This is a genomic window from Chryseobacterium sp. BIGb0232 (assembly GCF_024810195.1).
Lineage (GTDB): Bacteria > Bacteroidota > Bacteroidia > Flavobacteriales > Weeksellaceae > Chryseobacterium > Chryseobacterium pennae.
Genome location: NZ_JANUEH010000005.1, coordinates 1 through 57,671 on the forward strand (window position 1 = coordinate 1; position 57,671 = coordinate 57,671).

The window sequence follows — 57,671 nt, forward strand, 5'->3', positions numbered from 1 at the left end:
ATAAAACTCTTTTAAATATAACACAAAAAAATATATTTTTTTTTTTTTTTTTTTTTTTTTGTATTCCCCCCCCCCCCCCCCCCCCCCCCGAAACTATATAGGGGATAAAGATTATGCTTTTTTGTTGTGTAATTATTAAATAAAACAAATATAAATTAACTGACTAATGTGTTTTTATTTGGTTTTTTTATCAATTTCGTATTGTTATTTTTATACCTTTAAAAGTGAATTATTTTGAATAGTATGAAAACATTGATTAGTGTAATAATATTGTTTCTGATGAGCTGTCAACCTGCTGCCAAACCAAGTTATCCGGATAAAGACATGGAGGGTAAATATTCTAGGAAATTAAGTCCTGATCATCAATTTACTCTATTTTATAAATACGAAGAAAATTCTTTCAGTCCGGTCAAGTGGCTCAGCTATTATGTCACAGAAACGAAGACCAGTATTCTCAAAAAAGAAAAAACAAAGATTCTTGCAGATACTATTTACTGGAGGCCAGACAATGTTCTTGTAATAATCCCTTACCGGGAAGTGATAAAAGCACAGACCGGAGAGGATGAAAAAAACGATGATGATCATATTTTAATACCCATAAAAAAAACCACAGAATGAAACAAAACTATGTCAGAAATGGAGTAATGGTAATAAGCGCTGTTTTTTTATTGAATGCCTGCCAGCATTTCAATACACAGACAGACACCAGCCGCCAGCGGTCATCAAATGTTGACAGAATGGTAAAAAAACAAGAAAAAAAATCAGAGGAACAGGATCAAATTAAAATTCCGGCTGATAAAAAAGTCTTGGCTCAGGGACAAAAAGAACAAAGCCTGAACAAGACACTTGCCTATAATGATCCAAAGTTTAATAAGGTATTTGAAAGCTTTGGTGACGGATCAGCGGAAATTCAGCTTAGAAAAGAATTACTGATGAGTATGGTAAAACCCGGAGAAATGGTGATGGGACATCGTGCTGATAAGAAATTAAGAGAAGAAAAATCCGGAATCAAAGAAAGGAAAGGAATTGAAGAGATGGCAGAGTACAGACGCCATATTACCATGCCTGTCGGGATTAATACCATGCTTTATGAAGATGGAAACCTACTGAAAGAGTATAATAAAGCTCTTAACAGTCCTACACTTAAGAAAGCGCAGCAAAAGTCTTCTGTTGCTTCAAAAAATGGTGTTTATTCTGTTAATAATGTTGTATTTACTGAAAGAGCACCTAATAATATTCCGGGAAGAGACAGGAGTTTGGTGATTGCTCCTCAGAACCCTAATAAATGGTATGTAGGATCTGTAGGTGGCGGAGTCTGGATCACTGAAAATGCAGGGACAACCTGGAGAAACACCACTGATTTTGCTGTTCCTAACCTGGCCACTTCTACGCTTGCTATCTCTCCTCAAAATCCAGACATTGTTTACGCCGGAACAGGAGAACCATTTGGTAATCTGGATAGAATAACCGGTGCTGGGCTGATCAAATCTACAGATGCAGGAGAACATTGGACACGCTTACTCAATACTGCTGCTTTTGGAGATGTTGGAAGGTTACTGATAAACCCTGTGGATCCTAACCATCTATTGGTAGGTACTTCAAAAGGAATCTATATGACTCAGGATGGAGGAACTACCTGGACTCAGACATTTACAGGATCAACTGTAGGAACAACAACCTATAGCAACGCTCAGCATATTGTCGCAAATAGTGATTTTAGTGCCATATATGCTTGTGTTAATACTTTGGGTGTTCTTAAATCTACTGATGGAGGGGCCACCTGGACAAAAGTATTTGATCCCCTTGCTCTCAGTAAATCCGTTAAAAGAATGGAGATCACAGTATCCCCGGTTAATCAGAACAAAATTTACCTGAGCTGTGAGAATGGATCGATATATATGTCATCTGATGCAGGAGGTAGTTTTCAGGAGCTAACTTATAAGTCAGGAAACAGTAAAGATATTCTGGGAACACAGGGCTGGTATGATAATGCTGTTGCAGCACACCCGTTTAATGAAAATATTATTTACATAGGCGGAGTTTCAGTTGCAAAAGTTACTGTAGATACCACCGATAATTCATATAATGTACTTTCCATTGCCAGTGGTTATAATAGCAGCTACCTTAATACTTCAGTACATCCGGATCAACATGGTATTGTCTGCCAGATCAACCCCAATGATTCAACTAAGTTTAGATTGTTGTTAACCAATGATGGAGGAGTGTACTCTACCCAATATAAAATAAATCCAGGGGAAACTCAAGGGGATTGGTCTGCCCCTGTTATAGGGTTAAATACAACGCAGTTCTATGGCGCGGACAAAAAGAACGGAGCCGATGCTTACGTTGCAGGTGCCCAGGATAATGGATCATCAGCTACCCTTACAGCTCCTGCTTCCAGTACCTCAAATTATTTGTCATTATATGGTGGAGACGGTTTTGAGGTCTTATGGAACTATAAAAAAACTAATGAGTTGTTATTCGGATCGCAGTATAATAACTTTAGGAGGTCAGAACAGGGAGTCAGCATGAATAGTATTTTCTCAGCAACTAATCCGGATAATGGAAGCGCTAAATCCCCATTTTATTCGAAGTTAGCTAATGCAAATAATAATCCTGATGTTGTATTTACTGTTTCGTCAAGCGGAGTCTGGAGGTCTTTGGATTTTGGAAGGACATGGGGACTCACCAGCTTTACATCTGCAAACAATGGAAGTTGGGCTGGAAGTAACTCAGCTGCAACCGTTAAAGTATCAGTTGCAAACCCCGATGTAGTATGGGCCGGAGCTCAGGTTTCCGGAGGTACAGGGACCACGTCCAAGATCAATGTATCAAAAGATAACGGACTGAGTTTCACAAAAACAACAGGGAGTATGCCGACAACAGGCACTTATAACATAAGCGGGATTTCTGCTTCCAGTACCAATGAAGCAAGAGCATATGTGCTGTTTTCTGTATCCAATCAGCCTAAAGTAGTAAAGACAAATGACTTTGGAGCAACATGGACGGATATTTCAGGATACAGTACAGGATCTACGTCTACAGGTTTTCCAAATGTTCCGGTACATAGCTTAATTGAAATGCCATTTGATGACAGGATTCTTTGGGCAGGAACAGATATAGGAATATTTGAAACGGTAGATAGCGGGGCAACCTGGTCTTTGGTAACCACTATGCCACCCGTCTCTATCTGGCAGATGAAAATTGTGAATGATCAGGTGGTGCTTGCAACCCATGGCAGAGGAGTCTGGACTGCAACTATTCCTGAGCTGGCTACTTATACACTTCCTGAATATGTAGAACGCCCCCTTATCAAGAGTGCCAGCCAGGTAGCAATTCACGATACAAAAGCAAAAGCAGTATTTAATTATGATAATCCACAGATTACAAGTCTTAAGGTTTTCGTAGATAATGCCTATGTGTCAACAATTTCCAGTACCCAGGCGAATACAGATTACACATTCACCACCACATCAAGTCTGGCAGAAGGAATGCATACTATTTCAGTCTTAGGAGTATATGCTAATGGAACTAAGGAAACCATTAAAGACATAAAACCTGTAGAGATCATCAGCTTTAACAGTGGATCATCAGCTATTAATACTCCTGCATTTACCACCAGCGATGTATATATCGGGGCAGGTAAATTTGTGGTAGATAATGTGTCTAATAAATTTACTTATAATGTATTGAATAATGTAGGTCATCCCTATGCAAATAATACCAATTATCAGACCTACATGAGAACTCCTGTGATTGTAGGACCTACTTCTGCAATGACAATGAGACACATGGCACTTACGGAAGCAGGATATGACTTTGCCTATGTGGAAGGATCTAAAGATCTTGTGAATTGGACAACAATGGGGGTGTATGATGAAGCATCCTTTAGTAACTGGACAAATGGAGGAACTCCTCTTTCAGCAGCTAATGTGAATGAAACATTATTTCAAAATAGCTCTTTAAGTTTATCAGGATTTACTCCCGGTGATGAAATTGCCGTGAGACTTCGTATGACCAGTGACCCAGGCACAACATCTTATGGCTGGCTGATCAAATCTATAATTCCTACTTCTACTCTTGGAGTAAAAGATAACACGGTGAAATCAGAAGAAGGGATCAGGCTTGCCCCTAATCCTGCAGATGATATTACAGCAATTATGCTTCCTGTAAATAATAAAGGTGATGTAGATATTTATGTATATGATGCTGCAGGCAGACAGGTAATGTCTCTGAAAAAACAGAAAGGGCCAAAAATTGATATGAATGTAAAAGCGCTTCTAAAAGGACTTTATCTGATACTTGTAAAAACAGGTACAGAGAATAAAGCCCTGAAATTAATTAAAAACTAATTATTACCCTTATTTTTTATACAGGCAGACTTTTGAAGTTTGCCTCTTATTAACAAAGTAAAAATACTCTCCAATCTGGAGAGTATTTTGTTTTCTGACAATTTTATCAATAATAAAACTCTGGTTTTTCTTTTCCTGTCTAAAACTGAGAAGCAAACTCTTTAGCAAACTCCTCCAATTTAATACTTCCGGTAACAGGAGAATTGTGTTCAATAAAATCCTTTTGTACGGTTCCTGTTTTCATTCCCAATCCCATTTCAACGTATAGTTCGGCCATGTCTTGCGGTAAACCAGCCTGAAGCATTCCGCCTAAAGAATCCTCATCTGAAAATTCCACCCAAGGAAGTTCTGGTTTTTCAACTGCTGCTCCTAATATTTTAGCAAAATCAGAAGCTTTTCGGGAATCACTTACAATATATCTGATATTTTTGCCAGTCTCATTTTTCACCAATTCCTCTGCCGCTGCTTTGGCAATATCTGCTGGATGTACCACGGGTATTTCTGTATTTTCAGGATAATTTCCTCCAATAATTCCTGCATTTTTAATCAAGGGAATATCATTAAAGAAATTAGTGTAAAAATAACCTGCTCTTAAAAATGTAAATGAAGTGTTCTCAACTTCATTATAAAGTTTCTCAATATGATGAAGCCCTTTGATAGGCCCGTTTTCTACAGGAGATCCCGCTCCGACACTGCTTAGCATTACGGCTCTTTTTACTCCGGCATTTTTTATAGCTTCTGCATACTTCTTTCCGGCATTGATGGTATTCTGAACAATATTGCCAGCACTTATGGCGGGTGGAGTCATCACAAATACTGAATCTGCCCCGCTAAATGTCTGTGTTAAGAACTCAACATCTGTAATAGATCCGATAGCAGGTTTTGCGCCTAAAGATTCAATATCATGTTTTCTTGCTTCATTGCTGCTGATAACAGTAATGTCATGTCCTTGTTCTATCAGTTGCTTTGTCAAAGGTTTAGCAACATTTCCTAATGATCCTGTGATGATAATTTTCATATGTAAATTTTTATTGTTTTTATTGTGATAGTTAGATGTAAACACTTAGTATTGATTGTTTTGTGTGAATTTAGCAAACTGTTGCGATTTCATCATAAATATTTTTTTATTTCCTGAGACAAAGTTATATTTGTACTTACTTTTATACAAGTACTTACCCTAAAGTGTGTAACTATGACAGCAATCAAAGAAAGTTCAACCATTCAGGAAAACAGGAAAATAACACAGGATTGTCCTGTAATGTATGTTATGGAGAGGATTGGAGGTTTTTGGAAACCTATTATCCTGTTCAACCTTTCCACAGGAGAAAAAAGGTATAGCGAGCTGAAGAAAGCTATTCCTGCTGTTACAGAAAAAATGTTGATTCAGCATCTGAAGCAACTTGAAGCGGATGGCTTGATCATAAGAACGGCAAAACCTGTTGTTCCACCACATGTTACTTATAAATTGAGTGAGGCTGGAAATGAACTGGCCCCAGTTATTGATGCCATGGCAGAATGGGCGTTTCAGGATATGGAAAGACATGATCATAAATGTGTTGAAGAAAACAGATATAAAGTTGATAAAAATCAAAATGTCTTTAGTAACAATTTAAAACAATAAAAAAAGGTATTCCATTCGAATACCTTTTTTTACTATATCTGACAGAAAGAATTACAAAGACTGCATATCGATCACAAAACGGTATCTCACATCACTTTTCAGCATTCTTTCATAGGCTGCATTGATCTCCTGCATTTTGATCATTTCAATTTCTGAAACAATATTATGTTCCCCGCAGAAATCCAGTAATTCCTGAGTTTCAGCAATACCTCCGATCACAGATCCTGCGACAGATTTTCTTCCCAAAATTAAAGGAACTGTATTCAGAATAGGTTCAAGGCCTCCTAAATATCCTACAAGAACATGAGTTCCGCTAATATTTAAAGTCGTTACATAAGGGTTTACATCGTGTACATAAGGAACAGTGTCAATAATCACATCAAACTTTCCTTTCACTGAGTTCATTTGTTCTTCATCCGTAGAAATAATAACATGGTCAGCTCCTAGTTGCTTTGCATCCTCAGTTTTTCCCGGAGTTCTTGAAAATAAAGTCACTTCAGCACCTAAACCTTTTGCAAGTTTAATTGCCATATGTCCCAGTCCACCCAATCCTACAACAGCTACTTTAGAATCCGGACCTACATTCCAGTGTCTCAAAGGCGACCAGGTTGTAATTCCAGCGCAAAGAAGAGGAGCTACAGCAGCAGGATCAAGATTTTCAGGCACCTTTAAAACATGCTCAGAATCTACCACTACTTTTTGAGAATAACCACCTAAAGTATGACCTCCCAAATGCTTGTCTTTTCCATTATAAGTTCCGGTGAATCCATTTTCACAATACTGTTCAAGATCATGCTGGCAGCTGTTGCAATGCCCACAAGAATCTACGATGCATCCTACTCCTGCAAGATCACCTACTTTAAATTTCGATACCTCACTTCCTACCTTCGTAATTCTTCCTACAATTTCATGTCCGGGAACAGCAGGGTAGAGGGTTCCGCCCCAATCGTTTCTTGCTGTATGAAGATCCGAATGGCATACACCACAATATAGAATTTCAATTTCTACATCTTGGGAAGTAACCTCTCTTCTTTCAATATTCATTTCTTTCAGGTCTGCTGTAGTGGACTCTGCCCCATAAGCCTTTACTGTAAATGTGCTCATTTTTATTATTATTTTAATTAAATTAATAAGTTGTGTTATAAATTATTATACTCCTCATCCGTTACAGGATCCAGCCATTCTACAATCCCGTTCTGCGTGTTGGGATTGATGGCGATGTGCGTGAATTCACTGTCGGGAGCTGCCCCATGCCAATGGATTACATTCGGTAATATATTTATGATATCTCCGGGATGTAAGATCCGTGCTGGTTTTCCTTTTTCCTGATAATAACCCGTTCCTGAAGTTACAATTAAAATTTGTCCGCCTCCATGAGAATGCCAGTTATTTCTGCATTTGGGTTCAAAGATTACATTTCCGATCTGACAGTTCAGTTGATCTTCATTAGGCTTCAGGATCTGAACCCAGGCTGTACCTCCTGAAAAATAATCTGATGGAGCTTTTTCCCCTCTCGGAAAAATGTTTGTATTAAAAGTTTCCATAACGGTACAAAATTCGAAACTTTCCGGGAAATCCAACTTATACAGATTACCGGATTACTTACCAATTTTACAGACAAGGCATCTGTTATGTCGAAAATTGGTAATTTTGAATTGTAAAAAAAATACTTCATGGAAAATCAGGAGGTTGAAATCTATAACAGTGTTTCAGAATATAATAAAATGGCCCATCATGAAACATTGCATCCGTTGGTAAGTGTGATAGATTTTTCTAAATCAGATCCCATTTGTCAATACAGAAGAAAATTTGGTTTTTATACCGTTTTCCTGAAAGATGTGATGTGTGGAGATATGCAGTATGGAAAACATAGTTATGATTATCAGGAGGGAACACTGGTTTTCATTGCGCCAGGACAAACCTATGGAATTTATAATAAAGGAAGATCTGTGCAGCCGGCAGGTTTTGCATTGATTTTTCATCCGGATCTTTTAAAAGGAACCCATCTTGGGAAAAATATAAAAGACTATAATTTCTTTTCCTATGATGTACATGAAGCATTACACCTTTCGGAAAAAGAAAGAGAGATTATTCTGGACTGTTTTAAAAATATAAAACATGAACTTGGGCAGTCAATTGATAAACACAGCAAGTCATTAATTGTAAATAATATTGAGCTGTTCCTAAATTACTGTATGCGTTTCTACGACCGGCAGTTTATGACCAGAGATCACATCAATCAGGGAGTGATCGGAAAATTTGAAAACCTTGTTGATGATTATTTAAAATCAGATAATCCTAAAAATATAGGTTTTCCTATGGTGAATTACTTTGCAGAAAAACTGAATCTTTCAGCAAATTACTTCGGAGACCTTATCAAAAAAGAATTGGGAATTTCCCCACAGGAATTGATTCACAATAAACTCATAGAGATTGCCAAAGAACAGATCATGGATCAGGGAAAATCAATCAGCGAAATTTCCTATGATCTCGGTTTTAAATATCCACAGCATTTCACAAGGCTTTTTAAAACTAAAGTCGGAATTTCCCCAAGCGAATACAAAATCCTGAATTGATATAAATATAGATCAGAAATAGTATTCAGTCTGATAAAATAATTCGTGTATTAGCGGCAAAAATAGATAGCCCCTAATGCACGAATATCATAATAAAAATTTGTTTTTTTATTATTGTTATCTGGGGTTAAAAAGCAACTTAAATTTTCTATTCTCAAGAAACAGCATTATCTTTAATGGTAAAAGTTTTCACCATTTCAAAATGAAACCACAGAATAAAGAAACTCATGTGTTCAATACTCGGTTTGGAATTATTACAGGATTTAAGGAAGAAGGAATAATAAGAGCTAAGAGCATTCGCTATGCCCGTTCAGAAAGATTTCAAAAGCCAGTTCCGGTTGAACATTTTATCTATGATAGCAGACTCGAGGATAAAACTCCGGTTTGTCCACAAAAATTAAGTCCGCTTGTGGAAAAAATGATTGGAGCAACGCCTGTTGAAGAATTTGAACCGGAAGAATCTACCCAATATCTTTCCATAGCCCGACCAAAAAACTTTTTTGAAAATGAAAAACTTCCCATTGTTGTCTGGATCCACGGTGGTTCCCACGAAATCGGATGTGGAGATCTTCCAACTGCTGATCCGGCAGAATGGGTAAAAGAGCAGAATATTATTGTGGTTACAGTTTCTTATCGTTTGGGACTCTTTGGGTTTTTAGGTGGCGATGAAAAAAGACCACCTAATTTAGGATTACTGGACATAATTGAAGCGTTGAAATGGATCAAGACCTATATTGTAGATTTTGGCGGAGATCCCGAAAATATAACCTTACTTGGTCAGTCTTCCGGAGGAGATGCAATAGCTCACTTAATGATTTCAGAAGGAGTTGATGATTTATTTCATCGGGTCATTATTCAGAGTGCTCCATTGGGATTGCGCCATAAAAGACAGAAAATGTCTGCAGAATTTTTAAAGAAAACAGAAGAAGTTAAAGATGAGGTGGATGTTTATAAAATGATGGAAGAGTATGGAAAATTTGTCCCTTCTGTTATAAAATATGGTTTGAAAGCGGCAATGCCTTTTGGTATTCAGTATGGATTTTCACCTTTATGTAAAGAAGAAGAATCCGTTGAAAAATGGCGTGAAAATGCAACGAAATATGATATGTTGATTGGCTTGAATAATGATGAAACCGCATTTTATCTCAAAACCTCAGAAGCTTTAAATAAATATTTTGGAAAAGGATTTGGGTTAAAGCTTATGGATAAAACAGTTGAAAAGACAACAGATATTATTTACGGAGCTCCAGCCCGGCAATTTGCGGATAACTATGCTAAAGGCGGTGGAAATGTCTATCTCTTCAGAATACATTCCAAATTAAAAGACAATCATATCGGAGCGCCACATTGTATTGATCTTCCTTTGATCTTTGGTAACGAATCTGCATGGAAGTCTTCAGAAATGCTGAAAGATATTCCCTGGGAACGTATTCATGAAAATGGTAAGAAACTAAGAGCTCTTTGGGCAGAATTTGCCAGAACTGGAAAAATTTCTGATCAATCTGAGCGACCGGAAATTCTAACAATGGGAAAAATAAAATCTTAGATACTGACTGGAGTTGTTAATTTTTTTTTTATTTTAATATTCTTTTGTTGTTGTATTTTAATCTTATTTCATTGTTTTGTAGTTGGTTGTGGTGGGGTTTTATTATATTTATGAAACAAATTTTTAAAATATAACCTTATGAAAACAAAACTTTTTCAGAACATGAGAAAACTGGATCGAAGACAATTGAAAAATGTAGATGGCGGAGTCATAATTGACAAAGTATGCTGTACAATGACGGAAGAGGGAGATTGCTGTGAATGGGCAAGAGACTTCAAAAGCTGTAAATTTATTTATTGCTAAACAAAATTATAGAGTTTAAAAAAAGTCTTTAGGCATACATGAGCAGAAACATCTTTATTATGTGTGCCTTTGTTTTTTATTCCAAAATCCAGACACTCACATTTCCGGCAGGTACAGGAAAATCTCCCCAGCCATTTTCATCAATGATTACTTTATTTTTGAATCTTTTCAACAGATCTTTAAACTTTTTCCCTGCATAATGTTTTCCAACTTCCATAGGTTTGTTGTAAGCATCCTTATTACTGAGGACTACGGCACATCCTGTATGTTCGTTATCGCCTTTGCGTATCCATCCGAGGCAGTTGGCGTCCTCAAAATAATCCCGCTGTTCACCGTAAGCATGATCTTTTCTGGCTTTCAATAGCTCTTCAATACCATCTACTTTCGGCATAAATATTTCCTGGTCATTTCCTGCTCCGTCTTTGTCAATATAATGAGCACCGTACAAATCCGGATAAAAAATACATGGATAGCCATCTTTTCGCAATAGAATTAAAGCATAGGCAATAGGCTTAAACCACGATTCAACGGGAGCTTCCAGATCCTGTAAAGGTTGAGTGTCATGATTGGCAACAATACTCACTGAATGTAAAGGATCTGCCTGGGTAAGGGTTTCTTCAAAAATTCTTCTGAGATCATAGGAGCCACCTTCTTTGGATGCATTATGAAAATTGTTCTGCAGTGAACTGTCAAAAAGACTCATGCAGCCTTCAGTAACTTCAATATACTTTTGAAGCAGATGAAGATATCCGGGAGCCCAGTATTCGCCTACAGCAAAAATATTTTTACCGGAATTGGAACGGAGCACAGTAAGCCATTCCTTGTAAAAGTCAAAAGAAATGTGCTTCAAGGCATCAAGCCGAACCCCGTCAAAATCCGTTTCATCAAAATACCATTTGGCCCATGTATTGAGCTCTTCCCGTACAAAAGGATTTCTGTGTTCAATGTCATTACACATCAGATAATCATAGTTTCCTTTCTCATCGTGGATCATTTCTTCCCAGTCGTCTCCATATTCAGACTGTATTTTATAAATATGAGACTCCATGTTTTCCGCATAATCTACGCCGCTGAAACAAGTGAAGTTCCATTCAAAATCAGAATACTTTTTTCCTCTTCCGGGAAAAGTAAACTTAGTATAGGATTCTATTTCCAGGACATCTGAAATCACCTTTTCCCTGTTATTTTCATCCACTTTTACCACCTTGAACTTTTCCAGTTCATCACCCCCAGCTTTATGGCCCAGAACAATATCTACAATAACCTCTATATTTTGGTTTTTTAAAGCTTTGATTGTTTTTAAATATTCCTTTTTAGTGCCATATTTGGTGGATATAGTGCCTTTCTGATCAAATTCACCAAGGTCGTAAAGATCGTAGGTATCATATCCTACCGAATACCCGCCATTTGTTCCCTTATAGGCGGGAGGAAACCATGCGGAAGTGATTCCCAATTTAGCAAGGTATTTGGCTTCTTTCTCGGCTTCTTTCCATAGTTTTCCGTCACCTTCAGAGTACCAGTGGAAAAACTGAATCATTGTTGAGTTCATATAATTTGCTGATTTGGTGAATACAAGTTAGCAAAAAAATATTATCTTTTAATTTTCGAATTCTTTAAACGGGATTTTTAGTTGAACGGAAACCAGTTTTTTTTCTTCCGTATTCAGATGAGAAAGAGACAATCCAAGCAAACGAACTGCTTTATCAAAGGGGCGAAGTTCCCAAAGCTTTTTTCCTGTATTGAAATATTCTTCCGGAGTTGTAAAATATTCTTCCCGGGTGATACTTCTTGTAAAAAGCGAGAAATCTTTATACTTAATTTTTAAGGTTAAAGTTCTTCCGAGAATATTGTTTTTCTGTAAACGCTGATGAAGTTCCTGGCTAAGGCTGTCCAGCTTTTCATTGATCTGCTGTTCATCAAAAAGATCTTCAAAAAAAGTTCTTTCTACCGCAACACTTTTTTGGATCCGATGAGGCTTCACCTCCGAAGTATGAATACCACGAACTACATTGTAGTAATGCTGCCCTGATTTTCCAAAGATTCTTACCAGATCTTCAAGCGATCTTTTCTTTAAATCTTTTCCTTTATAAATACCTAAACTGAACATTTTGTTAGCCGTAACTTTTCCAACTCCATAGAATTTTTCCACGGGCAATTCTTCCAGAAATTTTTCCATTTTATCAGGATGGATGGTTTTCTGACCGTTAGGTTTATTGATATCAGAAGCTACTTTGGCTAAAAATTTATTGACAGAAATTCCTGCAGAAGCTGTTAAACCTGTTTTTTCAAATATTTTCTGACGGATTTCCCTTGCGATAAGGTTGGCAGATTCTATTCCTTTTTTATTTTCGGTGACATCCAGATAGGCTTCATCCAATGACAAAGGCTCTACAAGATCAGTATATTCATAGAAGATCTCACGGATCATTTTAGAAATTTCTTTATACCGGGTAAAACGTGGCGGAACAAATATCAGATCCGGACATTTCTCCTTTGCTGTTTTACTGGGCATAGCAGAACGGACACCATATTTTCTGGCTTCATAGCTTGCCGCTGCCACTACACCACGGTGCTGACCGCCTACTGCAATAGGTTTTCCTCTCAGGGCAGGATTATCATGCTGCTCCACGGAAGCATAAAATGCATCCATATCCACGTGAATAATTTTACGAAGCGGCAAAGAAAAATCCATATCACAAAGATATGGATTCCTGTATATTCATAGATTGTTTACTTATACCTGTAATCTCATTATGACTTCCAATGTTTCGAAACCTGATTTTTTATAGGCGCTTATTGCTTTTTGATTTGAACTGTATGCTTCTAATCTTATTTCAGAAATATTTTTTTCTTTTGCCCATTGAGTAAGTTCTAGGATTATCATTTGATTGATTCCTTTTCCTCTGTATTCTGGTTTCACGTACATGAAACCGAGATAAGCATATTTTTTAAAGCTATAAAAATTCCTTTCTATTTCCTTTATCATTGCATAGCCTGATGCAACTATTTCATTATTTATTTCAGCAATTATAAGATTTGCATCTTCTGATGTAATTAAAAAATTTAAATCATAATAATTAACTTTATTTCCAATTAGAGTTTTGTTAAAAGGCCTTTCTGCTGAAATGACAGCCTGTTCAAATTCTAAAAGAATTTTTAAATCTTGTTCTTGTGCTTTCCTTAATACCATGTTTTTTTGTGTTATTTTTCAAAGAGTTTTATATCTGGATGATTTTCCTGTATAGTTTCTTGATATTGTATTGAAATATTATTTCAGCAGATTATTTTTGAATAAAAACAGGTGGTTTGTATTTTATTCTTAAATATGAGATGGTAAATCATGAAAGAGTACTTATAAACGTTTATAAGTGTAATATATTAAGCAAATGTAGACATTACAAACGGGAAATATATCCAAGTGAAGGGACTTATTTTTAAATGTTACAAAAATATAATATTTAAGTAAGATTATGTACTCAGACAGTTTATGTTTATTGATAAATCAAAGGAATAGGTAAGGCTTTTACTGTAGATAATTAGTGAATAGTTCTTATCTAATAGCTGTCAACTGATTTGATATCCATAATGTTAGGTATTTGATAGCAATGAGTTTTCGTTTAAGGAATTATTATACTCTCTAGAGGAATATAAAATGCGTCCATATCCACATGAATAATTTTTCGAAGTGGCAAAGAAAAATCCATATTGCGAAGATATGGATTCCATTATTTATAGAAGGGAAGCTAGAAGCTGGAAGAGGGAAGTTAATAATGTCGATATAAAAGTATGACCAATTGATTGAAAAGTAATTAAAATGATATTTGGTTGTTGGTAACACTTAGATTACTTCCAGCCTCCATCTTCCCGCCTTATTACGGTTTCAGTCTCATCGTAAGAAGATGAGGTTCGAAACCTGCTTTTTCATAAGCTTTTACAGCAGATTCATTTTCAGCGTAAACATCCAGTCTCACTTCTGAAACATCTCTGGATTTTGCCCAGCTGATAAGTTCATCAGTAATTATTCTATTGATTCCTTTCCCTCTGTATTCCGGCTTTACATACATAAAGCCTAAGTAAGCATAGTTTTTAAATTTATTATAATCCTTTTCTGAATTTTTAATAAGCGCATACCCGGATGCAATAATTTCATCATGGTCTTCTACAACAATTAAAGTGGCATCTGATGATTGTATGAATTCATTCAGATCATAATAATGAATTTCACCATCAATTAAAGTACTGTTAAAAGGTCTTTCTGCAGTAACAATGCCCTGCTCAAAAGTTAAAAGGATTTCTAAGTCCTGCTCTGTGGCTTCTCTTGTGATCATGGTATAAAAAATAAATGAAGTTTAAACATTCCGTTTTTTATGGGATGTTTAAACTTCAGGGTTTTGATGTTTTAAAAATTATTTTAAAAGATTATCTATGGTTTGCTGAATCTCAGGATCTTCAGGAGAAATAGCATAATATTTTGCAATAGCAGATTTCTGATCAATAATCATATATCTTGGGATCCAGTTCAGGTCCACATAATTGTTGAAATCATTTTTCCAGCCGGAAGCAAACCAATAATTATCTTTTTCCTTCATATTGAATCTTACAAGGCTCTTATCAAAGCCTTCTTTAGATCTTTCCAGTGATAGGAACACAAAGTCAACGTTTGGATTGTTTTTTTCTAATATTTCAGCTTTTGGAAGTGCCTGAAGACAGTCTCTGCACCATCCGGCCCAAAAGTCAATTACTAAAACTTTTCCTTTATGCTGATCCAGAATTTCCTGGATGGTAATCGCTTTTCCATCCTCATCTTCCAGCTTTTGTTTTAAAGCTTCTTTGGAAAATCCGGTTTTAAGAGCAGTAGGAATTTTTTGTGCATAGCCCAGTCCGAAGAGACCTACCATAAAAATTAATAACAACTTTCTCATTCTACAATTTCATTTACACAAAACTAAGCAATGCATTGCAATCTGAGATTGATTTTTGATGAATTGGGAAAAATTTATATTATTGATAATTTCTATGAATATTGTATAGATGAAGGATAAACTCTCTCAGAGAGTAAACGTTAATTTTTAGAAAGAATATTTTTTGCCACGTATGCCCGAATTTTTTCATTTTATTCGTGCATTCGTGGCTATAAATAAAGATTTTAAAATATTTTTTGAGATTGAAACAGAGGTTCCTATTGGTAATTTTTAATCAAGCCTTTCACTACGGTAATTACATTCGGCATTGCTTTATTTGCGGCATTTAAAACTTCTTCATGAGAAACAGCAAAAGCAATGTCTGGCCCACCAAGATCAGTAATTACAGACATACAGAATGCATCCATTCCCATGTGTCTGGCAACAATTACTTCAGGAACGGTACTCATTCCTACCATATCACCACCGATGGCTTTAATCATTCCGTATTCGGCAGGAGTTTCAAAAGTAGGGCCTTGCAGGGCGACGTAAATTCCCTGATGGATTTTAATATTGTTTTCTGCAGCAGCCTGTTCGGCTACCGCAATCATTTTTTTGTTGTAAGGTTCGCTCATATCCACAAATCGTGGTCCAAGCTCGTCGATATTTTTGCCACGAAGCGGGTGTTCAGGCATCATATTGATGTGATCTTTTAAAATAACGATATCTGCAATACTGTAGTCAGGATTTACGCCGCCACAGGCATTGGAAAGAATCAGATTTTTAATTCCCAATAGATGAAAAACTCTGATCGGAAAAGTTACAGTTTCCATAGAATGCCCTTCATAATAATGAAAACGGCCACTCATCATCAATACTTTTTTCCCTTCCAGTATTCCATAGATAAGCTTTCCGGTATGTCCTACCACAGTAGTCTGTGGAAAATTGGGGATATCTTTGTATTCTAAAATATGGATGGGTTCTACTTCATTCTGCAGTTTCCCAAGTCCGGACCCTAAAACAACAGCAAAATCAGGAGTTTCCTGAATGATCTTTCTAATGAAATCAGCTGTCTCATGAATTTTTTCTAACATAATCTAAGATGATTTGATTGAATTCTTCCTTCTTATCAATAATGACATTGATAGGCCAGTAGTAAACAATTTCTCTAAGATAATCAAAAGTTTTCAGACGAACATAATCTTTCTCTGTGGTTAATATCAGCTTATATTCTCCTAATTTTTTATACTCCGCAAGGATTTTTTTAATATCATCATCCGTGAAATTATGATGATCTCTGAATTTCAGATGGGTAACTCTTTTTGAAAATTTTGCCAGATGTTCCAGTAATGGTTTAGGATTCGCAATTCCGGTGATCAGTAAAATATCGTAATAGTTCAGGTTATTATCCGGAAGCATTTTATCTTTTCCGTAAACATTTTCATCATAACCGATAGATGAAAAGAATACTTTTTGGTTATAAGAAGGTCTGATTCTTGAAATATAATACCTTTTGGTTTCCTCCGTCAGTTCATCAGGGCATTTACTGACCATAATAATATCTGCTCTCCTTGAGCCCGCTCTGGATTCTCTAAGGTCTCCGGCAGGAAGAAGATAGTCTTTAAAAAACGGATCATTAAAATCAGTCATCAGAATATTGAACCCTGCTTTGATCGCACGGTGCTGCATTGCATCATCAAGGATCAAGGCTCCAAGATCCATATCTTCGATTACTTTTTTGGCTCCGGGAACACGTTCTTCTGAAACAGCAATGACAAAACGGTTTTTAAAACGTTCAAAAAGCTGCATCGCTTCATCCCCTACAATCTTGTAGTTACTTTCATAATTCGTTACTTCATAGCCTTTGGTAAGCCTTCCGTAACCTCGTGAAAGAACTCCGGTTCTGTAATGTTTGGATAAATACTGGGCAAGATACATCACCATTGGTGATTTTCCGCTTCCGCCCACGGAGAGATTTCCGACATTGATTATCGGTGTTTTGAATTTCGTTGATTTAAAAATCCCCAGATCATACATTGTGTTTCGGATACCCGTTACCATATGATAAGCAAGGGAAAAAGGATAAAGGTACCATCTTTTCATACGAATGCAAAAATAGGAATTTTCATAAGCATTGGAGTAATATTCTCAAAGAGTTTTCAACAAATATTTGTTAAATTAAAGTATTTTTGTGGAGTTATAATAATACTTTGAGATACTTTATAGAATTTTCTTACAACGGAAAGAATTATTTCGGCTATCAGATACAGCCGGACGCTATTTCCGTGCAGGAAGAACTGGAAAAAGCCCTTTCCACCATTTTAAGAGAAGAGATTAAAACTACCGGTGCCGGAAGAACGGACACAGGTGTTCATGCCAAAAAAATATTTGCTCATTTTGATACGGAGCAGGAATTGAGTGATGAACTTCCACGAAGACTGAACAGTTTTCTTCCACCGGATATTTCCATTGAAAGAATTTTTAGGGTGAAAAATGATTTTCACGCCCGTTTTGACGCTACCTACAGAACCTACGAATATTATATTTCGTTGGAAAAAAATCCATTCACCCAGGAATCTGCCTGGCAGCACTGGAAAAGGTCTTTAGATATAGATAGAATGAATGAAGCATGTAAGATTCTTTTTGAATATGAGGATTTTACCAGTTTTGCCAAATTAAAAACCGATAATAAAACGAACATCTGCAAAATGTATATTGCAAAATGGGAACAAAATGGAGCTGAACTGAAGTTTACTGTTTCTGCCAACCGTTTTCTTAGAAATATGGTTCGTGCTATTGTGGGAACGATGGTAGAGGTCGGTACAGGAAAATTAAAACCGGAAGACCTCCGAAGAGTCATTGAAGATAAAAACCGTAATGCTGCTGGAACGTCTGCTCCTGCCCATGGATTGTATCTTGTGGATGTAGGGTACGAATTTTAAATAAAAACTAAAAAACTATAGTCATGTTATCAATTCTTATTCTTATTGGAGCTTACCGGTATTATGCACGGTTAGCAGAAAAATTCGGAAAAGTGAAATGGCATCTGGGGCTTCTGGCTATAGGAGTTTACCTGGGAACTCAGATTATTTTAGGAATGTCTTATGGCGTTTATTTAGCTTCCACTGATCCAGAGGCTGTAAATAATGTAAGTTATACAGGTTTTTCTGCGGCTAATCTGGTAGGTTGGCTACTTTCTCTTCTTGCAGTATGGGGTGTTTATCTGCTTCTTGAAAGAAAATATAAGCAAGAGAATCTGCAAAAGCCCTCTATAGAAATTCAACAGATCAGTAAGGGTTCGGAAGAATCGCAGAATTAAAAACAACCCTTTCAACATACTCAATAAAAATGAGGGTAACTGCGAAAGATATTCATTCTGTAAATGATAGGTATCTTACATTTTCTATAACGATTTGCAAAAGTTGTACGGGCTGACAATTTATAAAGTCTTATTTTTGCATAGAATTTTAATTCTTTTCTTCGATTCGTATAATGAAAAAACAAGATACCTGGGGAATTGTAAAAAGGCTGTTCTTTATCGGAATGAAGTTTCGTTCTTGGTTCATCCTTACTTTAGTAATTTCCGTAATACTCTCAATAGTTTCTACTTATAGACCATACCTTACCATGAATGTGGTGGATAATGACATCACAAAGCTACAGGACAAAGCTTTGATGATGAAACATATCTATATCCTTGTGGGATTGGTGTTTGCCGAAACGGTTTTAAACTTTTTCCTGGTTTATTTTTCAAACTTTATCTCACAGAATGTAATCCGGGACATTAGAGAGCGATTATACTCTAAACTGATTTACTTTAAAACATCTTTTTTTGATAAAACTCCTATCGGTCAGTTGGTAACCCGTGCTGTAGGAGACGTAGAAACCATTGCAACAGTATACACGGATGGATTTCTAATGGTTTTTGGAGATATTCTGAGAATTGTATTTGTATTGATTATGATGTTCAGTACAAACGTTCATCTGAGTTATATTACCTTGGCCATTCTGCCTTTAATGGTGGTGATTACAAGATTTTTCCAGAAAAGGCTTAAAAAAGCTTTTGGTGATGAAAGAAACTGGACATCAACACAAAATTCTTTTGTACAGGAAAGACTGGCAGGAATGCCGATTATCCAGGTATTCAACAGACAGGAATCTGAGTTTAAAAAATTTGATGATATCAATATTACTCTGAAAGGAGCATTGCTGAGAACTGTTTTCATTTTCTCATTATTCTTCCCGGTAGTAGAACTTATTTCATCATTATTTATAGGATTTATCCTGTTTTATGGAGGATATATTACCATCAGTGCCGGAGTAGTCATTGCTTTTATACAGTATATATCCATGCTGATCCGTCCTTTGAGACAGATTGCAGACCGTTTCAATAATATCCAGAGAGGAATTGTAGGCGCCGAAAGAGTATTGGGATTAATGGATGAAGAAAATTCTATGACCAATACAGGAACAGTGAAAAAAGATCACTTTGCCGGTAAAATTGAATTCCAGAAAGTGCATTTTGCTTATGATGAAAAGCAGGAAGTATTGAAAGGTATTGATTTTAAAGTAAATCCCGGAGAAACAGTGGCCATTGTAGGAGCTACAGGAGCCGGAAAATCTACAATTATCAGCTTGATCACAAGATTGTATGATATCAATTCAGGAAATATTCTTATTGATGATGTGGATTTAAAAGATTATGAACTTTATAATCTGAGAAGCCATATTGGGGTGGTATTGCAGGATGTTTTTCTGTTCCACGGAAGTATTTTTGAAAATCTGGCGTTTGGTGATGATAGTATTACACTGGAAAAAATAAAAGCAGGTGCTAAGGAAATTGAAGTAGATCAGTTTATTGAGAAACTTCCGGGTGGTTATGACTATGTGGTAAGTGAAAGAGGCTCTTCAATCTCTTTAGGGCAAAGACAATTGCTGTCGTTCCTGAGAGCTTATCTGTCTGATCCTAAAATTTTAATTCTGGATGAAGCTACTTCTTCTATTGACCATGAGAGTGAAAAATTGATTCAGCGAGCTACGGAAAAAATTACCAAAAACAGAACCTCTATCATTATTGCCCACAGGCTTTCCACGATTGAAAAGGCGGATAAGATCATTGTGATGGAGCACGGTAAAATTGTTGAAGAAGGAAAGCATCTGGAACTTCTGGATAGAAATGGATATTATGCCACTCTTTACAAAGCACAGCTTCGACATGAAGTGGAACTTGAAGAAGAAAAGAAGTAATAAATAAAGAAATATAGGATTTATTAAGAAATCTCTAGTTCAATATTTGGAATACATAATGGCTTAGAAAATAGTTGAAAAACTATACTCTAAGCCATTATAATTTATTAATTAATGTCAGATAAAATCGTATAATTTGAAATGTTATTAACATTTTGAACCGCAGCCATGCTGAATTTATAAGCATTGAAAATCTCCATGCTGACAATCCATCTCAAGGTATTACCTTCTCTAAAATAAATTTTTCCGGTTGTAACATCATGAATTAAACCATTATCTGCAAGTAATGGACTGTCAAATCCTTTTGCGGTAAGGACTGTAGCTTCCATACGTGAATTAAAAGTATATCTGAAAGTCTTAGGTGAAGTAAACAGACCATTCCATGTCATTTCTGAAGCAACATGCCTCCAGCTTCCTCTGAAAAGTATGCAAAAGTATACATTTCCATTTTCAGTTACTTTAATAAAATCTCCGTTTTTACTAGATATGGGTTCTCTAACTCCTTTTGCCTGACTTTGAGTCGTAGATATTGTTGGTGATGTCAATACAGTGTTTTCATTGTCATCATTAGAACAAGAAAGGGTGAGTAGTGCCAGAAATGAAGCACAAATAATTTTTTTCATAGAAATTAGTCTATTATTTATTTTAAGCCTCAAAGATATATGTTTTAAATTATTTTATCACTATTTGGTGTAATATAATGTCTTTATTTCTTTTTATAGCGGCATAAAATATCAGTGTAATATTCAATAATAATATCAAAGTTTTTCAATTTTTTATTTTTTCAAAAAAAGATTCAATATTACTATTAAAAAAGAGAGCTAATTGCTCTCTTTTTTGTTTACTTCATTTAATTAAAATTGTAATTTTTTAGTCAGTACCTTTCCATCTTTTAGCACTACATTTACTGTGATGACTGTGCTCTTTTGATTGATAGGAAGTCTAAATTCAGAAGCATTGATGTCTGTTCTGTTTACCAATAGCTTTCCTGATGCATCATAGATATGTAATGAAGCAATTTTTGATTCCCCTTTTACATATACTGAATTTTCATCCTTGATGATGAATGAGTTATTCTTTGAAGTTACATCGTTTACAGACAATGTGGCCTGTGGTACTATGGTGACGGAATAATCTTCTACTTGCCCATATTTTGGTGTATAACATGATGTGATGATAGTGCCTGCTATATCACCAATAACTCTCATTCTTAAAGGCGTATTCAATACAGCACTTGATGGAGGAGTTACGGAGGCGGTAGCAAATGAGCCATTAGCTACTCCTGTCTGATTCAAAATAAGCTCTGTAGTTTCATCAAATTGGCCATCATTGTTGTAATCAATATAGGCTTTTATAAGGTGGTTGTTGCTTGTTCCCGGAGCAACAGTGATTGTGGTCGCTGTGTTGCTAGGAATTGTGGTTTTACTGGTCCCCAGGCAATAGCTTCCGGTAAAATTTTCATAGAAATTATTGATTGGCTGTTTGTAATTGTTGGAAGAATTGTTGATACTTCCAAACTTTACAGCAGTAATTCCGATGTTATAATTTCCAGGAGTGCTTATTGTTGTTGGAGTACATGCATTGGTAAGGGATACATTATTATTATTGGGGGTTATACTTGAAGTAACCGGAGAGTTGATTAAGGATTGTCTGAACTTAAGAAGTTGTGCTGTGGCACGATCGGTTTGTCCTTGGGTAAACAAGTCTCTGAAGCAAAATGTATAAGACATTACATTTCTTTCTCCACCAGCATATACAAGGCTTGTACATGGGTTGATTTGTCCGGCCTGGCAGTTTCTTGGAACAGAAGCATGATAAAGACTTTTCATAGGTTCAGTATCACATACCAAATCTCCATTCAGGGTACAGTCGGTATTTACCGGGCAATCTCCTGTAGTAGCGTTATAGCCTTCGTGGGTATGTCTTAACCCTAAAGCATGACCAAATTCGTGGGCTAAAGTCTGTGCATTGACTGCCGAGGCACTCGTGGCCATGAAAGAATAATCGTTACTCCCTCCTGGATAATAAGCATAACCATTTAATCCACCAGCGTTGGAAGTCAGTTTTTTCACAACATAGATATTATAATACTTGCTGGTATCCCATTGCCCCATAGCAGTAATCTCTGTTGCGGGTACTGCATTCGTCGTATTGTCATCATTTACCCCGCCGCTTACGTATTTTGGAAGTCCGGAAGCATCAATTCTATTGATTCCATTGGTTGCATTGCAATTAGGATCTATCTTCGCAAAAACGAATTTTACAGGTAAAGCTGAACTTGTAGCAGCCATTCCACTGGATGAGCTACCTGCAAAAACACCATTGGTATAGTTTACCCAGGCAATAATGTCTGCATCAGACTTATTATTAACATTTCCTATTGGGCTTCCGTCACCTACAACGTGTACAACGATGGGAATTTCATATATCTGGTTTTGGCCATTCTTAGCAGCCAGTTTTCCAGTTTTTATCATTTTGGATAATTCCAGATTGAAGGTTTCATCCTGGATCTTTTCGTTCGGGAACTTGGCATAATGTTTTCTCATTAATTCGTCAGTTCCACATTCTAAAAATTCCACATTCTGTGAATAAAAATTTGAAGATAAAGTTGCTGTAATAAGCAGAAATAATAGTTTTTTCAAAGTTATTTATTTAAGTGTTGTTTTTTTGTCCGCCAAAAATAAATAAAAAAACTATAAAAATCAGTGCTTTTTAAAGCTGCAGAAAATAAAGTTTTGGGTAGTATCGAAAGGAGTAGTGTGATCTTCCCCAATACATTGAATCTTATCGAAATCTCCTTTAAATTTTGTAGAAAGAGATTCCTCATCATATTGCTGAATATCAAGTCCACTGCATTTAGCAGGCCCATTTTTGGAAAAAGTTCCTAAAACAAGGAAGCTATTAATACTTTTCTTTGCAATGTCAATATATTTTGCAACCTGTTCTGAAGTAGTCAGGAAATGGAAGGCAGCTCTGTCATGCCAGATATCATAGGTTTCTGTAGGTTCAAAAGTGGTAATATCTGTAGCAATCCATTTAATTTTGCTTGCACTGTCACCCAGTCTTTGTTTTGCTTTTTCCAAAGCTTTGGCAGAAATATCCAATACGGTAATGTTTTCATAACCTTCTTCAAGCAGAAAATCAACAAGATTACTGTCTCCGCCGCCAATGTCTATGATTTTCGCTTCTTTTCCCAATCCGAAAGAATTAATAAAATCAAGAGAAGTCTGAGGCTTTTTCTGAGTCCAGCTTACCTGATCGGGATTTTTAGTTTCGTAAACATTTTCCCAATGGTTTTTATTGTCGGAAGAATTCATATTTCCTTTAACTGATTATTTATTTCCTCAAATTTATTAATTAATCCGTCAATTTTCCCCTGTTGTTTCTTAATTGTTTTAGGTCTGATATAAAACCAGTTGAAAGCGATCCACAATAGAGTAACGGCATAAGTCAGAATTGCATAAACAGATGACATTTTTGAAGCGTATTCATACATATACAGGCATATTCCGAGAAACAGCATCATGAAGTATATATTAAGCATGGTGGTCTGCATAAATTTCTGTTTGTTCTTTACCCGATAGAGATTCTGAAGATAGTCGCTGTTGGATTGGGTGTTATCAATTTTATAAAAGATCATAAACATCCTGTTGTAAGCCAATAGAAAGATAACCATAGCCAGAATAACAAGTACGATTCCAATCTTTGTACTGATCAGTTGAGGCTGGTAACGATACCAGATAAAAGCAATACACAAGCTGGTTGCAATCAGTAAAAGGTTAGCAAGGATAAGTTTACGAAGGTTTTCATTTTTAAATTTTTTCAGAGTATTGAGAAGCTCTTCTATATTAGGTTTCTTGGAAGTCTGCTGTTTCCAGATATTTTTAAAATCAATATTAGTATCCATTGTGCTTAAATTTTTGTGTTAATTTTTCTTTGATCCTGTGGATTTTTACCCGGATGTTAGATTCCGAGAGTCCTGTAATCTGAGCTATTTCTGCCTGCTTTAGTTCTTCCAGTTCCAGAGAGATGATAATTCTGTCTGTTTCCGGAAGTTCTGAAATAAACTGATAGAGCAGCAGTATCTGAGGTTCCATAGATTCCTGTTTTTTCTCTTCCAGATTAATGGGTAAATCTGTTTTAGAAAATCTTTTTTCTTTTTCTATCTGTCGGAGGCAGTTGTTGGAAGCAATTCTGAAGATCCATGTTCCGATTCCTGATTCATTTCTGAACTTCGGAAGTTGCTGCCAAACGATGATGAATGTTTCCTGAGCAAGATCCTGAGCGAGGTCGGGATCATTTACATATCCCATGCACAAGCGGAAAATTTTTTGCCAATAGGTTTCGTAAATATCCTCAAATACCATTATTTTGCGGATAAAAAGTTATTAAGCTGGTTAAAATACCATTCTTTGTCATCATACATAATGAAGTGTAATCCTTTTGTGGAATATTGAAGATTAGCATTTTTAAGATTGGAGTACTGTGCTTCAATGGATGGTTTCATAAATACAAAATAAGACTCTAAAAGAATAAGAGAGGGGCACTGTATGTTTTTGATAGTTTCCCTAAGATCTGTATTAGAGAAATCACAATACATTTTTGCAAATGTTTTTCTGTCAGATTTCATACTCCAGTTAATCACAGTTTCCTGCATAGAAGTGTCAGCCAAAAGGCGTGGGATAGTCTGAGTCTGCATTTTTCGAAAGTTTTCATCGGGCATTGCTGTAAACTTACTGATGGTGGTTGAGCAGTCATTGTTTTCCTTGGATTTAAAATTAGGGTCGGAGATTGCTGCCAGGCAAGGTAACGTATCTACAATTACAATTTTACCTGCCAGCTCAGGATAATCCGAAGCAATTGCCAGAGCGAGTCCACCACCCATACTGTGTCCAATGATAATGGGCTTTTCAATTTTATTGTTCTTTATATAAGCTGCAATTCCCTTTTCCCAATCTTTGAAGCTGGCCTCAGCATTGGGTTTTGCTCCTGCAAATCCTGCCATAGTTAAAGTATAACAGGTGAAATCTTTTTCAAACTTTGCAGTTGTTTCGTTCCATACATCTCCTGAAGATGCAAATCCGGGAATCAGAATTAAAGACTGTTTTCCCTTTCCGGTTTTCTTCACCTCAAACGGGTATGTTTTTTCCTGACCAAATATATTACATACTGCTGCAAAAAATAACATGATGATAAGAAGGAATGTGAATTTTTTCATGATTTCTAAAGTTTTAAGGTTTATTTGTCTTTTAGAGACGAGAGTTTTTAAAATGTTACACTATTTTTTAGTTTTTTTTGAAAAAATATTTTTTTCGTTGAAAAGGCTTACTGTAAAGGAAAGTATATGTTGAATTTTTTTTTTACCATCTTCTTAAGGGGGTTGCATTTTCTTAAATAAATATGATAAATATCATGATGAGTACGATGTATACGTTTGTTTCTCCGTATTCCCTCTCTGGTGGGTGATTAATTATGGTTGTGAAATGAATTGTATTTTGGTTGTTTTGATAAATAAAACGAATAAATAATGGTATAAAGGTGTTTATATTGATAAAATTTGCTAAATTTATTAAAAATTTAAGTCGCTGCCCCGGGAAGTGATGGGGTAGATCGGCAAAAATGAAATTTTAACTAAAAAACTTAAAAATATAAATGAGCAGTAGTATCCAGGATGAATTTAAAGTCTTTAAAGACGAGCTAAAAAAACTTAATATTGAAGTACAGAAAGTCGTAAAAGTAGGAAACGGAAGTATGGATTTTCATGAAGTTTTCTACAAATCACCACGATATGAAGAGGTGAAAACTGTGTATGTTCAGCGTCATAATCTGGACAGTATGATAGAAAAATTTAAACAAGCTTACCATTAAAATAAACCCGGCGCCGCAGAGAATCTGCGGCGCCGGGTTTATTTGTCTGATATTTTATAAATCAAATTTTTGTATTAAAATCTGTATCCCAAAGAAAGTCCACTTCTGAAGCCTGCCCACGGCCCGTCCACTTTTATTTTTGCTCCATTAGCATTGGTTTCCACAGTGTATTTTACAAACGGAATATCCAGATTTTCTATTTCTTTTTTTAATTGTGACTGCATATCTGATGTAAGAACATAATCAGAAGTCATCGTAAAGTCACCTTTTCCACTTCCGTAATGAGCTCCGGCAATCCAGAAATCAAGGACCAGATTCTGGTTTCGGGTAAGGAAAAACTGAACTCCTACCATAAGTCCGCCGCTATTGCCCTTTGTATTTCCCTGTCCTTTAAGGGGGATCTGATAGGTATTCCCATCCGGTCCGTTATAATCATAGTAGAAATCAAAAGTATTGGAAGAAACATCCGAATAGCGGTAATAAGGAGCGAAATAAAATCCTTTTCCATATCCTTTCCCGATATAGAACCTTGGTTCAATGGTGAAATTGGTAGCTTTTACTCTTAGGTTTTCAAATCTTTTTTCATCCTTATCCTTCAGAAAGGCATTGATAAAAGGGACTTTGCCTTCCGGCATTGTTCCGAAACCAATATTCAGGGAAAGCCATTGATTAAAAGCCCGCTCATAAGACAGGTTGATATTCCTGAATGCATAAGCGGTAACATTCGTCTTGACGATATTCATCTTTTCAGCTGAAATATTTTGATCCTCCTGTGCCTGTAATACTGAAAAAAGGAGACAGGGGATGAAGAGCATTACTTTTTTCATAATCTTATATTTTGTGATGTAAAAAAATAGCAGCAAAAAGTGGGCTGAATTTAACATAATAATTAAAATTCACAGAAAGAACACTTAATTTGTCAATGGTATTGGTGTTTTTTTATTTTAAAATTAAAGGTAATGTAATACATTTCAGGAATAGATTGTCATAAAAGTATAATCCATTTCAGACATGAGAAAAACTATATATACCATTTGCATTTTTTGTGGAACCTTCGTTTTTTCACAGGAAGCAAAAAATGATACGGTGAGTACTTCAGAGACAAAAGAGCTTCAGGAAATTATTGTAAAGGCACAACGTAAGAAGCAGTTTGCTGATAAAGCAGTATATACTTTTGATAAAGCAGCGCTGGAAAAAGCCCGGTATGCAAAGGATTTGCTAAGTATACTTCCTGAGCTGCAGCTGGACCCGGTTTCAAATACGATTACAAGTACAAAAGGAGGTACTGCTTTATTTCTCATAAACGGAGTGGAAGCAACAGACATGCAGATCAGAAGTGTAGCGCCCAGTGAAGTGGTAAAAGTAGAATATTATGATATTCCACCGGCAAGATGGGCAACAAGAGCGGATATTGTAGTCAATATTCTGACCAGATCTACTGAAACGGGATATGTTTTTGGGGCAGAAGGATTTTCAGCAGTGAATACAGGCTTTGTAAATGCATCTGCGTATGCTAATTATACAAAAGGCAAGAATGATATAGGATTGGAATACTCTCTTAATGTAAGGGATTACAATGACAGAAGGGTAAACAGTATTTATGATTATCAGTTGGATGGTAAACATTATCGGTCTAATGAGGACAGGAAAGATCATTTTGGCTATACTTATCAGTCTGTAGCATTGCGTTATACCCGTTTGGTTCCTGATAATTATGTGTTTCAGGCAAAAATGAATATGAATATTTTCAGCAGGTTTTCAAAAGGAACCGGACAAAGTATTTTTACAACAGATAATGCCATTGAAGAGCATGCAATGTTTAAAAATAATGGTTCAGATTATGTAATTCCTAAGCTGGATCTTTATTATTCTAAAAAAATAGGTCTAAAAGATGAGTTGAGTATTAATGTCGTAGGTTCCGATTATACCACCAATTCTTCAGAAACAGCTAAAGAATGGGTTACAGGAACCGGTCTTTCCGTATATGACAACGATATGATTTTAAAGGCTAAGCAGACAAGTTTTGTGGGAGAGTTGGCACATACTCATGATTTTAAAGCAGGAAAACTTTCGTCAGGATATCGTATTTCAAACTCTTCAATTTCTAATGACCTGAACAATCTTTCCGGATACACTCAATATAAGGTTACTTATCTGGAGCAATATCTTTACAGTGAATTTGCCGGGAAAATAGAGAAGTTCAGCTACCGTATCGGGGTAGGGCTTACCAATATTCATAATAAAAGTGCAGAAAATACCTTTGATGAGTGGTCTTTTACTCCAAAAGTAGTGTTGGCTTATCAGCTTAAAAATAATCAGAGCATCCGGTTTACCAGCAGTTATAAACCTATAAGTCCGCTGAGTAATGCACTCAGCAGTAATGTCGTTCAGCTTGCTCCCAATATTGTACAGAAAGGAAACCCTTTCCTTACATCTCAGCAGAAATGGACCAATAGCCTTACATATTCGTTGAACAACAAGTATTTTGATTTTAATGTGAATGTGTCCTATTCTTACACAGACCGGGTGATCAATCAGTATTATATTTTGGATAATACTTTTGGAGGTTATGCACTGACTTATGAAAACGGAAAGTATGCTCAGCAGGTTGGAGCCTTTATTTCAGGGTCTTTTAAGCCTTTCGGGAACAATCTTTTAGTGGTAAAAGCTAATTTGGCTCCCACTTTTGAAATGGTAAAAACCGGTACCGGGGCAGTAATTAAAAATGATTATCTCGCCAACTATTTTGTACTGTCTTCAGAATATAAAAATTTCTCTGCTCAATATCAGTTCAATATCCCAACGTACAGTCTTAGTGGTGCTTTTTTGAATACTAATGAGAATCAGAATAATGTTTTTATCAGCTATAAACATAAAAACTTTACTTTTTCTACAGGGATGTACTGGATAGGAATGCCTTCCGAATATAAAACGAAAAGCTTATCTGAAAGTTTGGTGGATTATAAAGTTCATACACAGATCATGAACAACAAGTCTATGTTTGTAATAGGCCTGAGCTATGATTTTTCTAAAGGAAAAAAAACTGAGGTTCAGAAAAAACTGAATAATGATACAGCACCGGCGGCTACTTTCTAAAAATGCTGGAAGCGAGATGCTGGAAAATACTAAAGGCATAAAGAGAATTATAATTATTCTTTAGGGCTTAAACCAAACAGATCAAAAAAATCTCGTTCATTAGCTTTGAACGAGATTTTTTTATTATCATTTCTTGATGAATTTTATATTCTTTTTCGTTTCAGAATTTTTACCACTTACCTCAATGAAATAAGAGGCGGGTGGAAGATCAGAGATCTGTATGTTTCCTGAATTCAGATCTGCAGTTTTGATAAGTTTTCCATCCAGACTGTAGATATTCGCTTTTGAATAGTTTTCTGTATTTCCTTTAAATCCAATAAAATCCTGTGCAGGATTAGGATAGATACTAAAGCTTTCTTTTTTATTTACTTCATGGGCTGCCAGTGTTGCGATAGTCAATGCCAGAGAACTGGTGGTGGTTTGGTTGATGCTCAGGGCAGGTACCGATAAGTTGACTGTAGTAGAACTCAGCAGTGGATATCTGTGAGAAGCATCATAGTAAGAATAAGCGGTATTGGTAACAGAACCCAGAGGGTTTAAAAAGGTGATGTCCAAAACAGAATATAAATTAAAATTCTGTATAAATTTTACCCGGAGAATATTATTATAAGTGTGACCACCCAGGATCAATGTTCCATAAGCATCGGCCTCAGTAGAAGTAGTACCCACACATATTCCGTTAATTAAAGTTGACGAAAAAGTTCCTTTGGCGGTATCATTCTGAGCAGGTCCGTAGGTAATAGGATAAGTCATATAAGTCCCATTATCCATACTCAGATTCAGAGTAACCTGAGGGTTTACAATTCCTGTGATCTCTAATTTTGTGGGGGAGGCTTTATAAAGTATGGAGGTTGTTCCTTCAAACATTTTAATATTGGTGCCTGGGAAAGTAGTGATTTCACTTGCTGCAGGGGGTAGATAACTTACTAGCGCCGGTGCACCCAAAGTAAGACCGTTGTTTGAAAATGTAGCATTGGCTCCGGTTGCAGAATTATCCACAGTTCCGGTGATGATTTTGTTGTCCACAACATCGTTGAGGATAGGATCATGAGAAGCTTTGGTAAGCGTAATCTGCGCTGAAAGCATAGCAGAAGCTCCCAACAGAAAAAGGATAGATTTTTTCATGGCCAAATTTTTTATTAAAGTTAGCTAAAAAGATGAATCAAATTTCATTGTAATGTGTTTTTAATGAAATATTTAAATAATTATATCTTTTTATTTAAAAAAATATTTTAACAAGAAGTAGGCTTCATGTGAAATAAAAAACCGCCCATAGTATCGGGCGGCTGTTCTGTGTATTAAATATCTATAAGTTTAGTTGCTCATAACCATTTTGCGATAAGCGTAAATATCTTCAATGGTTACTACACTCATATCTTTTTTGATGGCAAAATCTACGATTTCCGGAAGTCTTGCCATAGAACCATCTTCATTGGTAAGTTCACAAAGTACTGCATCATCACCAAGATTAGCCATTTTTACAAGATCTACACTGCCTTCTGTGTGACCACGTCTTTCAAAGACTCCATTTTTTTTGGCGATTAGTGGAAATACATGTCCCGGGCTTGCAATATGCTCCGCCTGCGCCTCTGCAGCAACTGCTGTTCTGATGGTCGTTACGCGGTCTTTAGCTGAAACTCCGGATTCCACGCCTTCTTTGGCTTCAATAGAAATGGTAAATGCAGTCTGATTTTTTGAATTATTGTTTTCCACCATCGGACGAAGGTTCAGATGTTTACTTTTCTCTTCAGAAATGCATAAGCAGACGATACCGCTGCATTCGCGGATCAGAAGTGCCATGTCCTGTTCTGTAATAGTGGAAGCGGGAAAGATGATATCACCTTCATTTTCGCGGTTTTCATCGTCTACTAAAAGAATACCTTTTCCCTGTTGTAATGTTGAAAGTGCTTTTTCTACACGTTCTTTGGAGGTTGCTCCGAATTTTTCTAATAATTTTTCCATGTTATTTTACTTTTAAAAGTTAAAATAGTCTTCGGTACATGGAAATGAAATACGATACCGCAAGAGCCCAGAAAGGATCTTACCGTACGTTTCATTTTCTTCTCCCATCCAGACTTTAACTGTCGGTTTTGGAATTTCACCAAATCAGTCCCTTCAGATGAAAGGAGTCGCGGACTGTAACCGCCGGTAGGGAATTTCACCCTGCCCCGAAGAAAACTTATACTAAGTTTTGCTGTATGTTTTAATTTAAATTTTTATTTCATTAATTATATTTAATACACAGGCTGCTAATTTCGGAAAGATTTTTGAGATAGAAAAGGCTTTGGCAATAGGATTTATCAATAACTGATGGGTTGTAAATAAAAATCCATCCCTGGATTGGGATGGATTCTGTTGATTATATTTCAGGAATTCCGGAAGAGTATTGTTTATAAAACCTCTTTTCCGGATTTATAAAATTTGATGATTTTATTTCTTCTATTCTCTATATTATTTAATCAGTTTTAAGTTTTCGTCGTATAATCCTATCAACAGACTGTTTCCGTCTTTGTCTGTTTTTATTCCACCATATTCGGCGGCATCGTATTTTTCTGACTGTCCTTCCTGGAAAAAGAAAGACTCGGCGCCGATATTAATTCTCCATTGATTGGGTGAGGTATATTTGATGAGGTGTTCTCCGGTTCTTAATGGAGTAGGGCCTTTTTGAAAGCGAACCTGTTCGGCAATTCCTTTTGTATCAAGTTTTACCACACAATAGCCACGTTTGGGAATCTTTTCCGCATTAATGTTATTCGCGATATCATACCGTAAGTTCATATAGTCACCCTGCATCAGTGAGCGCGGATCCACGGGTGCCAGCTTTAATAAGATGGGTTGTCCGTTTTTTAGCAAAGTTTCTTTTTCCACTACGGAATAATTAAAGTATACCAACAACAGAACAAGGTTGAGAATGATGATAAGCCATTTATATTTATTCATTTGCTGTCAGTTTTTTGTGAGTGAAGAAGTAAATTGCCAGAAAGCTAATTCCTGATCCGAAAAGGAGTATGGATTTGATCAGTAAGGTAAAACCAAGGTCGTAATAAAAACGTCCGATAAAATAGATCAGAGCAATGATGGCTAAAACCAATCCTGTTCTGTAATTGACAAAAAAGCTTAACAGAATAATCAGGACTGCTCCCGATATGGTAGGTGTTAGTAAAGTGGGCAGTAAAAATAAAACAGTAAGAGTGTAAATAATAATTTTATAAGTTGTACTGGTTACCTTTAATGTTCTGAATAGAAGAAATACAACATAAAGGATAGCCAGCATAATCACAACAGACGGGATCCAGTCATAATAATGCTCTGTCAGGTGGAGAAAAGATGCCAGTCCTGAAAATACAAGAGTAAATATAAATGAAAAGACCATTCCTGCCCGAACCGGATCATACAGCTTAGACAATATCTTGTTTTTGGTAATTATTTTTGCTTCCTGAAGAAATAGGAATGTTATTATTACTGTTTGAAATATAATAATTGCTGAGATCAGACTGTAAGTATCATGAGTCTGAGAAAATGCAACTATACTTCCATTGATGATCAATACTGAAATAAAGGAAAGGATATAGCTTTGAACCAGAAACAAGGTGCATAATGCAAAGACAATGAATACCATGTAGACGCTGTCTCCTTCGGTAGAAAGAGCAAAGCCAAGGAGAGCAAAACCAGTAATGAAAAAAGAAACACTTAAGGTATCTATAATTGTTTTTCCGGATATTCTGCTGATCAGCGAAGAACCTGCAATACAGATTACACCCAATATACCTGCTCCTGTGGGAGAATCAAAAACCTGAAACAAAAAAATAAAGCCCAGGAAGGTAAGACATGCCATCATTCCACCAATTATGGATAATATTTTGATAGATAATGATTGGTGATTATTGTCTTTTTCCTCATAAGCTGCCATAATAGAATCTTCATCAAAATGAATTTCCCTGTTACTCTCAGTCTGAAGATGATCCATCAGTTTTTTTATATGTTCTCTATTTGTCATTTTTCCATTTTTTTTGAAGGTTCATCAGATTTTTAATAATGAGGGTGATGCTCACAACTATGAAAAAGAAAACCAATAAGAATATGGCCTCACCATCTACTGTCTTGAACAGTAAAGAGCAGATAATAATGACAATACTCAACGGAATAATGGCAAAATAAAAGCTGTTTTTCGTTTTGAAACCATACCAGATTCCTGAAGCATATACAACAGTGCTGAGTGGAGCTAGAATGTATAACGATGTTTTATGAATCTCAGTAATATCCAGACAAAGTCCAAATGTCGATATACTGATAACGGCCAATGCTAAAATGTTGGTAAACCAATGGGGAACATGAATCTTTTTATAATGAGATATAAGAATTGAGCTGATTAAAATAACTGTGTTAAGGATAAATATCAGAATAAGAATACTCATGTTTTCCCAGTCTTTTGCTACCTGCTGAGAGTATAAAACAAGGGTGGTGTTTATTAAAACTATATAGAGAAGCCATAAAGGGGCAAAATCTGATATGATCACCCAAAGTGTTATAAAAAGAGTCCAGGCCAGAAAAAAGTCATAAGCATCGGCACCGGTTTGATAGATCTGTCCGAATACTGCAAACAGAACTCCTACTAAGGCTGATGCTCCTGTAAGGATGATATTTCGGATGTTGCTGTTGATTTTAGGAAGTACCGCTAAACCTGTAGTGGTAATAACCAGTATTTCTGTTAATCCGATTTTTGCAAATTTAGGAAGCTCTGCCCAATTGTAAGCAAAGAAGAAAATAATTCCGGATACGGTAAGCCCTATTCCCAGACTGATCAGGAATAATTTAAGAAATTTTTGCCAGGCTTCTGTGCTGCTGTAAATGGTATCTTTAAGAACTGTTTTGATTTCTTCTTCACTCAGATTGCTGTGCCGGCTGAGGATTTGGAGATCTTCTCGTTGTATGTTTTTCATTTAAGATATGTTAAGTGCTGACAGTTTGTACTGTCCTAATATAAGTTGTTGTTCAGTTTCTGTATATTCTTATTGCTGAAGTTTATTAGGTATCGCAGGAAATATGGTCCCATTTCTGATCTATATAATTAATCAGCCAGTTGAGGAGAGCATAATGTTTTTTTTATAAACAATGCTGGTTCTATGATATTGAGTTAAAAATAATACCTGATGATCAATTAAGGTTGACTAAAATCATTCCCTTAGTATCTTTTCCATTTTTTTTCCTTTGGCCAATTCATCAATCAGCTTATCAAGATATCGGATTTTCCTCATCAGTTCATCTTCTATTTCTTCTACACGATATCCGCAAATAACTCCTTTGATTAATGCAGCGTTAGGGTTCATCCTGGGAGCTTGTTCAAAAAAGGTCTTAAAATCATTTCTCTGATCCAGTTGCTCCTGAAGTCCTTGCTCATCATAACCGGTAAGCCAGTGAATGATTTCATGAACCTCAGATTTTGCCCGTCCCTTTTTCTCCGCCTTTTGAATGTAATGCGGATAAACACTGGCAAAAGCTGTGGTGAAAATTTTTGTATTCTGCATGGCTCGGGGATTCAGTATTAAACTAGTTTTTTTAAAATTCCATCAAGTATAGTATTGAATTCTTCCGGCTTTTCAAGCATAGGATAATGTCCCACTTCTGTCATGGTTACATAGTTGTAATCCTTTAAATATTTGCGATTAGCATCTATATTTGTAGGAGAAGTATCCGAATTAATAGCGATTACCGGAATTTGAACCTGCTCTGCAATGGTTGTAAAATCGGTTTTGTATAAAGGTTTGAGAAGATTGATGACCATTTCCGGCTCGTTTTGAAGGAATTCTTTTTGTAACCTTTCCTTTACAGCAGCAGGTGTTTTTCCTGCAAAAAGATACTGAGGCAGGAAGTTTTCCACTGCATATTTAAAATCTGTTCTGTAATGGGAAAACATTATTTCCTCTGCCTGTTCCTCAGTAAAAGATTCATCAAGGTTCTTTAAAGTGTCTACCAGAACAAGAGCTTTTACCTGTGGAATTTTCAACGAAGCTTCAAGAACATAAGCTCCGCTCATTGAATGACCTACGAGTATAATGTTCTGTGAGTCTATGGCGTCAGCTACCGCTTTTATATCATCAGCATACCGGGAACTCGTCCAGTCATTTCTGGAAGAATCAGATTTACCGTGGCCTGCCAGATCTATTTGTATAACACGATATTTGGGTGCAAAATATTTCTGCTGATCTGCCCACCATTCAGTATTGCCGAGCCAGCCGTGGATCATGATGATTGCTGTACTTCCGTCTCCGGATTCTCTATAATGAATTTTTTGACCATCAGAAGATATTGTATATTTTTCCATGATTTTTTTTGGTGTATAAATAATGTTTAGAAACGAAGGTACAAAAAGGCTGTGGAATTCAAGGTAAAGCTTTCTGTAGCTTACCTTTGCTGCACTTTAAATAAAGTAATTGTATAATCAAGTAATTTTAGATCTCCATATTCACCATGCCCCGGAATAACGATTTTTACATTAGGATATTCTTTTTTTACTTTTTCAACTGTAGCGGACCAGTCTGAAACATTGGCATCACCTAAATATCCTTTACCAGCTTCCAGTTCTTTTAGCAGGCAGCCTCCAAACAATACATTTTCACTGGGAAAATATCCAACTGTATTATCTTTTGTATGACCTTCTCCTAAAAATTTTGTAATCGTTTTTTTATCACCTACTTTTAATACCAAAGAGTCGCTAAAGCTGTTTTCAGGAACAGTAAAGTTATTTTCCCGCGCCAGATCAATAGTTTTGGAATAGGCATAGGAAGAGATGTGGTGGTTATGAAATGCCTGTAATCCACCTAGACTGTCATCATGAAAATGAGTAGGAATAATGGCATTAATTTTTGAATGAAGGGTTTTATTGATCCATTGAATCAGTTCTTCTGAACCTTTGTCATTTGTTGGAGTATCAAATACAATAGTTTCATCAGCAACTTTTACAATAAGGCCATTACAGGGTACGTTTCCGAAATCATTGGTCTGCTTAAAAGAAGTATGGATAAAAGAATTCTCAGAAATCTGAGTAATGATAAGCTGATCAGACTTATAAATTTCTTTTGCTTTAAAATTACTTTGCTGCTGAGTGTTACATCCTGTAAAAAGAAAGGAGTATAATAAGATGATGAATGTATTTTTAGTAATGTTTCTCATTGATTTGGTGTTTGATGTAAAAATATAATTTTATATTAACGTAAACACGAAAATACCCCCGGAAATATGATTTTTCAGAGGGTATTGAAGTAATTGAAGTTGTTTATTATGAGGTTGGTTCCGACTTGATGTTAATAATCATTACAGCATAAGAATTTCCTGTAATGTCTTTTATTTCGCATTTGAAGTAGATGAGGTTCTTTAAAAATTTCTGTTGAAAAACTTCAATCATAAATTCTGTTCCAATAGGCATTGCTTTGGAGGCATAGCCTTCCAGACTGTCGATTTCATAAGAGCCTTTGTTTCCTAGAAAATTGAAAACCTCTCTAAGGACACAGTTGGCGATGAAGACAAAAGGAACAATTGGGTGGTTTTCAAAATGTCCTTTACACTGATTTAGGGTAAAAGGCATGATGGATATGGTGAACTGATGCGGGTCCGCAGTATAGTTGATTTTGCCTTCCGGAAGTTTTTCATCGTAAGTTTCAATAAGAGTATCATCGAAAAAATCTTTATAAAAAACTCCAAATGCATCCTGGGAAATGATATGATAATCAAGTTCAAAAGAATACAGGATCTCTCCAGATTGCTTATCTTTTGCATTAAGACATGATTTGCCTTTTCTTTTGGATTCCAGATAGCTTCCACCGGTAATCAAAAGAGTGTCAGGAATAGCTTTATAGGATAATTTTCTGATTCTTAATTTTTCTCCAAGGAAATAAATCTTTTCTTCAGAAGAATTGTTTAGCAGTTTGTATAGGCTGCAGCTTCCTAATGAAGCAAGAGCTTTCAAGAGATAGGTGAGATTTTCATTGCTGAAATCCCAACCGGATATTTCTGTTTCTATGCTGTGATCATTAAAAATAATATGTTCCGGAATATTAATGTACGGAGCAGTTTCTCCAATATAGGGAATGATTTTTTTCTGGATGTCTGGTGTTGTCATGGAATGAGGGGATTAAATTGTTTTCATTGTTTTGTGGGTGATTTTCTTCAGTGGTGAGGTGATAATGATGCTCTTATTTTTTTCTTCATGTAGAGGGGGTTGATCTTTTATGTATATCTTTTTATAGTGATTTATTTGTTTTTTAAAATTACAAAAAAAATAATTATAAATATTTATGATTAAAATATTTATGTCGTCTTTTTGCTATTGAAAACTCATTTTTTCTGTGTTAAATAAGGAATGAGAGTATGTGTAAAAAAGTTATCCACATAAAATTATCCACATCTTTTTTTACTCGCGGAAAACTTTATGTGGATAATTTATTTTGTTTAAATATTTTAATATTAGTGTTTTAACTGTTTTATTTAAATGACGTTAAAAAGTTATCCACATTTGTGAAATAAAGATTTTCTTTTTTTTTAAAGTTATCCACATATTTTTCCATATTCCCTGTAGGTCATAGATTTTATTATTCTTTAAATGAAAAGAATAGCGATTAAAGCGAAAATTTTTGTTTATTTTAAAATTGAATATTGCTAAAGACTTTCAATATATTTTTCTATGATTCTGAAGCCCAGCCAGTAATTCATAGATTTTGGTAATTAAATCTTAAATGACAGATAATACTGTAACAAAGAAGTATTTGAGAGATTTTAGAATTTTTTTATAGGTTATTTTTCACGAAAATAATCTAAAAATTAAACTTAAGAAAATTGAAATGTAAAATATTTTTCACCACAATGTAAGCACTGAAAAGCAGCTATTTCTCTCAGACTTTCCGGGCTTCCATAAGTTTTAAAATCATAATACTTACTTTTTTCTTTGACCCCTTCTTCCCAATACCTGTAATTTTCACTGATGTTATACAGGTCATCATTATTTTGTGGATAACCTGTAAATTCAGTGATGTTTTCACAACAAAGAGGCATATCAGGTTTTTGCATAAAAAATGGAATATCCGGAGTACGATTATACTGTTTTATTAATATCATTTTGAGTGCTGCTGTCCGGGTATCAGAAAGGGTAAGTGAACGCACATATTTCTCAATAATCTCTTCATACAGAAAACTGCAGGTATGCATCATAGGTTTAGAGTGCAAACATTCATAGCAGGCAGCATAAATATCATCATCAATCTCACCATTTTCAAGAGTAACCTGCCCCTGGTAAGGGTATAAATCTACATGGGAATCTCCACATACATGACATTCTGTATAATATTCATCAAGTTTTTCAACAACCTGATCAGCGATAAGTTCAAAAAGTTTTCCCATTTGATTTTTTAATTCAATTTATTCAAGCGGATTGATCAGTATAAAAGCTTGCATGATCTTTACCCCCTATATTTTTAAACTCAGGAGACGATATAATTTCCAAAAGGTATTGGATTTTTTTTCCTGATTCAGGCTAAGTTCTATGGTTGTAGAGGCCATGGTAAAAAGATTAAAAATGACAGAAGTCTTATTCTTTGTCTTTATAGATATTCCAGAAGTTGAAATCGGTCATAGGAGCATCCGTGATACCGACATTACGGCCCATTGTCACAATCTGTCCTCTATGGTAAGTTCCGTGAAGAACAACATGTTGAATGTATTCATATTTTGAAAAATCACATTGAAACCACTGAGATTCTATTTTTACATTTTTTGACAATTCCTCTTCAGATAAGGTTTCCACATAATCTACCAGCTTTTGAGAGTTACTCCTTATGTTGCTAAAAACTTCTTCTTTGCTGGTCTCAGCGGTGGTTTTGGCAAAATCGAAATCATTGTTTCCAGAAATATGGCTCCACCAGTATTCCTGGGTCTGCCAGATATGATGCAGGGTCTTTAAAATAGTGGAAAAGCTGGATATAACTTCCTGATTAAGCTGTTCATCGGATTTTGTGGATAACCAGTCAATGTATTTATTAACTACCCAATTGTTGTACTGAACTGTTTTGGTGATTAATGTTTTTAAGCTCATGATATTAATATTTTGGTTTTAAAATGGGAATTAAAGTCCGAAATGCCTATCCCTATCATTGTTTTCAGGATTAATAAGCGCCTTATTGCTGTAGGTTGCTGCTTCAAATTCATTGATATTCACAGAGAGAAAAGAAACGTCAGGAAGTAATGCTGTCAGCCGGGTGACAATCTGTGTCGAAAGATCTGCTTTTTGTTCTGTGCTGCGCCCTTCCATAATATATCCAAAGACATGCAGAAAGTTGTTCTTATGCTTTCCCAACCGATAATACTGATAAGGCTGAAGTCTTACCTTGATATCATCAGCAGCAAATAACCCTGCAGACTCGGCTACTGTATATACGGCATCCATAATTTCATCGGAGGTTCTTTGCCAGAGGACATCCTGTGAACATTCAATGATGAAATGAGGCATACGAAATATTTTGTAATATGATTTTTGTCATGTAAAAATAAGAAAAATATGAATCCCTGTTTCAAATAAGATCCCGTTCTGATAATAAAGTTTTTGTATGGCTGTAATTGTGAAAATTAAAATAAAAAGCCCGGATAGCAGATCATCCGGGCTTTTAAAAAATATGATAACGGTTTTTTATTGAACAGATTTTTTAATATTGTACTGAGGTTTTATGGGATCAGACATATCCAGTAGAATATCATACTGACCCTCTTCTCCAATCAGAAAATCATAAGCATTAAGTGCAATAGTCTTTCCATCGTTATTTAAACCAAGATTGTAGCCCCAATCATTATCCAGTCTGAATTTTAGCTTACCCTTTTTCAGATGATAATTTTTGAGAAAATAGAGATTCGGTTTTTGAGTATCTGCCTGCAAAGGGGTATCTTTTCCGTCCCATCCGCCTGGAGTTGCATCTCCGATAATTCCCCATAGATAAATATCTGTTGTCTTTGTTCCTGTTTTTACAGTTCCATCGCGAAGCTTAACCATCACAGAATTAATTTTTCCTGTTTCATCCGGTTTGAAGGTGAACGTAACATTGTCATCCAGCTGAAATGAAGTATTACTGACAGGGAATAGTGAACATATAGGATATCCATTTTCTCTGAATAGAACCTGCCCGTCCAGAACAGTTACATAAAATTTAGTGTTTCCAGCAGAGTAAATTCCTTCCAGTTTTTTTAGTTCCTGTTGATTAATTTTTACAGCAGTAGGAATCTTATAAGGCTTATGATATATTATATTTTCAATCTTCGGTACGATGATATCTGTATGTGATAATGTAGAATTTGACAGGGCGATGAAACAAATATCATCCTCCAGAATTTTGTAATATATGCTCCGGTAGCCGGGACCACCACCACCATGCCCAACACTTTTTTTACCATTATTAATGATGACATCACTGCCCAATCCATAATGATCGTTAAGGTAAGGTGTAAACATTTTTTCAGTAGTTTCCTTTTCAAGAATTGTATTGTTTTTAAAAGACTCATTGAATTTGAAAAGATCGCCAACAGTAGAATACATTGCACCTGCTGCAAATGGATGATCTGTTTTAAAACGAAAGGCTTCGGTAGATGCATGGTCTAATAAAAAATCATATCCAAAGGCTTTGTTCTCATCTGTAACAGTATTAAAGTGGAAACCGGTATGATTCATCTGCAGAGGTTTAAGAATATAGCTTTCAATAGCCTTGTCATAATCCATTCCGGTCACTTTTTTAATGATATATCCTAGAATATAATATCCGGAGTTGGAGTAGTCCCATTTTGTATTAGGTGGGAAATTCAATGGTTTTGCCGAAATATATTTGATGAATGTTTCTTCATCTACCGTATTTTCTGAGCCTGTTTCATTAGGAATTCCTGAAGTGTGGGAAAGAAGATTCGCAATGGTGATACTGTCTCCTTTGGGAAAATCTGGATAATATTTGGAAAGTTTGTCGCTGATCGATAATTTTCCTTCTTCTTCCAGCTTCAGAATGACTGTGGAAGTGAACATTTTTGTGGTGGAAAAAATTCTGTAAAGACTTTTGTTGGTATTTTTTTCTTTTTTAGGACCGTTTCTGTAGCCGTAACTTTTTTCGAAAATAATTTTTCCTTTTTCAGCGACAAGAACAGTGCCGCTGAATTTGCCTGCTTTATCATAAGCTTCCAGTAATTGCTCAATTTGTTTAGTTTTTTGTGAAAAAACAGGGTTGGCTGCCAAGAGTAGGAGAAGGTAGGTTAAAATAACTTTCATGTATCTTTTTAGATAAGACAATTATAAAAGAAGTAGTATTACATTGGGTTTTGAAAAATAATTGGATTATTTGACATCGGTTCCGGATAAGTATTTTTGATTCGTATGAATAAGAGATTATTTTACTGTCTTTATTTTTAATACTATTTAAGAGATTCAAAAGGAATTTTATTTTCAAAGGCTAATTTATTTTTGAGTTTTTCAGCGTAGGTATGTGCAAATTTTTCTTTTTCACTTGTGGGAAGACTGAAATAGTGATTTATTCTTTTTTCTTTCTTATCATCTTCCTCGTCTTCGTTCCCAGGTCGTTCTACAATTCCCAAATAGTGAACATAATGCCCAAATTCATGAGGCAGAGTTCTGTAAAGTTGTGTGTTTCTGACCAATTCAGGCTTGAATTCAGTGATGAAGTTCCTTTTGGTTTCGGTAAAAATATGACCATCAGTTTTTAATCTTTCAAATTCCTGCTGATCTTCAATACTTTGTTTTTTAGGCCAGGATAACTGTCTTTCCAGATCAATGGCATCTAAAATAATAGCGGGATAATATTCATCTTCAAATTCGTAACTATAGATGAGTCTTCCCCAGACAGGTGAAAGAATTTCTTCTTTTCTTTTCGGCTGTCTGAGAATGATAAATCTTAGTTCACCATAATCTTCGGAGGGAATCTGTTCAATAATTTTCTGAATATCATCAATAGAGCAGGAATGAATAGAATGTTTGCGGGGTTCCTCAACAATAAACAAAAATTCATGGTTGTTGATGATCCGTACTTCTTTTTTATAATGGGTAAGCTGTTCGTAAAATGATTGTAGAGTTCCGTAAGGTGAAGAAATCTTTAGCTTGTTGTTCTGGCCGTAACCTTGGATTTCGGTTCCGATGTTTTTATTTCTTCTAGTAGGGTTGTACATTTTAATAGTTATTTCGTCAGTAAAAATTATCTTATTTTGAGATGCTTAATTCCAACACCATTCTTTTTTTATTTTATCAGCTATTTCATCAGCTTTTTCTTTTGTAATCCAGTCTACAATTCTTTTCTCCCCGTTTTTGTCTGCCAGTACAACAGAATAGGTAGCTCCTGTCCATGAAAAATGATAACGAACTCCGAATTTATACTTTTCTATTCTCTGATCTATTGTCTGAATATCCTTAATTTCCTGTTTCAGGAAGGTGTTGGGAGCCTTAAATAATTTATTTTTATGTATTACAGTTATAGAATCCGTTTCAATCTTGAGAATGGTTTTTCCAAAGGTATTCCACAGCCAAAGATATAGGAACAGAATAAAAAAAGCTACAAAAGGAGATACTGTGAAGATATAACTCAATGCGGAAAGTAAATAGGTTTTTTCAGCGGCTGTCAAAGGAATTATAACTAAAATAATAAAAAGGAGTATAACTAATGCAAGGCTTGTGATAAGGGTCATCAACCAATTGGTTCTGTTTTGTATTTCAATGGTAGCAGGCATTTTTAAATGTTTTTTGTTATTTAATATTCAGCGTGATGGTCTGTATTCGATGAGAAAAGTGTTTTTATATTCTGTCCAGTTTCTGTAACCCAACCTTCCGCTTAGCTATATAAATTCTTTTTCAAGTTCAAAAATTTTTATTTTTTCTTTCCCTTTTTGAAAAGTTATCCATGAAGAATTGCAGTCATATTCCTAATATATCTTTGCTTCATTCTGCAATAGGGTAGCCTCACAGGAAATTACATCTTTCAGTTCCGGTTTTTGTGAACAACTGCATTGCTGGCTATAAAAGGACGAAGAAAATAATAAAATGAGTATTAACAGGTATTTCACGATCGTTACAGTTTCTCAAAATATTTTCCTTTAAACTGATAACGGATCTTTTTAGCAGTAACCTTAGAATCAGCCTGAATTACAGGAATACTGATGATTTTATTTTTAGGGTCATATTCAATCTCGTAATCTCTACCTTCATAATTTCTGTTGGCTGAAGCGGTAAGATCTACTTCATATCCCAGTTGGTTTTTTATTCCGCTTAGTGTTTTGATGAGCTGGGCTTTGTCATTCAATTGTCCATTGTCAATGGAAAAAACTTTAATATTATGATAGCTCATCCCTGAACTCAGAATTGCTTTGTTTTGAGCAAGATAGTATTTTTTGTTTTCTGAAATAATATCATTGATCTGATAATAATAAGATCCCGGGTCTCCTTCACCCTGGTTTTCTCCAGCCTTCGAATATACTTTTTGATCAGACTTATACTGAAATATATTTTTAAAGAAATGCATAGTTCCGCCGGTCCAGGTATCCCAGGAATAGATCCGGAATTTACCGTCTTCTGAGGTTGCAATGATCAATCCGTTTTTTTCAAGAAATTTGAAATCATTGGTTATGGTTTGAGGATGAGAAGAAGTGTATCGAACTAATAATTTTTCAAATTTTGTGTTGGCAGCAGCCAAAGAATCATAAGAATTTTTAAAATCTCTGCCTTCAGAAGACCAATAATTAATTTTTTGAAAGGCTTCATTCAGTTGTTTTTCAATGACCGTTATATTTTGTCCAAACCCTAAATGGATCGTGCATAAACAGATGAAGCCAAGTATTTTTTTTGCATTCATGATAATAAATTTTGTGGGTTATGAAAATAATAGATTTTTTTAAAATTTCAGTAGATTTCTTATACTCAAACTTTTAAACTTCAATATAATTTCAGTGTTTCAAAAAAAGGGTTAAAAAAACGAACCTCAGTTGCTATTTTTTACATTTTAACTGAAATACATTTCCTTCAGGATCTGTCCCGTCACACAACCAGAAATCATAGTTCTCAAAAGTTTTGACTTCCCTCATATGTACGTTTTTTGACAACAGTTCATTTCTTGCAGTCTCAATATCGGTGTCTGCTTCAAAAACAAGTTTGGTATTGTTGTCAAACTGATGGCCATTTCCTATTTTTTCCAGGTACTGATCTCCGATTTTATGAAGTCCGATATTAACAGTTCCGGCATTCATCAGAACCCAAATAGAGTCCTCTTCAAGAACTTTGAAATTAAAATTTTCAACATAAAAATTTCTAAGTAGACTGGTATTTTGTACATACAGGATGACAGATTCTAATTTTATATTCATGGTTAGGGAGATGTTGTATTTGAAATTAAAAATAATACCATAACTGATTGATATGCTGTTTGCTATCCTAATATTCGTTGACGAGGGAATAATTTCAGTTTTATGGATGATAAATAAGCTGTACTACACCGGATTTAAACACATTGGTTTCCATAAGTTTTAAATTCAATCTTTCCTTCAGATCTTCAAAAAGAGGTTTTCCGTTTCCTAAAGCAACAGGATGTACAGATATTCTGTAAACATCAATCAGGTTATTTTGAATGAACGTTTTAATAAGACTTGCACCACCATACAGCCAAATGTCTTTTCCGCCCTGTTTTTTTATTTCTGAAATTTTTTCGACAAGATCGGAGTGGATGAACGTTGCATTCTTATCCTCCCGGTTTTGATTTGAAAAGACGAATTTATTTTTTGAGTGGATGGTTTTCCAGAATTCATGTTCTTCCGGGGCTGCATTTTCGTCGGGCAGATAATTTCCCCATGCATCGTAGCTTACCCGGCCATAGAAAATGGTGTCGATACCAGAGATAAAGCCATCAAAATCCATATCATCATCCAGAATGCACCAATCGATTTCTCCGTTAGGCCCTTCAATGAATCCGTCTAAGGTTGTCGCTAAATCCAGGATGATTTTTTTCATAATAAAAGTGAATGATAATAGGGGTTAATGATTTTTCTAATAGTAATGAAAGATAAGTATAATTTACTTTTCTTTTCTTAAAAACCCTATTGATCTACAATCTTTATTTGTGGTCTGTAACTCCTATTATCACTCCGAAGTCTCCGTCTGTCTGTATCCAGTTTTTTTCAGGAAGATATGCTCTGGAAACATAACCGTCAAGATACAGTGCATTTTTGCAGCCCATTTCTTTAAAAAGCTGTGCAAAACTATAAAAGTTGATTTCTTTTTTAGACATAGCGAAAATAATCTCTCCATTTTCCAGAATACCAACACCGTTCCTGATATTCAGGTTTTTAGAATCTTTTTGAAAGATAGGATTTATTTTTCCGTCAATTAACAACATTGGCCCGGATTGAGTGGCATATTTGATTGTCGTATTGTGTGTATATTTTTTTGTTTCGGAAATTCCCGGCTCATTGTTTTGAGTTAAATAAAATATTCCGTTAGGCTGAAGGTAGAAGTTTCCTGAGCCCTGTAATGTATCTATAGGTTTTAAAATTTTAAAATTTTCAATATACAGTCCTTTTGGAAGATTATCTGCTTCAAACATTCCGCCGTTCATGGCGAAAAGTAATTTTTCATTCCTGGATTCTACATCATTTTTCAGATTTTTAATGCTTTTCAGAATTTTATTTTGACTGTCCTTCCAATATAATTTTACATTTTGTTTTTTAGGATCAGCCTGATAAATGACGAAGTTGTTTTTGTCCTGTATCTTTTCTCTACAGGAGATGATGAGGAGGAATAGGAGTGCAAGAAAGTAGTTAGATTTTATAAACATATCAATTTCTGTTGCTATTCGTAATAGGAAAGATGCCCTTATGGATTTATGACCCCACTTTTTTAATAAGTTTCCATTCTTTTTTATGATACTGATAGGTTAACACGTCCCTCTGGGAATATGCCGTACCGAAGTTATAGAGAACATCTATTCTTACAATGTTGCCAAAGTAATTGCTGAATGTGAGATAAATAGAGTGGGTATTTTTTAATGAAAAAGGTTTTCCAGGGTAGGGTTGATAAAAATATTTTTGACTTTCTGTTCCTCCATGAGAAGCTGATAAAATGTATTGATAGACTTCTTTGTTGGGAATTCCCATTTTTTCATTGATGAAATAGAGAGTATTATGCACATCCCCTCTTAATCGTTTGAAAATAATATTTTTATGAGTAATATTACTCAATTTGTTAATCGTTTTGATATCCCAAAAATTATTCTCATCATAATTGGGGTTGGTAAGGTTCAGATTGTGGTGACATTCTGTAATAAAGTCGAAAGGACAACCTCCGGTAATATTGATGATTCCTGTCATGATAATGATCAGGTTGTCGGAAGGGATGTTGTTCAGATTGAGATCTTCTATGGCAAGTTCGCTTAATGTGCTGTAATCTATTTTATTTTTTTCGGCAGTGAGTTTATCATAGTATATTTTTCCTTCTTTATAAAATTCTGTACAGTCGGATACTCCCAATGTATCTTTTGGCTTTCTTTGCGCAAAAGAGAGAATACTGACCAATAAAAATAAGAAGATAATAAGGGGTTTCATAGGTTTGTTGGAAATTGCTAATCTAATTATTTTTCAATCGTTTTAGTCTCCTGCGTAGGATCAAAATAATTATTAAAAATATAAGAATGACGATGATTGAGAAAAAGGCAATCATCTTTAAACTTTTATTTTCACTACGGATATCAGAAAGTTCTTTGAGATGCTTCCCTATCATATTTTCAGATACATTAATATCTTCATCAATAAGGTCATCAGTTACTGTTGGTGTACTTGTCTTGGTTTTTTTTAACTGAGTCAGATAATCATTGCTCAGTATTTGCAGTTCTTTTAACTCTTCCGGTGTGAGCTGGTCCAGTCTTTTTTGTACCAGGCAGTGATCAGAATAGAGGTAACCGGTATCTTTACTGATATAGGCGAATATCAGATATTTTCCTTTTTTGGAAAACAAAACATCACATGAGTGAAGCTGAGAATGGAAAAGAGTAGCATTTTCATTATAGAAATCGTCATAAAAATCCGGTTTATACACCTTGCTGATTTTTACTTTACTCAGTGTGTTTTTAGAGGTTTTATATCCATTGGGAGCTTCTGAAACATCATAAACCTCACCGATAAAAACAAGAGTAGCAGTGTTGAAAGACTCTTTTATAGTGGGCTCATTAGCACATTTACAGGCAAAAATGTGCAGCGGAAGAAAAAAAGTTAACAGGAGAAATTTATATTTCATTACGTTTTGTAAGTTTACTGAGCGTTTTTAAGTTCCATTTGCATATCCAGGACCTTTTGCGGAGTATCTATATGTTTTTCCAGGTCTTTTACTTCCAAACGGTTCGTTCTGCTTTTATACATAAACCCTTTGAAAAGATATTTTTCAACTTCAAGAGGGAATGTATCCGGATTTTTTTCAATAATAGAGCGGGTAATATGGTCAATCGTTTCTTTCATATCCCTCAACGAGTCTTGTAGTTGATCTTTCCATTCCTGTAAACCATTCAGAAAACCAACGATTTCCTCCTCTTTAATATAGGCAAGCTTTGCAAGCTGTTTGTCTATTTCCGTGAAGGTCATTTCGTTCCAGTTCTTATTTTTTAACACCGGAATTTGCCATTTTTTCTGCTCTTCAGTCCAGTAATTTTTCTGGGCTTTTACCTGATGAATCTGAAATGACGGAAGCTCAATCGCGGTTAAATAATTTCCATGACAGCTTCCTGTATCTATTCCGTAGGTATTGTTCAGGATTTTGGGATAGTCTCCTACTACATGATGGCCGTAGATAATAGGTTTTTCACCTTTATAAAACTCATTCCAGTAAGTATTCTCGGGATATTTTTTCTCTAAATACCGATCGCCTGAAGTGGTGCCGGATAAAACCTCTTCTTTTTGTTCTTCCAGCTTTTTATCATGTTCAAAAAAAGCATGAATGATGATGGCATCTTCCGTTTCGTAATAATAATTCAGGTTTTTTACCCAATCAATAAATTCAGAATACTGTTCTCCAAACTGTATTTTTACAATTTCCTGAGCGTAGCTTAAAGTTCCGTTCAGGTGTTTTCTTTCATGGTTGCCCATCAAAACCACTGAGTTCGGGCGATTTTTAAAATATTCGTAAACTTCTTTAGATTTATTACCTCTGTCAACGAGATCTCCCAGGGAAATCAACAGGTCTTCGTCTTTTAGATTAATGTTTTTTGTCAGGGTTATGAGTTCATCATAACAACCGTGAATGTCTCCGATTACAAAGGTTCTCATGGTTTTGTTTATTGTTTTGCAAATATAATATCAATATATATTCCGGCGGTATTATAAGTTTTAATTCTGAACTGCTGAGGGGATTCTATTTTATATTTTAAATTGAAAATCATATCCTCCGAAAACAGTTCAAAAGATTCGGGTCCTAAAACATAAGGATATTGATAATTTTTTTCGTTTTTTAAATGTATTGTAAAGTTTTCCAGATCCAGATTAATGTGATTGATCGAGCTGGTGGGGATATCCAGCAATTTTTCAAATTCTGTACTCTTCAGGAATTCCTGATTAATAGGATCTTTTTGATCAGCATCACTGCGAAGTTTTTTTTCCAGCTTTATGATCTTCCAGTTTCCGATAAGCTGATTTCTGTTTTTCTGAGCCTGTTCAAATTCGTTGATGGCTGTATCTATATCCTCCGATTGAACCTGTTCTTTGATAAACCTTCCGTAATATTCATTCCCTTTTACCTCAATAGTGAGGCTGTCGATAATGTTGATAGAATAGGTATTTCCTTTAGCATCTGTAAACTTGTTATTCTGAATATCCAGGTTTTTATTAAGGACATAATTTTTCCCCCACCATGTGGTCTGAGCAAGTAATTTTCCGTTTTTAAAATGTAAAAATTCCCGCCAATGGTCATTGTTTTTTACTTTTAAAGAATCAGACATCCACTCTCCGTTCAGAAAAGCTGTATCAGAATTTTTCTTTGAACAGGAAAGCTGTAAAATTGAAATGAGTATGATGAGCAGGAGGGGTTTCATTGCTATAGTTTTTTCTAATGTACAAATTATATCGGGTTGATGTAAATAAAAAATCCGTTCTGTAATATTGAACGGATTTGTTGGTACAGATCTCCAGATATATACTGAAACTGTTATTGTATTTTACTTCTTTTCATATTTTTTAAAAAGAGCATTGTCATACGGAATAAACATGGATAATGATTTTGCTTCCCACATTCCTCCTTCGGCAGCCTGATAAAAATCATACGAGTTATCCAGGAAATTCTCTCCATCAGGTGCTTCCTGCCAATCCTGCTTATCTCTGTTGTATAAAAGAATCATACAGCTTACACAACGGTAGTTATCTTCTTTATTAGGGTTTTCATAACATTTTCCGATCTTTATATTCAGTTTTTGATTGATAATAACATCTGTCAGCCGTCTGTCTGTTAATCTGATCAAAGCGATTTGAGCATCCTCATCATCCGGGCCATTTTTTGCGGGCGTTAATTTTTCGAAATGGGCGTTCTCAATCTTTTTTAATTCTTCTGCTTTGGTTTTTCCTGTTAAGAGATCAATATTATATGGGTGAAAATCAGGTGGTGTTTCAGCTACTACCGTAACCATATCTCCTGACGGGTTCTCTGTAAGGAGTTTCTGATTGGTTTCATAATTTTTCCAATCCTCATCGTTATATGTTACATATTGAATAATTTTATAAAATAAGTTTTCTCTTTCATTCACTTTTATAAAATAGCTGGAGATGAGAAATACTACAAGAATTCCAAGGGTGATCCCTATAATCTTAAATGCCTTTTTCATATTGATAATAAATTGTTTTTAATCTTTATTGAGTTTGTAATCTTACCCAGTTCAGGATAAAAAGTAAAATAAATGTTCCTGCTATATAAAACTGTACTTTGTTGACCTTTCTTGCTCCAAATTTCCAGACGCAGATTCTGTCTGCAATGATAATGAAAACAACGGGAATTAACCCTAATAATATATACATTCCTGCCAGTCCATCTGCCGCGGAAACACTGGTGAAGGCTGTATAAGAAAAAAATAATCCCACAAGAAGAGATAATGTCCCTAGGATGAGGAATAAAGTAAGTTTACTGGTCATTTTTGGTGCTGTTTCCATGATTGGTGCTGATGAATTTTGCGATAAAATTAAGGATTTTGTTCGTAGCCGTATCGTATTGCTGCCTCAAGTGTTTTAATATGGATTTCTTTCAGGGCCTTAAATTTTATACAGTAACCTGTTATACTAGCTTTTCCTATCTTGTCACCAAAGGTTCTTGATAAATAGGTTTTATCATCAATTCCCAGGATATAAACAGATATTCCTGCTGTATTGGCGCTTATTCCGATTCTGTAGAATTCCTTTGTTTTTCCATCTGCATATTGCATGGTACGATGTCCATAACCTATGTTGGGATTGGAAACAATTTTACCATCACTATTTTTTCCGTCCAGAAACCACAGTTTACAATCAGGTATAAGTTCCAGAATGATGCGGTGAAGTTCCTGTATATCCATACACTTAGATTCTGGCTGACTGTTGATGTATTCTGAAATTTGTTCCTGGATAGTCATATAAAATGGTGATTGATAAAGAGGTAAATATAAGATTATTTAAGCCACTGCAGTTCGATATCCTATAATCTTAAATGTCTGATGATAAATTGTTTTTAATCTTTATTGAGTTTGTAATCTTATCCAGTGCAGGATAAATGTTCCTGCTATATAAAACTGTACTTTATTGACCTTTCTTGCTCCAAATTTCCAGACACAGATTCTGTCTGCAATGATAATGAGAACAACGGGAATTAACCCTAATAATATATACATTCCTGCCAGTCCATCTGCCGCGGAAACACTGGTGAAGGCTGTATAAGAAAAAAAGTCCCACAAGAAGAGATAATATCCCTAGGATGAGGAATTAAGTAAGTTTACTGGCCATTTTTGGTGCTGTTTCTATGATCAGTGCTGATGAATTTTGCGATAAAATTAAGAATTTTGTTCGTAGCCATATCGTATTGCTGCCTCAAGGGTTTCAATATTAATGTCTTTCAGTTCTTTAAATTTTATGAATAAACCGGTTATACTGGCTTTTCCTATCTTTTCACCAAAGGTTCTCATTAAGTAGGTTTTATCATGAAGTTCATTGATAGCAATAGTTATTCCGTAGGAGCTGGCGTCCATTTCGATCTTAGGATATTCCTGGGGGATGATGGCCATATCTTCTGTGAAGCGAAGTCCATAGCCTATTCTGGTATGAGAGAAAGTTGGTCTTTCATCATTTTTTTCATCGTCTATAAACATCAATTTACAATCGGGTATAAGTTCCAGAATGATACGGTGGAGTTCCTGAAGATCCGCTTTTTGGTGTTCTGGATGGCTATTGATATATTCTGAGATTTGTTCCTGTACAGTCATATAAAGATGATTGATGAAGTGATAAATATAAGATTATTTAAGCCATTGCAGTTCTATATATTTTGTACAATCGTTTTTCTGATCATTAAAATTATCGAGGAGAATGGCTGAACCTCCTTCTTTTACAAATTCGTTAACCGTCTGGTATATTTTTTTAGCTTCAGCCGGGCCCTGTCCAAGCAGATCAAAAACAATATGATCCGTTTTTGAAAATGCTGCATATAAAGATAATAGCCGTTTAGGATAATTGGGAAGGGTATTGATCCTGGTTTCTTCGGTGATCCCATTGATGTCATAAATTTTTGTGGCATACGGGCTATCTGGGTTGGTAGTCTTTTTTAAAAATTCCCCAACGGTTACCGGATGGAAGAGTCTTCTGAATAATGGTTCCGTATATTGTTCCACGAATGTCAGATTTTTATGCACCATCACATTTGGATCCTTTACCTTACCGGAAAAAATATCACCGAGAAATGTTTTTGTCTGATGAAAATGGGCTCCGCCATATAAAAACAGAACCATAAATTCTCTACTGTTCAGGCTGAATGGGGGAATATGAAAAGTGTCTGTTTGTATTCCTTTATTTTCGATAAGCATTGGGGCAGGGCATTATTGAAGACTTTCAGTTATACTTGATGAAATCTTTATTTTAAGGTTTAATTCTTCACACTTATTATGATGGTAGAAAAGTATTAATCCAATAAATTATTAGTGTGCAAATAATCAAAAATCAGCTTATCAACTTCAGATATTTTATCTTTATCTGAATAACGAAGCCATTTTACTTCTTCAATTTCAGAATTTGCCTGTAATTCTCCTGAATATTCTCCCGAGTAGCAGGTCATTTTTACAAGGATACCTTCATCGTGGCTGTGAGCCTGTGCTTCAAAAGTTCCTACGTAATTAAGGGTTTTGGGATCCATTGTAACACTTAGTTCTTCACTTATTTCGCGAATCAGTGCCTGTTCATCTGTTTCTCCGGCTTCTCTTTTTCCTCCGGGAATATAATATTTGTCTTTTCCGTAGCTTTTTGTTGACAGGATGGCTTTGTCTTTTAATTCTATCCAGGCAAGCTTATCAATGATTTTGTTGGTCATTATAGTTTTGTTTTTATTATCTACAGGATTATTTTATAAATGTAAGGGTATTTTTTTATTTCTTCAACAAAATCCTGTCTGTATAGATATTCAGGTTCTCCAAAATAGCAGATGAAATTCAATTGGCGGGCAATTTCAGAGATTGTTTTTTCAGTTCCTTTTATTTCTCCTTCGGTCCAGTTGTTCCATGCTAATAAAAGATGTTCTTCATCTTTACTGAATTGATAAAAATCAAAATCAATCCCTTTATCAATGAGTCTATGATCATACTCAATATCCATATGCCAATGATCTGTTTTTAAAAGGCTGATGATGGAGTAGAAAGTATCGGTTTCTATATTGGTTGCAATTTTTGTTTCCATTTAATAGTCTCCTGATATAAGGATATTGGTTTCTATATCTGTATTGTGCGGAACCATAATAGACAGACCGTATTTATTCTGAACAAATTTTAAATTGTTTCCATTTAAGAAAGGTTCAATTTTTTTTTCTGCATTGTTCTTCAGCCCGAAAACCAGTTATTGGCCTGTACTGACAAAAGTGTCCAAATAGGCGTACTGTATGTCAAATAATTTGTCTTTGATTTTAAACATCAGTCTTAATTATTTGTTTCCCTTTTTCAAAATGGCTGTAATCACATCCGAAATTTCAAATAGCTTCCCGTTATAATTATTTCCCAATAAAATAATGGTGAAATTATCATTGAGGTCAGATACTAAAAGAGCTTCATAATTTCCGGCTCTTCCATCATGAGAGTGCTCCACTAATTTTTTGTTTTTAAATTTGGCTTCTCCCAAAGAGGATTGGGTATCCGGCAAATTAAATTGTTGTCCCAATTCAAACAACGAATTTTCATTGATTAGCTTCTTCGAATGAAGGCAATTCACAAATTTTAGCAAATCAGTTGTCGTTAAGAAAGTTCCGCCAACCAAGAAATCAGGTTTATCTTCTATTGATTTATTATTAAATCCTTTTGCCACCAATTTTTTATCAACAATAGGTGTGATCTCAGACGAATTCATTGTACAGGGCTTGAAAATATTTTGACTCACATAATTTTTGTAAGTCATTCCGGTAATTTTTTCAACAATAAACTGTCTTAGAAAAACATTGTTCATGTTGTAATCATATTGAGTTCCCGGAATAAAATCAAGTTTGTCGATTAATTTTAAATCATCGAAAACATCCTGATTACTTTTAATTTTTTTCCAGTTTACATTGGGCAGTCCGCTTGTGTATTGTAATAGATCTTTTATAGTTACTTCATGAGCCCACTGAGGCAATTCCGGAATATATTGGGAAACATGATCCTCAATTTTCAATTTACCTTGTTCTTGTAATTGCAATAAGGCGACACCACTAAATTCTTTGGTAATAGAGCCAATATTAAATCTGTAATCTGGGGTAAGTTTTTCCGTTTTTGCAGCATCAGCAAAGCCGAAAGCAGCATTGTAGATTATTTTATTATTTTTCGATACTAAAACAGTACCGTTAAAAACTCCGGATTGATTGACCGAGTTCATCAAAGAGTCTATTTGTGTTATTTTTTTAGTCTGGGCAAATACAGAATTGGTCAACAGTAAGAGAGCTGTGAAAAATAAGGAGATCTTTTTGGGATAGAGCATATTTGTTTTTTGAGGTAATTGGTTTTGTTTTGTAAAAGTTGGTGTTTTATCTGAATAAATCAAGAACATCAATCAATTTTTTTAGTATAGGTTTATTTATTCTTTTGTCCGGGCAGTTTTCATAATAATATCTTGGTGCATAATAATGATATGAACTCTGTCTATCATTCTGAATTAACGTAAGTTTAAAATCATTTTGATCCGAGATCCTACACATCGGAGGAGCATCCTTTAATTCAGGGATTTTAATCCTGAAATCTTCCTGTTTATATTTTAAAAGTTCAGATAAAAGTTCAGAATTGATAAGGGTGATTATTTTATCTTTTAAGGCTGGAGTCGGTTCAATTGTTTTTACAGTTCTCTTTAATTGATCATTCTTTACATAAGTGTGTGGCTGTTCTTCCTGATAAATGTTCAGTTCTCCATTTTTCTTTATAAAATAATAGTAAATAAAGTCATAAGCAGACCAGCCTCCATTAATTTCATAGATCAGGCAAATTTCATTCTGATTTAAACGTTGGGGAAGATCTGAGACAGGCCCTTTAATTTCATTTCTAAGATCAAGATTCGGAACCTGTGCATATCCAATGAAGCTAAAGCTGATAAGTATAATAAATAATATTTTTTTCATTTTTTATTTCTGATAAATGATGATGGGGATATTGGTTTTTAATTCCCATGAGTTTGCTGAGTTGTTCTTTTTATTAAAAAGTAATCTTTCATCGATTTTAGAAATGAATTTTTCCCAGCCGTGCATGGAGTCATTGATGATTATTTTTCCGAATACGGTTTCCATTAATAATTCTGTGTGAATATTTTCCAAAACGGAAGTTCTCTGAACGGTTATTCTAAGAATTTCATACCATTCAATCATGGTTATGAAATCATTGTTCCAAATATAGAATCCGGTTTCTGTATATTCAAAGATTCCATCGTCTTCCGATGTCTTGAGGAGAACTTTATGATAACGTTTGTTTTTATTCGGGTTTTTATCAGCATTCTTCACTATCAAGGCAAACAACGAACAGCCCAAAAAGTAGAAACATAACCATATAAGTATGTTTTTCTCTACCTTAAAGATGAGTATTGTAAAAATGATGAGCAGGATGGTATTTCCCAGAATTAGTTTTTTGGTCAGGTTCATATTTTCGCTAAGCTTTTCAGCAGTTTTAATAAAAATATAGGTAAGAGGTATCCCTGATTTCTTTGTGTGATGAGATGATGTTTAAGACCTCTTGATTAGAAGAATCATATTCATAATCTGTGGAGTTGACCAACGCGATGAGTTTAGGGTTTATCTCCAGTTCCTGATAGGCTTTCAAAACTTCATTTCCTGATACAATAAAAAAGACCTCCTCCAATTCAAGCCCGCTGTATGTTTTTGAATACAGAAATACAATTGGAGATTCTCCTTTGTTTATTTTTTCTTTATACTCATTTATTTTATTTCGATTCATGCTGTTTAATGGCTGAGTAGAAATGACCATGGAATTGCTTTCCATTGAAAAATGTAATCGACTTACATTATTTTCCTGTGGTTGTACAAAATTTACCTGCCGGGTAAATGGAAACACAGAATAATTTCCGGATTCAAATCTTTTTAGAAAAGCCTCAATTTTGGCTAATGAAGAATGGTCCAGTTCATACCGAACATCATCCAGCTCATTGAAATGGTTGTTGTTGTATGTACAGTTTATATGAAAATAATTTTGGGCGGTTTGATAAGGCCCAGCCACTACAATGGAATGTATTTCTTTATTAATGATGAAACAGACTGTTGTTCCGTCATAATGAATTTCAACTTGATGGTTTCCGGTTACTTCTAACTGATGCATTGTAAAGTGTGGTTATAGTTCTGGGTTCGACCGAATAGCTATGTTCAGATTATTGGCAGTACTTCTTTTTCAGCGGAAACTAAGTTAAATAAAAATGTGGAATTTACGGTGAAGCATTAGGGAATGATCTTTATTGTATGTTCGTTATTTTCAACTTAAAGATTTCCATACACTACAATATACTCTGCATATTCCAATTTATCATCGAGCCATTCAATCAGTTCATTCTTAAATTTTGCGACTTTCAATTCATCAGTTTTCGTCTGCATTATTCTATCGATTATTATTTTACAGGTGGTCTTGTCAAAATAATTATGTCCACAGATGTCAAAAGATACTTCCATCTCTTTATTCCAGGGATTTTCCAAAGGAAATACAGATTTAAATTCATCAATGACATAATCAAAGTCGGTGGTAGGAATGAAAGCATCGTTTCGTTTGGTTGTTTTGTAACATTCTCCATCCTGATCTTCTGGCCATAGAATATATCCGATTTCATTTCTTGGAGATGGAGCGTCCCTTGTCGTGATAATTATCTGTCTTGAATTGATTCTTTCAATAGCTTTTGTTATATCATATTGGCAGAGCTCATAATTTTCTCGTGCTGTATCAGGATCACATTCTGCTGAAATACTGATCTCCCTTATGTTATTATTATGAAACTCCTGTTCACTTATGTCAATATCGCCATTGTTTTTCTTCAACAGTTGTATGGTAACATCCAATGGGATTGTAATTTTATTTCTCAGTATTTTTATTTTTTCACTGTCCATAGGGTTGGGCTATAAAGTTTTCATAAGTATAAATATTCCTAAATACTTACTGTTTTCCTGCAGAATAGAGCATTGATTTGCTTTTTGAAATGAAATTATAAAAGGTTCTGCCTCCTTATTCAAACATTTTCTTTGTTGCATGGGGAATAATGAAATACATACTTTTTGTATTTCCATTTTCAAAAACAATATCAAGAATATCTAAAAAATCTCCGTTCTTGTCTCGCCCGGAACCCATTTTTCCGATCTTCATACTAAAGCCTTTTTTTAGAAAATCCTGACCATCAGTAGGGTTTAATGCAAAAGTAGGATTATTTTCATCCATTCCCAGTCCACTGTAGGCCATTGCCCGA

The 57,671-nt window shown here is 35.1% G+C and carries 65 protein-coding genes and 1 riboswitch (1 of these 66 running past the window's edge); of the genes, 11 read left to right on the forward strand and 54 right to left on the reverse strand.

Annotated elements, in window-relative coordinates; genetic code table 11:
* The first annotated feature begins 279 nt into the window (after positions 1-279).
* Together M2372_RS13155 and M2372_RS13160 are read left to right on the forward strand one after the other, a co-directional pair.
* Positions 280-618, forward strand: coding sequence for a hypothetical protein (locus M2372_RS13155; protein WP_185018896.1), 339 nt, complete (start codon positions 280-282; stop codon positions 616-618).
* Positions 615-4,352: a VPS10 domain-containing protein gene (locus tag M2372_RS13160; RefSeq protein WP_123320850.1), complete on the forward strand. Its 3,738-nt coding sequence runs from the start codon at positions 615-617 to the stop codon at positions 4,350-4,352. Before M2372_RS13155 ends, M2372_RS13160 begins: the two co-directional genes overlap by 4 nt.
* 139 nt (positions 4,353-4,491) lie before the next feature.
* On the opposite strand, the gene M2372_RS13165 is transcribed toward M2372_RS13160, so the two are convergent.
* A complete protein-coding gene (locus M2372_RS13165) occupies positions 4,492-5,370 on the reverse strand; it encodes an NAD(P)H-binding protein (protein ID WP_123320993.1) in 879 nt (292 codons plus the stop codon).
* Between the two features lie 174 nt (positions 5,371-5,544).
* Here M2372_RS13165 and M2372_RS13170 point away from each other — a divergent pair, with 174 nt between their 5' ends.
* Positions 5,545-5,973 carry a helix-turn-helix domain-containing protein gene (locus M2372_RS13170; protein WP_123320849.1) on the forward strand — a complete coding sequence of 143 codons (429 nt, stop codon included), beginning with the start codon at positions 5,545-5,547 and terminating at the stop codon, positions 5,971-5,973.
* A gap of 51 nt (positions 5,974-6,024) precedes the next feature.
* On the opposite strand, the gene M2372_RS13175 is transcribed toward M2372_RS13170, so the two are convergent.
* Entirely contained in the window at positions 6,025-7,077 is a 1,053-nt protein-coding gene (locus tag M2372_RS13175) for an NAD(P)-dependent alcohol dehydrogenase (protein ID WP_123320848.1), read from the reverse strand.
* A gap of 35 nt (positions 7,078-7,112) precedes the next feature.
* Positions 7,113-7,517: a cupin domain-containing protein gene (locus M2372_RS13180; RefSeq protein ID WP_123320847.1), complete on the reverse strand. Its 405-nt coding sequence runs from the start codon at positions 7,515-7,517 to the stop codon at positions 7,113-7,115.
* Between the two features lie 129 nt (positions 7,518-7,646).
* Here M2372_RS13180 and M2372_RS13185 point away from each other — a divergent pair, with 129 nt between their 5' ends.
* The 3 genes from M2372_RS13185 (at position 7,647) to M2372_RS13195 (ending at position 10,398) form a co-directional block, all read left to right on the forward strand.
* The gene (locus M2372_RS13185) at positions 7,647-8,549 is read left to right on the forward strand and encodes an AraC family transcriptional regulator (RefSeq protein ID WP_123320846.1); all 903 of its coding nucleotides are present in this window, start codon (positions 7,647-7,649) and stop codon (positions 8,547-8,549) included.
* A gap of 202 nt (positions 8,550-8,751) precedes the next feature.
* Entirely contained in the window at positions 8,752-10,095 is a 1,344-nt protein-coding gene (locus tag M2372_RS13190; protein WP_123320845.1) for a carboxylesterase family protein, read from the forward strand.
* Between the two features lie 138 nt (positions 10,096-10,233).
* Positions 10,234-10,398, forward strand: a complete 165-nt coding sequence (locus M2372_RS13195; RefSeq protein ID WP_165852191.1) for a hypothetical protein — start codon at positions 10,234-10,236, stop codon at positions 10,396-10,398.
* Between the two features lie 76 nt (positions 10,399-10,474).
* Here M2372_RS13195 and M2372_RS13200 read toward each other — a convergent pair whose 3' ends face one another.
* The 7 genes from M2372_RS13200 to lpxK form a co-directional block, all read right to left on the reverse strand.
* Positions 10,475-11,947: an alpha-amylase gene (locus tag M2372_RS13200; RefSeq protein ID WP_123320844.1), complete on the reverse strand. Its 1,473-nt coding sequence runs from the start codon at positions 11,945-11,947 to the stop codon at positions 10,475-10,477.
* 48 nt (positions 11,948-11,995) lie between these two features.
* Complete coding sequence (gene dinB, locus M2372_RS13205; protein WP_123320843.1) at positions 11,996-13,090, reverse strand: DNA polymerase IV; 1,095 nt, start codon at positions 13,088-13,090, stop codon at positions 11,996-11,998.
* Positions 13,091-13,132: 42 nt separating this feature from the next.
* On the reverse strand, positions 13,133-13,588 hold the full coding sequence (locus M2372_RS13210) for a GNAT family N-acetyltransferase (protein ID WP_123320842.1): 456 nt from the start codon (positions 13,586-13,588) through the stop codon (positions 13,133-13,135).
* 682 nt (positions 13,589-14,270) lie between these two features.
* The gene (locus tag M2372_RS13215; RefSeq protein WP_123320841.1) at positions 14,271-14,726 is read right to left on the reverse strand and encodes a GNAT family N-acetyltransferase; all 456 of its coding nucleotides are present in this window, start codon (positions 14,724-14,726) and stop codon (positions 14,271-14,273) included.
* Positions 14,727-14,804: 78 nt separating this feature from the next.
* Positions 14,805-15,320 carry a thioredoxin family protein gene (locus tag M2372_RS13220; RefSeq protein ID WP_123320840.1) on the reverse strand — a complete coding sequence of 172 codons (516 nt, stop codon included), beginning with the start codon at positions 15,318-15,320 and terminating at the stop codon, positions 14,805-14,807.
* Between the two features lie 257 nt (positions 15,321-15,577).
* The gene (locus M2372_RS13225; RefSeq protein WP_115970278.1) at positions 15,578-16,393 is read right to left on the reverse strand and encodes a purine-nucleoside phosphorylase; all 816 of its coding nucleotides are present in this window, start codon (positions 16,391-16,393) and stop codon (positions 15,578-15,580) included.
* Positions 16,374-17,402 (reverse strand): tetraacyldisaccharide 4'-kinase, encoded by a 1,029-nt coding sequence (lpxK, locus tag M2372_RS13230; RefSeq protein ID WP_115970279.1) that lies wholly within the window; start codon positions 17,400-17,402, stop codon positions 16,374-16,376. The genes M2372_RS13225 and lpxK overlap by 20 nt, the downstream gene beginning before the upstream one ends.
* A 107-nt stretch (positions 17,403-17,509) precedes the next feature.
* Here lpxK and truA point away from each other — a divergent pair, with 107 nt between their 5' ends.
* From truA to M2372_RS13245, 3 genes are all read left to right on the forward strand, one after another.
* Positions 17,510-18,241 carry a tRNA pseudouridine(38-40) synthase TruA gene (gene truA, locus M2372_RS13235; protein ID WP_123320839.1) on the forward strand — a complete coding sequence of 244 codons (732 nt, stop codon included), beginning with the start codon at positions 17,510-17,512 and terminating at the stop codon, positions 18,239-18,241.
* A 23-nt stretch (positions 18,242-18,264) separates the two neighbouring features.
* Positions 18,265-18,618 carry a hypothetical protein gene (locus tag M2372_RS13240; protein WP_123320838.1) on the forward strand — a complete coding sequence of 118 codons (354 nt, stop codon included), beginning with the start codon at positions 18,265-18,267 and terminating at the stop codon, positions 18,616-18,618.
* 173 nt (positions 18,619-18,791) lie between these two features.
* Positions 18,792-20,546 (forward strand): ABC transporter ATP-binding protein, encoded by a 1,755-nt coding sequence (locus M2372_RS13245; RefSeq protein ID WP_115970281.1) that lies wholly within the window; start codon positions 18,792-18,794, stop codon positions 20,544-20,546.
* 107 nt (positions 20,547-20,653) lie between these two features.
* On the opposite strand, the gene M2372_RS13250 is transcribed toward M2372_RS13245, so the two are convergent.
* From M2372_RS13250 to M2372_RS13275, 6 genes are all read right to left on the reverse strand, one after another.
* A complete protein-coding gene (locus tag M2372_RS13250) occupies positions 20,654-21,169 on the reverse strand; it encodes a hypothetical protein (RefSeq protein ID WP_123320837.1) in 516 nt (171 codons plus the stop codon).
* A 231-nt stretch (positions 21,170-21,400) separates the two neighbouring features.
* Positions 21,401-23,188 (reverse strand): GEVED domain-containing protein, encoded by a 1,788-nt coding sequence (locus M2372_RS13255; RefSeq protein ID WP_123320836.1) that lies wholly within the window; start codon positions 23,186-23,188, stop codon positions 21,401-21,403.
* A gap of 60 nt (positions 23,189-23,248) precedes the next feature.
* Positions 23,249-23,863: a class I SAM-dependent methyltransferase gene (locus M2372_RS13260; protein ID WP_123320835.1), complete on the reverse strand. Its 615-nt coding sequence runs from the start codon at positions 23,861-23,863 to the stop codon at positions 23,249-23,251.
* Positions 23,860-24,453, reverse strand: a complete 594-nt coding sequence (locus tag M2372_RS13265; protein WP_123320834.1) for a hypothetical protein — start codon at positions 24,451-24,453, stop codon at positions 23,860-23,862. The genes M2372_RS13260 and M2372_RS13265 overlap by 4 nt, the downstream gene beginning before the upstream one ends.
* The gene (locus tag M2372_RS13270) at positions 24,443-24,913 is read right to left on the reverse strand and encodes an RNA polymerase sigma factor (protein WP_115970286.1); all 471 of its coding nucleotides are present in this window, start codon (positions 24,911-24,913) and stop codon (positions 24,443-24,445) included. Before M2372_RS13270 ends, M2372_RS13265 begins: the two co-directional genes overlap by 11 nt.
* Positions 24,913-25,764 (reverse strand): alpha/beta fold hydrolase, encoded by an 852-nt coding sequence (locus tag M2372_RS13275; protein ID WP_115970287.1) that lies wholly within the window; start codon positions 25,762-25,764, stop codon positions 24,913-24,915. The genes M2372_RS13270 and M2372_RS13275 overlap by 1 nt, the downstream gene beginning before the upstream one ends.
* A 434-nt stretch (positions 25,765-26,198) precedes the next feature.
* Between M2372_RS13275 and M2372_RS13280 the strand changes: the two genes are divergently transcribed.
* Positions 26,199-26,414, forward strand: coding sequence for a hypothetical protein (locus M2372_RS13280; protein WP_115970288.1), 216 nt, complete (start codon positions 26,199-26,201; stop codon positions 26,412-26,414).
* Between the two features lie 74 nt (positions 26,415-26,488).
* Here the strand turns inward: M2372_RS13280 and M2372_RS13285 are convergent, their stop codons facing one another.
* On the reverse strand, positions 26,489-27,241 hold the full coding sequence (locus M2372_RS13285) for a DUF3575 domain-containing protein (RefSeq protein ID WP_228455776.1): 753 nt from the start codon (positions 27,239-27,241) through the stop codon (positions 26,489-26,491).
* 184 nt (positions 27,242-27,425) lie between these two features.
* Between M2372_RS13285 and M2372_RS13290 the strand changes: the two genes are divergently transcribed.
* Complete coding sequence (locus tag M2372_RS13290; RefSeq protein ID WP_123320832.1) at positions 27,426-29,510, forward strand: outer membrane beta-barrel protein; 2,085 nt, start codon at positions 27,426-27,428, stop codon at positions 29,508-29,510.
* A gap of 126 nt (positions 29,511-29,636) precedes the next feature.
* Here M2372_RS13290 and M2372_RS13295 read toward each other — a convergent pair whose 3' ends face one another.
* From M2372_RS13295 to M2372_RS13475, 37 genes are all read right to left on the reverse strand, one after another.
* Positions 29,637-30,635: a T9SS type A sorting domain-containing protein gene (locus M2372_RS13295; protein WP_123320831.1), complete on the reverse strand. Its 999-nt coding sequence runs from the start codon at positions 30,633-30,635 to the stop codon at positions 29,637-29,639.
* Between the two features lie 189 nt (positions 30,636-30,824).
* A complete protein-coding gene (gene ribB, locus M2372_RS13300) occupies positions 30,825-31,472 on the reverse strand; it encodes a 3,4-dihydroxy-2-butanone-4-phosphate synthase (RefSeq protein WP_115970296.1) in 648 nt (215 codons plus the stop codon).
* A gap of 92 nt (positions 31,473-31,564) precedes the next feature.
* A riboswitch (FMN riboswitch) is annotated at positions 31,565-31,690 on the reverse strand.
* 271 nt (positions 31,691-31,961) lie between these two features.
* A complete protein-coding gene (locus tag M2372_RS13305; protein ID WP_123320830.1) occupies positions 31,962-32,450 on the reverse strand; it encodes a GDYXXLXY domain-containing protein in 489 nt (162 codons plus the stop codon).
* A complete protein-coding gene (locus M2372_RS13310) occupies positions 32,443-33,507 on the reverse strand; it encodes a DUF4401 domain-containing protein (protein WP_123320829.1) in 1,065 nt (354 codons plus the stop codon). Before M2372_RS13310 ends, M2372_RS13305 begins: the two co-directional genes overlap by 8 nt.
* Positions 33,497-34,450 (reverse strand): DUF2157 domain-containing protein, encoded by a 954-nt coding sequence (locus M2372_RS13315; protein WP_123320828.1) that lies wholly within the window; start codon positions 34,448-34,450, stop codon positions 33,497-33,499. The genes M2372_RS13310 and M2372_RS13315 overlap by 11 nt, the downstream gene beginning before the upstream one ends.
* A 234-nt stretch (positions 34,451-34,684) precedes the next feature.
* Positions 34,685-35,035 (reverse strand): DUF2200 domain-containing protein, encoded by a 351-nt coding sequence (locus tag M2372_RS13320; RefSeq protein WP_123320827.1) that lies wholly within the window; start codon positions 35,033-35,035, stop codon positions 34,685-34,687.
* 17 nt (positions 35,036-35,052) lie between these two features.
* The gene (locus tag M2372_RS13325; RefSeq protein WP_123320826.1) at positions 35,053-35,832 is read right to left on the reverse strand and encodes an alpha/beta fold hydrolase; all 780 of its coding nucleotides are present in this window, start codon (positions 35,830-35,832) and stop codon (positions 35,053-35,055) included.
* Between the two features lie 80 nt (positions 35,833-35,912).
* Positions 35,913-36,680: a CHM family subclass B1 metallo-beta-lactamase gene (blaCHM, locus tag M2372_RS13330; protein WP_123320825.1), complete on the reverse strand. Its 768-nt coding sequence runs from the start codon at positions 36,678-36,680 to the stop codon at positions 35,913-35,915.
* Between the two features lie 106 nt (positions 36,681-36,786).
* Entirely contained in the window at positions 36,787-37,626 is an 840-nt protein-coding gene (locus M2372_RS13335) for a hypothetical protein (protein WP_123320824.1), read from the reverse strand.
* Positions 37,627-38,330: 704 nt separating this feature from the next.
* A complete protein-coding gene (locus M2372_RS13340; RefSeq protein WP_123320823.1) occupies positions 38,331-38,900 on the reverse strand; it encodes a hypothetical protein in 570 nt (189 codons plus the stop codon).
* A 187-nt stretch (positions 38,901-39,087) separates the two neighbouring features.
* Positions 39,088-39,591: a DinB family protein gene (locus M2372_RS13345; RefSeq protein WP_123320822.1), complete on the reverse strand. Its 504-nt coding sequence runs from the start codon at positions 39,589-39,591 to the stop codon at positions 39,088-39,090.
* A 30-nt stretch (positions 39,592-39,621) separates the two neighbouring features.
* The gene (locus tag M2372_RS13350) at positions 39,622-40,005 is read right to left on the reverse strand and encodes a 5-carboxymethyl-2-hydroxymuconate Delta-isomerase (protein ID WP_123320821.1); all 384 of its coding nucleotides are present in this window, start codon (positions 40,003-40,005) and stop codon (positions 39,622-39,624) included.
* 177 nt (positions 40,006-40,182) lie between these two features.
* Positions 40,183-41,793 carry a serine hydrolase gene (locus M2372_RS13355; protein ID WP_123320820.1) on the reverse strand — a complete coding sequence of 537 codons (1,611 nt, stop codon included), beginning with the start codon at positions 41,791-41,793 and terminating at the stop codon, positions 40,183-40,185.
* Positions 41,794-41,936: 143 nt separating this feature from the next.
* Entirely contained in the window at positions 41,937-42,704 is a 768-nt protein-coding gene (locus M2372_RS13360; RefSeq protein WP_123320819.1) for a hypothetical protein, read from the reverse strand.
* A 45-nt stretch (positions 42,705-42,749) separates the two neighbouring features.
* Positions 42,750-43,259, reverse strand: a complete 510-nt coding sequence (locus M2372_RS13365) for a hypothetical protein (RefSeq protein ID WP_123320818.1) — start codon at positions 43,257-43,259, stop codon at positions 42,750-42,752.
* Between the two features lie 338 nt (positions 43,260-43,597).
* The gene (locus tag M2372_RS13370) at positions 43,598-44,377 is read right to left on the reverse strand and encodes a hypothetical protein (protein ID WP_123320817.1); all 780 of its coding nucleotides are present in this window, start codon (positions 44,375-44,377) and stop codon (positions 43,598-43,600) included.
* 133 nt (positions 44,378-44,510) lie between these two features.
* Positions 44,511-44,885 (reverse strand): VOC family protein, encoded by a 375-nt coding sequence (locus M2372_RS13375; protein WP_123320816.1) that lies wholly within the window; start codon positions 44,883-44,885, stop codon positions 44,511-44,513.
* A gap of 100 nt (positions 44,886-44,985) precedes the next feature.
* A complete protein-coding gene (locus tag M2372_RS13380) occupies positions 44,986-45,525 on the reverse strand; it encodes a dihydrofolate reductase family protein (RefSeq protein WP_123320815.1) in 540 nt (179 codons plus the stop codon).
* A 103-nt stretch (positions 45,526-45,628) separates the two neighbouring features.
* Positions 45,629-46,348: a phosphodiester glycosidase family protein gene (locus tag M2372_RS13385; RefSeq protein WP_123320814.1), complete on the reverse strand. Its 720-nt coding sequence runs from the start codon at positions 46,346-46,348 to the stop codon at positions 45,629-45,631.
* 46 nt (positions 46,349-46,394) lie between these two features.
* Positions 46,395-47,114 carry a hypothetical protein gene (locus M2372_RS13390; protein ID WP_123320813.1) on the reverse strand — a complete coding sequence of 240 codons (720 nt, stop codon included), beginning with the start codon at positions 47,112-47,114 and terminating at the stop codon, positions 46,395-46,397.
* 22 nt (positions 47,115-47,136) lie between these two features.
* On the reverse strand, positions 47,137-47,802 hold the full coding sequence (locus tag M2372_RS13395) for a hypothetical protein (RefSeq protein ID WP_123320812.1): 666 nt from the start codon (positions 47,800-47,802) through the stop codon (positions 47,137-47,139).
* 14 nt (positions 47,803-47,816) lie between these two features.
* Entirely contained in the window at positions 47,817-48,824 is a 1,008-nt protein-coding gene (locus tag M2372_RS13400; RefSeq protein WP_123320811.1) for a metallophosphoesterase, read from the reverse strand.
* Between the two features lie 8 nt (positions 48,825-48,832).
* Positions 48,833-49,585 carry a hypothetical protein gene (locus M2372_RS13405; protein ID WP_123320810.1) on the reverse strand — a complete coding sequence of 251 codons (753 nt, stop codon included), beginning with the start codon at positions 49,583-49,585 and terminating at the stop codon, positions 48,833-48,835.
* Between the two features lie 123 nt (positions 49,586-49,708).
* Entirely contained in the window at positions 49,709-50,368 is a 660-nt protein-coding gene (locus M2372_RS13410) for a hypothetical protein (RefSeq protein WP_123320809.1), read from the reverse strand.
* 25 nt (positions 50,369-50,393) lie between these two features.
* Positions 50,394-50,690 (reverse strand): hypothetical protein, encoded by a 297-nt coding sequence (locus M2372_RS13415; protein ID WP_123320808.1) that lies wholly within the window; start codon positions 50,688-50,690, stop codon positions 50,394-50,396.
* A 29-nt stretch (positions 50,691-50,719) separates the two neighbouring features.
* Positions 50,720-51,088, reverse strand: a complete 369-nt coding sequence (locus M2372_RS13420; protein WP_228455775.1) for a DUF1801 domain-containing protein — start codon at positions 51,086-51,088, stop codon at positions 50,720-50,722.
* 159 nt (positions 51,089-51,247) lie between these two features.
* Complete coding sequence (locus tag M2372_RS13425; protein ID WP_123320806.1) at positions 51,248-51,463, reverse strand: hypothetical protein; 216 nt, start codon at positions 51,461-51,463, stop codon at positions 51,248-51,250.
* Between the two features lie 96 nt (positions 51,464-51,559).
* Complete coding sequence (locus M2372_RS13430) at positions 51,560-51,988, reverse strand: DUF1801 domain-containing protein (protein ID WP_123320805.1); 429 nt, start codon at positions 51,986-51,988, stop codon at positions 51,560-51,562.
* A gap of 33 nt (positions 51,989-52,021) precedes the next feature.
* Positions 52,022-52,585, reverse strand: a complete 564-nt coding sequence (locus tag M2372_RS13435; RefSeq protein ID WP_123320804.1) for a hypothetical protein — start codon at positions 52,583-52,585, stop codon at positions 52,022-52,024.
* Positions 52,586-52,680: 95 nt separating this feature from the next.
* Complete coding sequence (locus M2372_RS13440; protein WP_123320803.1) at positions 52,681-53,085, reverse strand: NUDIX domain-containing protein; 405 nt, start codon at positions 53,083-53,085, stop codon at positions 52,681-52,683.
* Between the two features lie 20 nt (positions 53,086-53,105).
* Positions 53,106-53,447, reverse strand: coding sequence for a hypothetical protein (locus M2372_RS13445; protein WP_123320802.1), 342 nt, complete (start codon positions 53,445-53,447; stop codon positions 53,106-53,108).
* A gap of 240 nt (positions 53,448-53,687) precedes the next feature.
* Positions 53,688-54,779: a serine hydrolase gene (locus M2372_RS13450; RefSeq protein WP_228455774.1), complete on the reverse strand. Its 1,092-nt coding sequence runs from the start codon at positions 54,777-54,779 to the stop codon at positions 53,688-53,690.
* Positions 54,757-55,341: a hypothetical protein gene (locus tag M2372_RS13455; RefSeq protein ID WP_123320801.1), complete on the reverse strand. Its 585-nt coding sequence runs from the start codon at positions 55,339-55,341 to the stop codon at positions 54,757-54,759. Before M2372_RS13455 ends, M2372_RS13450 begins: the two co-directional genes overlap by 23 nt.
* 3 nt (positions 55,342-55,344) lie before the next feature.
* Positions 55,345-55,854, reverse strand: coding sequence for a hypothetical protein (locus tag M2372_RS13460; RefSeq protein WP_123320800.1), 510 nt, complete (start codon positions 55,852-55,854; stop codon positions 55,345-55,347).
* Positions 55,855-55,879: 25 nt separating this feature from the next.
* A complete protein-coding gene (locus M2372_RS13465; RefSeq protein WP_123320799.1) occupies positions 55,880-56,545 on the reverse strand; it encodes a hypothetical protein in 666 nt (221 codons plus the stop codon).
* A gap of 155 nt (positions 56,546-56,700) precedes the next feature.
* A complete protein-coding gene (locus M2372_RS13470) occupies positions 56,701-57,318 on the reverse strand; it encodes a hypothetical protein (RefSeq protein ID WP_123320798.1) in 618 nt (205 codons plus the stop codon).
* A 115-nt stretch (positions 57,319-57,433) separates the two neighbouring features.
* On the reverse strand, positions 57,434-57,671 hold the 3' portion of the coding sequence (locus tag M2372_RS13475; protein ID WP_123320797.1) for a DUF4919 domain-containing protein. 428 nt of this gene lie beyond the right edge of the window; only the last 238 of its 666 coding nucleotides appear in the window; its start codon lies beyond the right edge, outside the window; it ends in the stop codon at positions 57,434-57,436.

Coding starts and splice junctions, on each gene's coding strand:
- M2372_RS13225 (WP_115970278.1), bottom strand. CDS start 16,393: ATGTTAGAAAAAATTCATGAGACAGCTGATTTCATTAGAAAGATCATT.
- M2372_RS13245 (WP_115970281.1), top strand. CDS start 18,792: ATGAAAAAACAAGATACCTGGGGAATTGTAAAAAGGCTGTTCTTTATC.
- M2372_RS13265 (WP_123320834.1), bottom strand. CDS start 24,453: ATGGATACTAATATTGATTTTAAAAATATCTGGAAACAGCAGACTTCC.
- M2372_RS13420 (WP_228455775.1), bottom strand. CDS start 51,088: ATGGATATACAGGAACTTCACCGCATCATTCTGGAACTTATACCTGAT.
- M2372_RS13185 (WP_123320846.1), top strand. CDS start 7,647: ATGGAAAATCAGGAGGTTGAAATCTATAACAGTGTTTCAGAATATAAT.
- M2372_RS13365 (WP_123320818.1), bottom strand. CDS start 43,259: ATGCCTGCTACCATTGAAATACAAAACAGAACCAATTGGTTGATGACC.
- dinB (WP_123320843.1), bottom strand. CDS start 13,090: ATGGATTTTTCTTTGCCGCTTCGTAAAATTATTCACGTGGATATGGAT.
- M2372_RS13410 (WP_123320809.1), bottom strand. CDS start 50,368: ATGAAAAAGGCATTTAAGATTATAGGGATCACCCTTGGAATTCTTGTA.
- M2372_RS13180 (WP_123320847.1), bottom strand. CDS start 7,517: ATGGAAACTTTTAATACAAACATTTTTCCGAGAGGGGAAAAAGCTCCA.
- M2372_RS13170 (WP_123320849.1), top strand. CDS start 5,545: ATGACAGCAATCAAAGAAAGTTCAACCATTCAGGAAAACAGGAAAATA.
- M2372_RS13355 (WP_123320820.1), bottom strand. CDS start 41,793: ATGAAAGTTATTTTAACCTACCTTCTCCTACTCTTGGCAGCCAACCCT.
- M2372_RS13165 (WP_123320993.1), bottom strand. CDS start 5,370: ATGAAAATTATCATCACAGGATCATTAGGAAATGTTGCTAAACCTTTG.
- M2372_RS13175 (WP_123320848.1), bottom strand. CDS start 7,077: ATGAGCACATTTACAGTAAAGGCTTATGGGGCAGAGTCCACTACAGCA.
- M2372_RS13445 (WP_123320802.1), bottom strand. CDS start 53,447: ATGGAAACAAAAATTGCAACCAATATAGAAACCGATACTTTCTACTCC.
- M2372_RS13395 (WP_123320812.1), bottom strand. CDS start 47,802: ATGAAATATAAATTTCTCCTGTTAACTTTTTTTCTTCCGCTGCACATT.
- M2372_RS13275 (WP_115970287.1), bottom strand. CDS start 25,764: ATGAAAAAATTCACATTCCTTCTTATCATCATGTTATTTTTTGCAGCA.
- M2372_RS13350 (WP_123320821.1), bottom strand. CDS start 40,005: ATGCCTCATTTCATCATTGAATGTTCACAGGATGTCCTCTGGCAAAGA.
- blaCHM (WP_123320825.1), bottom strand. CDS start 36,680: ATGAGAAACATTACTAAAAATACATTCATCATCTTATTATACTCCTTT.
- M2372_RS13375 (WP_123320816.1), bottom strand. CDS start 44,885: ATGAATATAAAATTAGAATCTGTCATCCTGTATGTACAAAATACCAGT.
- ribB (WP_115970296.1), bottom strand. CDS start 31,472: ATGGAAAAATTATTAGAAAAATTCGGAGCAACCTCCAAAGAACGTGTA.
- M2372_RS13385 (WP_123320814.1), bottom strand. CDS start 46,348: ATGTTTATAAAATCTAACTACTTTCTTGCACTCCTATTCCTCCTCATC.
- M2372_RS13380 (WP_123320815.1), bottom strand. CDS start 45,525: ATGAAAAAAATCATCCTGGATTTAGCGACAACCTTAGACGGATTCATT.
- M2372_RS13290 (WP_123320832.1), top strand. CDS start 27,426: ATGAGAAAAACTATATATACCATTTGCATTTTTTGTGGAACCTTCGTT.
- M2372_RS13310 (WP_123320829.1), bottom strand. CDS start 33,507: ATGACAAATAGAGAACATATAAAAAAACTGATGGATCATCTTCAGACT.
- M2372_RS13190 (WP_123320845.1), top strand. CDS start 8,752: ATGAAACCACAGAATAAAGAAACTCATGTGTTCAATACTCGGTTTGGA.
- M2372_RS13280 (WP_115970288.1), top strand. CDS start 26,199: ATGAGCAGTAGTATCCAGGATGAATTTAAAGTCTTTAAAGACGAGCTA.
- M2372_RS13295 (WP_123320831.1), bottom strand. CDS start 30,635: ATGAAAAAATCTATCCTTTTTCTGTTGGGAGCTTCTGCTATGCTTTCA.
- M2372_RS13315 (WP_123320828.1), bottom strand. CDS start 34,450: ATGAAAAACATACAACGAGAAGATCTCCAAATCCTCAGCCGGCACAGC.
- M2372_RS13335 (WP_123320824.1), bottom strand. CDS start 37,626: ATGACAACACCAGACATCCAGAAAAAAATCATTCCCTATATTGGAGAA.
- M2372_RS13240 (WP_123320838.1), top strand. CDS start 18,265: ATGTTATCAATTCTTATTCTTATTGGAGCTTACCGGTATTATGCACGG.
- M2372_RS13360 (WP_123320819.1), bottom strand. CDS start 42,704: ATGTACAACCCTACTAGAAGAAATAAAAACATCGGAACCGAAATCCAA.
- M2372_RS13405 (WP_123320810.1), bottom strand. CDS start 49,585: ATGAAACCCCTCCTGCTCATCATACTCATTTCAATTTTACAGCTTTCC.
- M2372_RS13430 (WP_123320805.1), bottom strand. CDS start 51,988: ATGACTGTACAGGAACAAATCTCAGAATATATCAATAGCCATCCAGAA.
- M2372_RS13455 (WP_123320801.1), bottom strand. CDS start 55,341: ATGAAAAAAATATTATTTATTATACTTATCAGCTTTAGCTTCATTGGA.
- M2372_RS13220 (WP_123320840.1), bottom strand. CDS start 15,320: ATGAGAAAGTTGTTATTAATTTTTATGGTAGGTCTCTTCGGACTGGGC.
- M2372_RS13155 (WP_185018896.1), top strand. CDS start 280: ATGAGCTGTCAACCTGCTGCCAAACCAAGTTATCCGGATAAAGACATG.
- M2372_RS13195 (WP_165852191.1), top strand. CDS start 10,234: ATGAAAACAAAACTTTTTCAGAACATGAGAAAACTGGATCGAAGACAA.
- M2372_RS13270 (WP_115970286.1), bottom strand. CDS start 24,913: ATGGTATTTGAGGATATTTACGAAACCTATTGGCAAAAAATTTTCCGC.
- M2372_RS13200 (WP_123320844.1), bottom strand. CDS start 11,947: ATGAACTCAACAATGATTCAGTTTTTCCACTGGTACTCTGAAGGTGAC.
- M2372_RS13415 (WP_123320808.1), bottom strand. CDS start 50,690: ATGGAAACAGCACCAAAAATGACCAGTAAACTTACTTTATTCCTCATC.
- M2372_RS13400 (WP_123320811.1), bottom strand. CDS start 48,824: ATGAGAACCTTTGTAATCGGAGACATTCACGGTTGTTATGATGAACTC.
- M2372_RS13285 (WP_228455776.1), bottom strand. CDS start 27,241: ATGAAAAAAGTAATGCTCTTCATCCCCTGTCTCCTTTTTTCAGTATTA.
- M2372_RS13260 (WP_123320835.1), bottom strand. CDS start 23,863: ATGAATTCTTCCGACAATAAAAACCATTGGGAAAATGTTTACGAAACT.
- M2372_RS13210 (WP_123320842.1), bottom strand. CDS start 13,588: ATGGTATTAAGGAAAGCACAAGAACAAGATTTAAAAATTCTTTTAGAA.
- lpxK (WP_115970279.1), bottom strand. CDS start 17,402: ATGAAAAGATGGTACCTTTATCCTTTTTCCCTTGCTTATCATATGGTA.
- M2372_RS13440 (WP_123320803.1), bottom strand. CDS start 53,085: ATGACCAACAAAATCATTGATAAGCTTGCCTGGATAGAATTAAAAGAC.
- M2372_RS13470 (WP_123320798.1), bottom strand. CDS start 57,318: ATGGACAGTGAAAAAATAAAAATACTGAGAAATAAAATTACAATCCCA.
- M2372_RS13460 (WP_123320800.1), bottom strand. CDS start 55,854: ATGAACCTGACCAAAAAACTAATTCTGGGAAATACCATCCTGCTCATC.
- M2372_RS13370 (WP_123320817.1), bottom strand. CDS start 44,377: ATGAATGCAAAAAAAATACTTGGCTTCATCTGTTTATGCACGATCCAT.
- M2372_RS13325 (WP_123320826.1), bottom strand. CDS start 35,832: ATGGAAAAATATACAATATCTTCTGATGGTCAAAAAATTCATTATAGA.
- M2372_RS13320 (WP_123320827.1), bottom strand. CDS start 35,035: ATGCAGAATACAAAAATTTTCACCACAGCTTTTGCCAGTGTTTATCCG.
- M2372_RS13345 (WP_123320822.1), bottom strand. CDS start 39,591: ATGAGCTTAAAAACATTAATCACCAAAACAGTTCAGTACAACAATTGG.
- M2372_RS13340 (WP_123320823.1), bottom strand. CDS start 38,900: ATGGGAAAACTTTTTGAACTTATCGCTGATCAGGTTGTTGAAAAACTT.
- M2372_RS13450 (WP_228455774.1), bottom strand. CDS start 54,779: ATGTTCTTGATTTATTCAGATAAAACACCAACTTTTACAAAACAAAAC.
- M2372_RS13465 (WP_123320799.1), bottom strand. CDS start 56,545: ATGCATCAGTTAGAAGTAACCGGAAACCATCAAGTTGAAATTCATTAT.
- M2372_RS13160 (WP_123320850.1), top strand. CDS start 615: ATGAAACAAAACTATGTCAGAAATGGAGTAATGGTAATAAGCGCTGTT.
- M2372_RS13390 (WP_123320813.1), bottom strand. CDS start 47,114: ATGAAACCCCTTATTATCTTCTTATTTTTATTGGTCAGTATTCTCTCT.
- M2372_RS13215 (WP_123320841.1), bottom strand. CDS start 14,726: ATGATCACAAGAGAAGCCACAGAGCAGGACTTAGAAATCCTTTTAACT.
- M2372_RS13305 (WP_123320830.1), bottom strand. CDS start 32,450: ATGAATAAATATAAATGGCTTATCATCATTCTCAACCTTGTTCTGTTG.
- M2372_RS13435 (WP_123320804.1), bottom strand. CDS start 52,585: ATGCTTATCGAAAATAAAGGAATACAAACAGACACTTTTCATATTCCC.
- M2372_RS13250 (WP_123320837.1), bottom strand. CDS start 21,169: ATGAAAAAAATTATTTGTGCTTCATTTCTGGCACTACTCACCCTTTCT.